General features: G+C 41.7%; 50 protein-coding genes and 1 pseudogene (1 of these 51 running past the window's edge). 29 read left to right on the plus strand and 22 right to left on the minus strand.

The window, feature by feature from the left end; genetic code table 11:
- Positions 1-951 precede the first annotated feature (951 nt).
- Positions 952-1,110 (minus strand): hypothetical protein, encoded by a 159-nt coding sequence (locus NBH14_RS22290; RefSeq protein WP_250817763.1) that lies wholly within the window; start codon positions 1,108-1,110, stop codon positions 952-954.
- A 203-nt stretch (positions 1,111-1,313) separates the two neighbouring features.
- On the opposite strand from NBH14_RS22290, the gene NBH14_RS22295 reads away from it, so the two are divergent.
- The 17 genes from NBH14_RS22295 to NBH14_RS22370 all read left to right on the plus strand — a co-directional run bounded on the left by NBH14_RS22295 (position 1,314) and on the right by NBH14_RS22370 (position 18,660).
- Positions 1,314-1,607 carry a type II toxin-antitoxin system HigB family toxin gene (locus tag NBH14_RS22295; protein ID WP_186961198.1) on the plus strand — a complete coding sequence of 98 codons (294 nt, stop codon included), beginning with the start codon at positions 1,314-1,316 and terminating at the stop codon, positions 1,605-1,607.
- Between the two features lie 5 nt (positions 1,608-1,612).
- Positions 1,613-1,978 (plus strand): helix-turn-helix domain-containing protein, encoded by a 366-nt coding sequence (locus NBH14_RS22300; protein ID WP_186961199.1) that lies wholly within the window; start codon positions 1,613-1,615, stop codon positions 1,976-1,978.
- Positions 1,979-2,022: 44 nt separating this feature from the next.
- A complete protein-coding gene (locus NBH14_RS22305; protein ID WP_186961200.1) occupies positions 2,023-2,382 on the plus strand; it encodes a hypothetical protein in 360 nt (119 codons plus the stop codon).
- A 104-nt stretch (positions 2,383-2,486) separates the two neighbouring features.
- Positions 2,487-2,918, plus strand: coding sequence for a hypothetical protein (locus tag NBH14_RS22310; protein ID WP_250817764.1), 432 nt, complete (start codon positions 2,487-2,489; stop codon positions 2,916-2,918).
- Between the two features lie 9 nt (positions 2,919-2,927).
- A complete protein-coding gene (locus NBH14_RS22315) occupies positions 2,928-3,194 on the plus strand; it encodes an integrase core domain-containing protein (RefSeq protein ID WP_250817765.1) in 267 nt (88 codons plus the stop codon).
- A 939-nt stretch (positions 3,195-4,133) separates the two neighbouring features.
- Positions 4,134-8,495: a leucine-rich repeat protein gene (locus NBH14_RS22320; protein WP_186961201.1), complete on the plus strand. Its 4,362-nt coding sequence runs from the start codon at positions 4,134-4,136 to the stop codon at positions 8,493-8,495.
- 441 nt (positions 8,496-8,936) lie between these two features.
- Positions 8,937-9,395, plus strand: coding sequence for an HU family DNA-binding protein (locus NBH14_RS22325; protein WP_186961202.1), 459 nt, complete (start codon positions 8,937-8,939; stop codon positions 9,393-9,395).
- A gap of 127 nt (positions 9,396-9,522) precedes the next feature.
- Complete coding sequence (locus tag NBH14_RS22330; RefSeq protein WP_186961203.1) at positions 9,523-9,879, plus strand: putative polyvalent protein kinase domain-containing protein; 357 nt, start codon at positions 9,523-9,525, stop codon at positions 9,877-9,879.
- A 193-nt stretch (positions 9,880-10,072) separates the two neighbouring features.
- Complete coding sequence (locus NBH14_RS22335; RefSeq protein ID WP_186961204.1) at positions 10,073-10,387, plus strand: type II toxin-antitoxin system RelE/ParE family toxin; 315 nt, start codon at positions 10,073-10,075, stop codon at positions 10,385-10,387.
- Between the two features lie 11 nt (positions 10,388-10,398).
- Entirely contained in the window at positions 10,399-10,746 is a 348-nt protein-coding gene (locus NBH14_RS22340; RefSeq protein ID WP_186961205.1) for a HigA family addiction module antitoxin, read from the plus strand.
- Between the two features lie 309 nt (positions 10,747-11,055).
- Positions 11,056-11,598, plus strand: a complete 543-nt coding sequence (locus tag NBH14_RS22345; protein WP_007658742.1) for an FHA domain-containing protein — start codon at positions 11,056-11,058, stop codon at positions 11,596-11,598.
- Positions 11,599-12,065: 467 nt separating this feature from the next.
- Complete coding sequence (locus NBH14_RS22350) at positions 12,066-13,283, plus strand: MFS transporter (RefSeq protein ID WP_186961206.1); 1,218 nt, start codon at positions 12,066-12,068, stop codon at positions 13,281-13,283.
- Between the two features lie 74 nt (positions 13,284-13,357).
- The gene (locus tag NBH14_RS22355; protein WP_186961207.1) at positions 13,358-14,791 is read left to right on the plus strand and encodes a TolC family protein; all 1,434 of its coding nucleotides are present in this window, start codon (positions 13,358-13,360) and stop codon (positions 14,789-14,791) included.
- A gap of 294 nt (positions 14,792-15,085) precedes the next feature.
- Positions 15,086-15,211, plus strand: coding sequence for a hypothetical protein (locus tag NBH14_RS28715; RefSeq protein WP_255502362.1), 126 nt, complete (start codon positions 15,086-15,088; stop codon positions 15,209-15,211).
- Between the two features lie 62 nt (positions 15,212-15,273).
- Positions 15,274-16,269 carry an HlyD family secretion protein gene (locus tag NBH14_RS22360; RefSeq protein WP_186961208.1) on the plus strand — a complete coding sequence of 332 codons (996 nt, stop codon included), beginning with the start codon at positions 15,274-15,276 and terminating at the stop codon, positions 16,267-16,269.
- A gap of 29 nt (positions 16,270-16,298) precedes the next feature.
- Complete coding sequence (locus NBH14_RS22365) at positions 16,299-17,492, plus strand: ABC transporter permease (protein WP_186961209.1); 1,194 nt, start codon at positions 16,299-16,301, stop codon at positions 17,490-17,492.
- Positions 17,476-18,660: an ABC transporter permease gene (locus tag NBH14_RS22370; RefSeq protein ID WP_186961210.1), complete on the plus strand. Its 1,185-nt coding sequence runs from the start codon at positions 17,476-17,478 to the stop codon at positions 18,658-18,660. The genes NBH14_RS22365 and NBH14_RS22370 overlap by 17 nt, the downstream gene beginning before the upstream one ends.
- Before the next feature lie 90 nt (positions 18,661-18,750).
- On the opposite strand, the gene NBH14_RS22375 is transcribed toward NBH14_RS22370, so the two are convergent.
- Positions 18,751-19,476, minus strand: coding sequence for an MBL fold metallo-hydrolase (locus NBH14_RS22375; RefSeq protein ID WP_186961211.1), 726 nt, complete (start codon positions 19,474-19,476; stop codon positions 18,751-18,753).
- An 86-nt stretch (positions 19,477-19,562) separates the two neighbouring features.
- Here NBH14_RS22375 and NBH14_RS22380 point away from each other — a divergent pair, with 86 nt between their 5' ends.
- Positions 19,563-21,290, plus strand: coding sequence for a trypsin-like peptidase domain-containing protein (locus NBH14_RS22380; protein ID WP_186961212.1), 1,728 nt, complete (start codon positions 19,563-19,565; stop codon positions 21,288-21,290).
- A 9-nt stretch (positions 21,291-21,299) separates the two neighbouring features.
- A complete protein-coding gene (locus NBH14_RS22385; protein WP_186961213.1) occupies positions 21,300-21,758 on the plus strand; it encodes a hypothetical protein in 459 nt (152 codons plus the stop codon).
- 479 nt (positions 21,759-22,237) lie between these two features.
- Here NBH14_RS22385 and NBH14_RS22390 read toward each other — a convergent pair whose 3' ends face one another.
- The gene (locus NBH14_RS22390; RefSeq protein ID WP_186961214.1) at positions 22,238-23,461 is read right to left on the minus strand and encodes a DUF763 domain-containing protein; all 1,224 of its coding nucleotides are present in this window, start codon (positions 23,459-23,461) and stop codon (positions 22,238-22,240) included.
- 110 nt (positions 23,462-23,571) lie between these two features.
- On the opposite strand from NBH14_RS22390, the gene NBH14_RS22395 reads away from it, so the two are divergent.
- Both NBH14_RS22395 and NBH14_RS22400 read left to right on the plus strand, forming a co-directional pair.
- Entirely contained in the window at positions 23,572-24,090 is a 519-nt protein-coding gene (locus NBH14_RS22395) for a DsbA family protein (protein ID WP_222622139.1), read from the plus strand.
- Between the two features lie 2 nt (positions 24,091-24,092).
- Entirely contained in the window at positions 24,093-24,728 is a 636-nt protein-coding gene (locus tag NBH14_RS22400) for a hypothetical protein (protein WP_186961215.1), read from the plus strand.
- 77 nt (positions 24,729-24,805) lie between these two features.
- Here the strand turns inward: NBH14_RS22400 and NBH14_RS22405 are convergent.
- From NBH14_RS22405 to NBH14_RS22480, 16 genes and pseudogenes are all read right to left on the minus strand, one after another.
- Positions 24,806-24,979: pseudogene (locus NBH14_RS22405) on the minus strand (GGGtGRT protein); the annotation flags it as partial.
- 293 nt (positions 24,980-25,272) lie between these two features.
- Positions 25,273-26,187: a hypothetical protein gene (locus NBH14_RS22410; protein ID WP_186961216.1), complete on the minus strand. Its 915-nt coding sequence runs from the start codon at positions 26,185-26,187 to the stop codon at positions 25,273-25,275.
- Between the two features lie 12 nt (positions 26,188-26,199).
- The gene (locus NBH14_RS22415; RefSeq protein ID WP_010802518.1) at positions 26,200-26,544 is read right to left on the minus strand and encodes a hypothetical protein; all 345 of its coding nucleotides are present in this window, start codon (positions 26,542-26,544) and stop codon (positions 26,200-26,202) included.
- A 376-nt stretch (positions 26,545-26,920) separates the two neighbouring features.
- Positions 26,921-27,508, minus strand: a complete 588-nt coding sequence (locus NBH14_RS22420) for a tyrosine-type recombinase/integrase (protein WP_186961217.1) — start codon at positions 27,506-27,508, stop codon at positions 26,921-26,923.
- 913 nt (positions 27,509-28,421) lie between these two features.
- Entirely contained in the window at positions 28,422-28,790 is a 369-nt protein-coding gene (locus NBH14_RS22425; protein ID WP_186961218.1) for a HepT-like ribonuclease domain-containing protein, read from the minus strand.
- On the minus strand, positions 28,783-29,076 hold the full coding sequence (locus NBH14_RS22430; RefSeq protein ID WP_010802526.1) for a nucleotidyltransferase family protein: 294 nt from the start codon (positions 29,074-29,076) through the stop codon (positions 28,783-28,785). Before NBH14_RS22430 ends, NBH14_RS22425 begins: the two co-directional genes overlap by 8 nt.
- A gap of 251 nt (positions 29,077-29,327) precedes the next feature.
- Complete coding sequence (locus tag NBH14_RS22435) at positions 29,328-31,130, minus strand: DEAD/DEAH box helicase family protein (protein ID WP_186961219.1); 1,803 nt, start codon at positions 31,128-31,130, stop codon at positions 29,328-29,330.
- Positions 31,131-31,186: 56 nt separating this feature from the next.
- Complete coding sequence (locus NBH14_RS22440) at positions 31,187-31,669, minus strand: hypothetical protein (RefSeq protein ID WP_007658691.1); 483 nt, start codon at positions 31,667-31,669, stop codon at positions 31,187-31,189.
- Positions 31,670-31,872: 203 nt separating this feature from the next.
- Positions 31,873-32,802, minus strand: a complete 930-nt coding sequence (locus NBH14_RS22445) for a hypothetical protein (protein ID WP_186961220.1) — start codon at positions 32,800-32,802, stop codon at positions 31,873-31,875.
- A 93-nt stretch (positions 32,803-32,895) separates the two neighbouring features.
- On the minus strand, positions 32,896-33,696 hold the full coding sequence (locus NBH14_RS22450; RefSeq protein WP_250817766.1) for a GIY-YIG nuclease family protein: 801 nt from the start codon (positions 33,694-33,696) through the stop codon (positions 32,896-32,898).
- Positions 33,697-33,811: 115 nt separating this feature from the next.
- The gene (locus NBH14_RS22455) at positions 33,812-35,017 is read right to left on the minus strand and encodes a site-specific integrase (protein ID WP_186961222.1); all 1,206 of its coding nucleotides are present in this window, start codon (positions 35,015-35,017) and stop codon (positions 33,812-33,814) included.
- A 374-nt stretch (positions 35,018-35,391) separates the two neighbouring features.
- Positions 35,392-36,393 (minus strand): GGGtGRT protein, encoded by a 1,002-nt coding sequence (locus tag NBH14_RS22460; RefSeq protein WP_186961223.1) that lies wholly within the window; start codon positions 36,391-36,393, stop codon positions 35,392-35,394.
- Between the two features lie 7 nt (positions 36,394-36,400).
- Complete coding sequence (locus tag NBH14_RS22465) at positions 36,401-36,592, minus strand: hypothetical protein (RefSeq protein ID WP_028727525.1); 192 nt, start codon at positions 36,590-36,592, stop codon at positions 36,401-36,403.
- Positions 36,585-37,277, minus strand: a complete 693-nt coding sequence (locus NBH14_RS22470) for an iron-sulfur cluster assembly scaffold protein (RefSeq protein WP_186961224.1) — start codon at positions 37,275-37,277, stop codon at positions 36,585-36,587. Before NBH14_RS22470 ends, NBH14_RS22465 begins: the two co-directional genes overlap by 8 nt.
- 124 nt (positions 37,278-37,401) lie before the next feature.
- Positions 37,402-37,848, minus strand: a complete 447-nt coding sequence (locus NBH14_RS22475) for an OsmC family protein (protein ID WP_186961225.1) — start codon at positions 37,846-37,848, stop codon at positions 37,402-37,404.
- Between the two features lie 11 nt (positions 37,849-37,859).
- Positions 37,860-38,972 carry a redoxin domain-containing protein gene (locus NBH14_RS22480; RefSeq protein WP_186961226.1) on the minus strand — a complete coding sequence of 371 codons (1,113 nt, stop codon included), beginning with the start codon at positions 38,970-38,972 and terminating at the stop codon, positions 37,860-37,862.
- 219 nt (positions 38,973-39,191) lie between these two features.
- Here NBH14_RS22480 and NBH14_RS22485 point away from each other — a divergent pair, with 219 nt between their 5' ends.
- From NBH14_RS22485 to NBH14_RS22505, 5 genes are all read left to right on the plus strand, one after another.
- On the plus strand, positions 39,192-43,223 hold the full coding sequence (locus NBH14_RS22485; protein ID WP_186961227.1) for a hybrid sensor histidine kinase/response regulator transcription factor: 4,032 nt from the start codon (positions 39,192-39,194) through the stop codon (positions 43,221-43,223).
- A 280-nt stretch (positions 43,224-43,503) separates the two neighbouring features.
- Positions 43,504-44,628 carry a basic secretory protein-like protein gene (locus NBH14_RS22490; RefSeq protein WP_186961228.1) on the plus strand — a complete coding sequence of 375 codons (1,125 nt, stop codon included), beginning with the start codon at positions 43,504-43,506 and terminating at the stop codon, positions 44,626-44,628.
- A 17-nt stretch (positions 44,629-44,645) separates the two neighbouring features.
- Positions 44,646-46,982, plus strand: coding sequence for a GH92 family glycosyl hydrolase (locus NBH14_RS22495; protein WP_186961229.1), 2,337 nt, complete (start codon positions 44,646-44,648; stop codon positions 46,980-46,982).
- Positions 46,983-46,999: 17 nt separating this feature from the next.
- Entirely contained in the window at positions 47,000-49,288 is a 2,289-nt protein-coding gene (locus NBH14_RS22500) for a GH92 family glycosyl hydrolase (protein ID WP_186961230.1), read from the plus strand.
- A 254-nt stretch (positions 49,289-49,542) separates the two neighbouring features.
- Complete coding sequence (locus tag NBH14_RS22505) at positions 49,543-51,867, plus strand: GH92 family glycosyl hydrolase (RefSeq protein ID WP_186961231.1); 2,325 nt, start codon at positions 49,543-49,545, stop codon at positions 51,865-51,867.
- A gap of 110 nt (positions 51,868-51,977) precedes the next feature.
- On the opposite strand, the gene NBH14_RS22510 is transcribed toward NBH14_RS22505, so the two are convergent.
- Positions 51,978-52,355 carry an MmcQ/YjbR family DNA-binding protein gene (locus NBH14_RS22510; RefSeq protein WP_186961232.1) on the minus strand — a complete coding sequence of 126 codons (378 nt, stop codon included), beginning with the start codon at positions 52,353-52,355 and terminating at the stop codon, positions 51,978-51,980.
- 80 nt (positions 52,356-52,435) lie between these two features.
- Positions 52,436-53,332, minus strand: a complete 897-nt coding sequence (locus NBH14_RS22515) for a HEPN domain-containing protein (protein WP_186961233.1) — start codon at positions 53,330-53,332, stop codon at positions 52,436-52,438.
- A gap of 176 nt (positions 53,333-53,508) precedes the next feature.
- On the opposite strand from NBH14_RS22515, the gene NBH14_RS22520 reads away from it, so the two are divergent.
- Both NBH14_RS22520 and NBH14_RS22525 read left to right on the plus strand, forming a co-directional pair.
- Positions 53,509-54,690, plus strand: coding sequence for an aldo/keto reductase (locus tag NBH14_RS22520; RefSeq protein WP_186961234.1), 1,182 nt, complete (start codon positions 53,509-53,511; stop codon positions 54,688-54,690).
- A 44-nt stretch (positions 54,691-54,734) separates the two neighbouring features.
- Positions 54,735-55,736, plus strand: coding sequence for an alpha/beta hydrolase (locus tag NBH14_RS22525; protein ID WP_436277989.1), 1,002 nt, complete (start codon positions 54,735-54,737; stop codon positions 55,734-55,736).
- A gap of 10 nt (positions 55,737-55,746) precedes the next feature.
- On the opposite strand, the gene NBH14_RS22530 is transcribed toward NBH14_RS22525, so the two are convergent.
- Positions 55,747-56,349, minus strand: a complete 603-nt coding sequence (locus NBH14_RS22530; RefSeq protein ID WP_186961236.1) for an HU family DNA-binding protein — start codon at positions 56,347-56,349, stop codon at positions 55,747-55,749.
- A gap of 441 nt (positions 56,350-56,790) precedes the next feature.
- Between NBH14_RS22530 and NBH14_RS22535 the strand changes: the two genes are divergently transcribed.
- A protein-coding gene (locus NBH14_RS22535) for an AAA family ATPase (RefSeq protein ID WP_186961237.1) crosses the window boundary here: on the plus strand, positions 56,791-57,671 show its 5' portion. 148 nt of this gene lie beyond the right edge of the window; 881 of the gene's 1,029 nt are visible here — the first part of the coding sequence; it begins with the start codon at positions 56,791-56,793; its stop codon lies off the right edge, out of view.

Below are 57,671 nucleotides of genomic sequence, written 5' to 3' on the forward strand. Positions count from 1 at the left end.
TTCGACTCAAGGATATCAATGAATGGGCATCAAAAAAACTATCGCCAAACCTAGTCTCCATGCGGAATCAAACACTAAAAAAAGTATGCTAAAATGAGAACACTTTACTGAACACCCTACCCTTAGCGGTGCATAACTTTTTGCATTATATACATCGTGTAAGACGGAAACAACTATGGGTCTATCAGACTCATCTACATTTTAATGGAGCTAATATATATTCACATGTGAATATTATTAACCAAGTAATTGATGGTGGGGTTGGACATTTATTTACGTTAACCAACTGCACATACTCATATGATGATACTACTAATATACTTACAGCAACTAATACTACCACAGGACTTGTGACCAATATAAGTAGATAATCATATAGACTATTGTTGATTAGGAAAAAGTCGGGGATAATGAGGTAGTGTAAAATAAACTGTGTCACGCATTATTTATCTCTAGAAAACTCATTGGTCGGGGAACGGCCAGCCCCTCCCGATATTGTTCTATAGCCTTATGTTTGAGAGAATAAGCATTCTTTATCTCTTCCCATATCAGGCAAAAGGAGCTTGATAAGCTCGTCATACTCGCATTTATATAGGTGGATTGAAACTCCGCTGCTATATCAATGTCAATACGTCTGTCTGACAGATCATTGTTTCTTATTTTCATTTCTTTATTAGTTAATCATTTCCAAATCATTTTCTTCAACATAATTGTTTTTTGCTTCTTCGCAAAAAGAGCCTTCACATAAACCACCAATTGATTGGTAGTCATTATCCTTCATGTAAGGACAATAATCACACAACTTTTCCAGTATCTTTGTTTCGACATGAAAATTTAATAATAATCAGTCTATGTAGGTTTTTGATAAATGGATTGTAAAACATTATTGATTATAAAAGAAGATGTCTTGTCTGTGAAGATGGCCTTTTTTTGCGTTTATAAGGTTCCTGTTTAAAATGCTTCTGCGAAGTTAAAGACAAAGCCCTCTGTATTTTTACCGAAACCATAGTCGATGCGGGCATTCACATTGTGTTTGAATTCAATTCGTAATTCCAGTTGTGCCGTTAATTGGTTGCAGTCGATATAACGTCCGCCGTAATAACTCCTCATCCGGAACCGTTACTGCCAAGTTCTTCCCGCAAAGTCCAGGGAGTGTCCTTGCTGTTGAACTGCTCGTAAATATCTCCGGCTATTATATGTACCGCTGATTGTGGGTGACTCGAAGGATTTGTTTATTGTAGTCCTGAAATATGGAATTTTATTTTGAAATATAGAATTCTATTCATATCTTTGTTTCGTAAAAATGAATAGCAATGAGGATATTTACAGAACAAGCGTTAAAAGAATATGCAGAAAAGTATCCCGACTCAAAAGTCGCTCTTCAAGAATGGGTGACGATAGTAAAACAGAGTAAGTGGACTAACTATGCTGATGTAAAGAAAACATTCAATAGCGTAGATAACGTTGGCAATCAGCATTATGTTTTCAATGTCAAAGGTAATAACTACCGATTAGTTGTTGTTATTAAATTTACGATCCAGTTTGTTTACATCCGTTTCGTTGGAACTCATAAAGAATATGATCAAATTAATTGCTCTAAAATTTAATGTTTATGACAAAGATAGAAAATAAGGCTCAATATGAATGGGCTGTTAAAAGGGTAGAGGAACTTCTTCCATTAGTGGATGACAATACTCCACTAAATGATCCTAATAGTATAGAACTGGAACTTTTATCTAATCTTGTGGCCGATTACTCAGAGGAGCATTACGCTTTAGGAGAACCAGCCCTGGTGGATGTACTAAAACTTCGTATGTATGAAATGGGGCTTAATCAAAAGTCATTATCCAAACTGATAGGAGTAAGTCCTTCCCGTCTCAGTGATTACATTTCTGGTAAATGTGAACCTACTTTGAAAGTAGCCAGAGAAATTAATCGAAAACTGAATATTGATGCTAATATAATATTAGGAGTATAAGTTTGTCTTTTTATAAATAAGGTTGACTTCTAATAAAGTCAACAATGAACGCAAAGAAGTATGCGCAAGCTCAAGCCTTGCAATTAAGAGACCACGAGATTTACCGCCTTCATGTGGTAGAAAAAGAAAGAGTTTCGGACCTGATGAAAAAATTTGGTCTTAGCAAGAGTGGATTAGAAAAGGTATTACATCTCTTTGAGGAAAGAAATCCCAAAGAGGCAGCACTTATGAAACAACAAAAAAAAGATGTCACAGCAGAAGACACCCAGGAGTTGCTACGAGAGATTTCTCGTCTTAAAAAAGAGCTGTCAACGGAATGTTTACGTGCTGATTTTTATGAAGAGATGGTAGCTTTCGGTAAAGAGGTTTACGGTATCGACTTAAAAAAAGCTGGCACCAAGTAGCAGGTAGGCTGCACAATAGGGACAAACGTCTTTATTGCATTGCCCCTATGTGTCGTCTGCTTGGTGTTAGTAAACAAGCCTATCACAAACATGTAGATATGTTGATGCTACGTTTAGCCAAGGAAGCTTTTGTCGTTGAATTTATCAAGGAAGTACGTCAAAAAGATCCTGGCATAGGAGGTAACAAGCTTTGGCTGATGTATCGCAGTCGCTTCAGTGAAAAATATAGTGTAGGTTACAACCGCTTCTACGATATAATAGAGAGGTATGGTCTGAAAGTGCGAAAACGCAAACGGCGTGCCACAACTACAGACTCCCGGCATGACCTTCCACTTTACTCGAACTTGGTTAAGGAACTGATCCCCATTCGCCCGTGCGAGTTGATGGTCAGCGACATCACCTATATACCCCTATGTCTTGATCCTCAAAATGATGAAAACACATTCTGCTATTTGTCTCTGGTTGCGGATTCTTATACGAAGGAAATCATTGGTTATAGCGTAGGAGAAAGCTTGGATACGCGCTATCCTCTGTAAGCGTTGGAAATGGCTTTTGAGCATTATGCGGGCAAGGACTTGTCGAAACTGATTCATCATTCTGACCGGGGCGTCCAATATGCCAGTTATGCTTATACAGGTCGTTTAAAAGATTATCAGATAGGTATAAGCATGACCGAGAGTGGAAATCCGAAGGACAATGCTGTTGCTGAACGGATAAACAACACGATCAAGAACGAGCTTCTCAAAGACATGGTCTTTTACTGTCTCTCGGAAGTAAAAAAAAGCTATGGAAACAGCCGTAGATTTTTATAACCACGAACGCCCTCATTGGAGTCTTGATGGCATGACGCCTCAGCAGGCGGTTAAGTGTGAAGGAGAAATAAAGAAAAAATGGAAAAGTTACAGGGAACTAGCCATAAAAAACAGAAAGGAGTGGAGATGACAGGATAAAAAAACTTCCCCCCCGGATCCAGAAAATCTATCATGAAAGCTCTTTGGAGGCTCCGCGCCTCCAGCCGCATGGCAAACCGCCACGGTGGTTTTTTCATTAGGAGAAATACGGATTTATAATTAATTTTGTGGTGACAAACAAATGTCAACCCAATATACAAATAACAATCCATGTGGGTAAACCTGGATTATAAGTAAGTAATAAACGAGTCAACCTTCTTATTAGTTAGGGCGAAAGTAGTCAAGATTAATAGTGAAACTACATGCTATCAGATCTACTTAATAAGTAAGGTCAAGTCTACTCGATAAGTAGGCGGGAGTTTACTTACTAAGTAACCATATGCCTTACTTAGTAAGTAGATCGAAGGTTACTTAATAAGTAGCTTCATCTGATGATTTTAGTAGGCTTTTGTCTGTTTTTTATGTTATTGATGTGCTAATTATGAATTTTTACGTATGTTTGCAGTAATTCTAAGTAAAGACCTAGCGAGGCCTTGAACGGAAGGACTTATTAGAAAGCGAAAAGCGTTTAAAATATTATTCTCTATTCAGAAAATCGCCAATTTTCAACTGCAGAAGAATAATAGACAATGAATGCTTGCGCTCTGTTTGTATACTTATTTGTTATAAAGTAAGGCTATATACAATATAGAGCGCGGGCTGTTGTTTTATTATCTCTGTGGTGGGTGTTTGGCGATACCTCTGGATAGGATAGTAAATGACAGTTCCCGCGCTTTTCTATTTGATAATCTTAGATAAAAGCCGAACGGAGGGGGACAGGGAGGTGAATTATGTAGGTTTATGAAAAAATTATCTCACATTTTATTATTGGTATTATTGACTTGTTTATGTAATATAAACAAGGCTAAATCTGAATTACTTGATCCTAATTTGAGTGTAATCTACCAAACACTAACTTCTTGTGATTTTGGTTTTCATGAATATTTTTCCCCAGATGCGTGGATTAAGTTTGGTAGTGTTGGGGATGGATGGCAACTGACTTATACTATACCAGGGTTTATTCAAACTAAGTCTCCCGTATTATTGAATTTAACTACTACGGATAAATCTCTCCTTACAATAAAAGTAATCAATAAAACACAAGAAGACGATATTTATAAATATGATATCCAATTAGTCTATGATGGAGTTATGTTGGAGCAAAATGATTATAAAGGAATTTCTCAGATAAAAATAGAACAAGAAGGTGATGAGAAATATCAATCTACAGCTTTGACTTTTCAGATAAAATTTGAACAAGAATATACTTCTGTAGCTCGGATTTTGCCCTATGATGAAACAATGGGTAGTGTAGAATCTAGTTGTCCTGGGGCATTTCCATTTGGTTATTGGTTGGACCAAAACAATAAAAGTATAACATTTACTTTTTACAGCAAAAAAGGTTATAGGCTTAAAGAGGTGAAAGTCAATGGCGTGAGTTTAGGAAGAATAGGCTCTTATGTTGTAAAGGTTGGTAAAAACTATCTAATAGAACCTATATGGGAAGAATATAATCCGGCGATTCATCTTGTAAAGGTTACTTATTCGGCAGGTGGAAGTGTAAAGGTGAATAATCAATCCGTTACCTCCTCTGGTCAATCAGTTACAGTTGCAGCCTCAACTGATGTGAAAGTGGCGATAACACCTCAAACCGGTTATCATATCAAGCAGGTTCAGTTGGGGAACGAGGATGTAACTAGTCAATTAAATAATAATCTCTTGGTCTTCTCTTCTATTTCTGCTAATAAAGAGATAACGGTTACTTTTGAAAAAGATGCTCTGGTAACTCATACCGTAAAGGTTACTTATTCGACTGGTGGAAGTGTGAAGGTGGATGATCAGTCAGTCACTTCCGGTCAATCAGCTATAGTTACAGCCTCAACTGATGTAAAAGTGGCGATAACGCCTCAAGCAGGTTATCATATCAAGCAGGTTCAGTTGGGAAACGAAGATGTAACTGGTCAATTAAGTAACAATGTATTGAATATCTCGTCTATCTCAGCCAATAAAGATATTACGGTCATATTTGAAAAAGACACTCCGATAACTTATAGCGTAAAGGTTACTTATTCGGCTGGTGGAAGCGTGAAGGTGAATGGTCAGTCTGTCACCTCCGGTCAATCATTTACAGCCTCAACTTCAACCGATGTAAAAGTGACGATAACGCCTCAAACCGGTTATCATATCAAGCAGGTTCAGTTGGGAAACGAGGATGTAACTGGTCAATTAAGTAGTAATGTATTGACCATCTCGTCTATCTCTGCAAATAAAAATATTACGGTCATATTTGAAAAAGACACCCCGATAACTCATAGCGTAAAAGTTAGTTATTCGACTGGTGGAAGCGTGATGGTGAATGGTCAGTCTGTCACCTCCGGTCAATCAGCTACAGCCTCAACTTCAACCGATGTAAAAGTGACGATAACGCCTCAAGCTGGTTATCATATCAAGCAGGTTCAGTTGGGGAACGAGGATGTAACAGGTCAATTAAGTAGTAATGTATTGACCATCTCGTCTATTTCTGCAAATAAAGAGATAACAGTTACTTTTGAAAAAGATGCTTTGGTAACTCATAGCGTAAAAGTTAATTATTCGACTGGTGGAAACGTGAAGGTGAATGGTCAGTCTATCACCTCTGGTCAATCAGTTACAGCCTCAGCCTCAACCGATGTGAAAGTGACGATAACAGTTCAAGCCGGTTATCATATCAAGCAGGTTTTGTTGGGAAACGAAGATGTAACTAGTCAGTTAAGCAATAATGTATTGACCATCTTATCCATCTCTGCAGATAAAGATGTTACAGTAACATTTGAAAAAGAAGCTCTGGTAACTTATGTCGTAGAGGTGACTTATTCAGAAGGAGGAAGTGTACAGGTGAATGACCAGTTAGTTACTTCCGGTAATCCAGGTTCTGTTACAGCCTCTACCGATGTAAAAGTTGCGATAATTCCCAATGCTGGTTATCGCATCCGACAAGTTAAGTTAGGAAGTGAGGATATAACCAACCAGGTAAGTGATAATGTGTTGACAATTTCTTCCATTTCTGCTAATGTGGCATTATCGATCATTTTTGAACAGATTCCGACTTATAAACTGACAATTGATATGACCGGAGGAACAGGCTGTATAAGAATAGGGGATAAGGAGATTATGCAATCGACTAGTGTATCTGATATAACAGAGGGGACTATGCTTGATCTTAATTTTTTGTCGGATAAATATTATGAAGTTAAAAGAGCCATTCTTGGAAGAACTGATATAACTGCTCAAATAAAAGATGGTTATTATGAAATCGAATCCATGGAATCTGATTTGGCATTATCTGTGGAGTATCAAAGGAAGTCTTACGTATTGACATTGGGTACATTTCAAGGTGTTGAAAAGGTCTGTGTGAACCAACAAGATTATAAGGATGTTACCCAAATAAATTTGCCTTCCGGAGAAACAATGGTTTCGATCTATTCGAACGAACTGTATTATATAAAGCAGGTTTTTTTGAATGGTAAAGTTATCTATGAAGACACTAATGCTGCATCTGATCATACAGGGAATATAAAAATCGATATAGATGGTGATAAAGAGTTGACTGTTTTTCTGACGTTGCGAGAAAAAAGAAAGCTGTCGGTAGAAGTTGCAGAACCGGGAACTTTAAAAAAGTTATTGTCGGATGAAGATATAAAACTGGTGACACATCTTGTAATAGGTGGTAAAATAGACCAGAGGGATTTTGTTATCATGAATCAGATGAAATCACTTTTGGAGTTGGATTTACGGAATGCAGCTGTTGTGGAATACGATATTAATTCAGTAAACACTATACCGGATAAAGCCTTTTATAACAATCAAACACTTCAGTCCATGTATTTACCGCAATCAATAGAAGCGATAGGAAAATTAGCTTTTTCCGGTTCTGTTATTTCTACATTTAATTTAAATGATTTATCTGTAAAGACTGAATATTTGACGAAGATCGGAGAAGATGCCTTTAAAGACTGTAATTGTCTTGTTATTGCTCCAGACTTGTCTCATGTAACGATTATAGAAAGAGGTGTTTTCGAAAATTGTTCGAATTTGGCTGGTGTAAGTTGCTTGCCTGTAGTGATAGAAGTGAAAGATGCTGCTTTTAAGAATTGTGTAAAAGCAACAATTCAATTTAATGCAAAATCAAGTACCTGTCTGGAAAAGGTTGGAGATTATGCTTTTGAAAATGTGGAATGTGTTTATTTTGATAGTACGGATAAATTGTATTATATCGGGAACTATGCATTGAGAGGTTGCCTGAATACCTCTTTTTATTTTGGTGATTGTTTGAATTTGACTGAATTACCTAGTTTTGAAAATTGTTCGAAAATGCAATCTATCATATTTCCTCCTAATGTTAAGCGAGTATGCTCTAACTCTTTCATTGGATGTAATTCTTTGCAGACAGTACATATGGCAGACTGTGTTGAGGAAATAGAAGAATATGCTTTTAAAGATAGTCCGTTAATAAATTATGTATATCTGCCAACAGGTGAGATTCCGCTAGTATCGGAAAATTGTTTTAATAGTTCTGTTTATCAATCTGCCAGATTATTTGTTCCTGCGAATAAGCTGCAGTTTTATAAAGAACATGCTATTTGGGGAAATTTTGAAAATATACGGACGTATGGAATTGCAACTAATTATATGATCGAAATACTTCTGTCTAAAGGTGGGACAGTAGGAGTTCGGCAGAATGAAGGAGGGTGGGATTATTGTTATTATGCTTATTTGAAAGGAACAGAATCTTCCCGTATTGAGTTTCATGTTCGACCGGAACAAGATTATTTAATCGAGTCTATTCTCCTGAATGGAAAAGATATCAAAGAGATGTTGGATGAAAACAATCAATTTGTAGTTCCTCATTTGCAGGAAAATCTCTATCTGTCTGTTAAATTCAAAAAGGAAGAAGACCCTACTGCAAATGAAAATATCGAATCTTATAAACGAGTTTACCGTTCTGCGTCTAAACGTTTGAGTCTATCAGGTTTTGCAGTAGGTGTTCCTGTGTACATCTATGATGCCGGCGGACGACTTGTCGTTATGAAAGCTGTTCGTGAAAGCGTAGAGGATGTCGATTTGCCGGCAGATGGCCTTTATTTTGTTCGTGTGGGAAACGAATCATTTAAGATCATTTTGTAAAAAAAGGAACAATAAGTAAGGTTCAATCTACGATAGGCAGGCGGGGATTTGTAGGCTAAGTGATTGTGAACCTTACTTATTAGTGTATTTGTTTCTTGTTTTTAAGCTGGTTGCAGATTGGTCAGAATAACCTTTTTTCTATATTTTCGAAAAAAAGCGTATAAATATTTTTTTGCATCAGGGAAATAACACTACCTTTGTGTTGTCAATGAAATTGACTTCATCGATATTGAATGAATATGACTAGGTGTATTCATTTGGGCTTAAACTTAATTAAGCTGTTCGGCTAGCTTTTCTGCCGAAATTTTTTAATGTATGCCCACTCTTACAAAAGTAAGTCTGTTGCAAGAAGTGGGAGGGAAACTTTTCTTCTAGAAGGGGGAAGAAAAGGGGTAGAGTATATCTTCGATCCTTATTATAATCATTTTATTTATATAAAATATGGCACTAAAATTTAGACGTGTCAAGAAAGCCTTCGGTTTTGATAAAACAAAAACCGAAAAGTATGTGGTGGTTCCCGAAAGGGCAACCCCGGTGGAATTTGGATATCTTTGCGAGCAGATTGCATTGGTATCGGGTGTTAACAAAGGATTGGTTAGGGCAACCTTGTATGGGTTGGTTTCTTCCATGAAAACCTTCATTCAACAGGGGCATACTGTACAGGTGGAAGGATTCGGGAGTTTCATCCCGTCTTTTAACGCCAAGAGTAGCCTTGTGGAAGGTGAAGCGAATGCGGATTCCATCCGAAAGATGAAGTTGCGTTTTGTTCCGTGTGCGGAACTGCGTGAAATGATCAATCGGATGCGAATGGACTTTAATGACAAAGACAGTACCAACGACACCAAAGTTCCTTCCGGAGGAGGAAGTGAAGGTGGAGGGGACAGACCGGAGATAGAATAGTTTACGGTATGTTGTAAGATTGTTCCCCGGATCGAGATTTTCTTGGTCCGGGGAATTTTATTTTGAGAAGTATCTTTGGGGAATATGGAAAAAATCCATTTATTTGCGAATAAACCAGTAATTTATAATGGATGGAGATCGTTCTCAACGAATATCACAAAGAGGCAAACGCAAGGAAACTTCGGACTGTAGCCTCTTGGAACAAGCTGAAGCTTTCGCACAAAGAGTGCTTGAATCAGTTCAAGCGCTTGCGGGAACAGCGAATTGCAAGGGAGTCCAAATCGCAAGGTTAAAGGATTGGGCAATAGAAAATGGCTATTGGATTAATTCTATGGATGATCTTGGGACTTTTGCTGATCGAGGTTCTGAGAATGAAGTTTATTTGTCAATAGAAAATAGTCAGATAGTATATAAACTTAACGATTTTAGATATTCAGATGATAATCTTTGGTATATAATTACCTTATTTTATCCGTATGGATAGTAAAGTCGTTAAAGTGATAAAACGGTAGAATCGTATTATTCTACCAACCCAAACTTTTCTCCAGTAGTAATAGGATTTCTTTCCGATTGTTACCGGAGTTTTTATAAAAGCTTTTCAGTATTAGTAAAAGTGTTCGCTAATTTTGCGAACATAGATATTTAATGCTATATTTGCATCTGTAAATAGAACCGGTATGGAGATAAATTTCGATAAGAAATATTTGCGTGATTTGTATGTTACAGGAGAAGCAGACAAGAAGCATCGCTTTCAACCGCAGATAATCCGTAAATACATCCGTATCATTGATTTGATGATTGAAAAAGCTGATGTAACGACTCTCACTCAATATAAATCGCTGAATTATGAAAAGCTGAAAGGTGATAAAGCGGGATTGTCTTCCGTAAGAGTGAATGACCAATACCGTATTGAGTTCGAGGAACAAGTTAAGGATGGCGAAATTATCGCTACGATATGTAATATAACAGAGTTGTCGAATCATTATAAATAGAAAGAATTGATATGAGTGCTACTGTAAAAGGGGGTGATCCCCAAATGACTGCCAATAATCTTATTCCCGCATACCCAACTCACCCGGGTGAGATTTTGAAAGATGAGATTGAGTATAGAGGAATATCGCAACGTAGGCTGGCGAAACAAATGGGGTTGGCATATTCCGTTTTGAACGAGATATTGAACGGGCATCGTCCAATAACAGAAAAGACGGCTTTACTTTTTGAGGCTGTTTTGGGAGTGGATGCAGAACCGTTGATGCGTCTTCAACTCAAATACAATATGCAAGCTACCCGCAAAGACAAGACATTTATGGAGCGGCTGGCAGAAGTACGTAAAATTTCTGCGATACTCTGATAGTAAAGAATGTTATCTGTATGGATAATGACTTTTTTAGTGTGAATATGCTGTAGAAATGTGTTGTGCAGCATGTTTTTTGTTAAACTGTATTAAATGAATGGTGTTTTTGAGGTGAATATTATGCTGAATAACATAAAACCTCTATATTTGCACTGTGTTTTTCATGGTATTAGATTTAAGGTTAACAATGAAGATTGGCTGTCCGTGATGGATGGCTTTTCTGTTTTATAGACGTATCGGTCTTTATTTCCGTGGAAAAAGACTTATCTTTGTACTTCTTAAAACGTAAATGCTTCAAATAAAGATATGAAAAGAATATTCTGCCCCAAATGTGATAATCAGTTATCATTCGATGAAACAAAGTATCCCGATGGGAAAATCCTGGCTTTTGTATGTCCTCAATGTGGTTCCCAGTTTAAGATAAAACTGGGTAGAAAGACTGTGCGTACGGAGTCCGGACAGGAAAAAGAAGTGAAGGAACCCGATTTTTCCTGTGGTTATATCACTGTGATCGAGAATACTTTTGGCTTTAAACAGGAGTTGCCGCTTGTGATGGGGGATAATATGATAGGACGAAGGAATAAAGACACGGAAGGTGTGGATGTTCCTATTATTACCAGTGACCCGAGTGTGGGGCGTAAACATTGTATTATTAATGTGAAACAGGATAGGGATGGTAAATTCGTTTATACCTTGCGCGATAACCAGAGTATGACCGGCACATTCCTTCGCAGTGTACTGCTGGGAAAAAAAGAACAGGTACGGATCGGTGAAGGAGCTATCGTGACTATGGGGGCTACTACTTTTATTCTACATGTTCCGGGAGGGGAAGAAGAGGAAGATTTTTAAATTAAACTTAGATACTGCTCCGGAGTGAACGATCTCTTACATCAGGGCGATAAGGGAGATAGGGGGAATTGGCGTAGGTTTCGGGAGAGATGGATACAAGATTACCTTTCATCTCCGGCGCAGCTCTAAAGTTTAAATCTCATTATTCATGCTTTTTGTTTAGTTGTTCAACGATAAAACAACTATAAGTCTATTTGGCTCACGGCAATTTACGTAAAGAATCAAAAAGAACTGAAAGAAAAGTTTTGTTAAAGCCCTGTGTTAATGCAGGTGTCGCTTTATGAATCAAAGCGAGTTGTCTGTATATTGCAATAATTATAAATGTTAATTGAGGAATTTTTACAATTGAACTCTGTCTGTTTTTAACACTTTAGATCATCCGTTTTACCTGATTATAATGAAAGGATGGTTCCTTGTCCGTTATTTTATATGTACTTTTGCAGCTCAATAGGCAATAAGGTTTACAAATGGGACAAAATAAGGTTGAATCGGCAAGTGGGATTACCTTCCGTATTTTAGTGGCATTGAGCATATCACATTGTATAAATGACTCACTGCAATCTGTAATTACAGCTGTTTATCCGTTATTTAAAGATGATCTGGCATTGAATTTTGCGCAGATCGGGTTGATTACACTGGTTTACCAATCGGCGGCATCGGTTTTTCAGCCACTTACCGGATTATATTTTGACAAACATCCGTCCCCGTGGTCGTTACCGATCGGGATGAGTTTTACGTTGATCGGCTTGCTAAGCCTGGCATTTGCCGGTTCTTTACCCTGGGTTTTGTGTTCTGTGGCCTTGATTGGAGTGGGATCGTCGATATTCCATCCGGAGGCTTCGCGGCTGACGTCGTTGGCGTCGGGAGGGAAGAGAGGACTGGCACAGTCATTATTTCAGGTGGGGGGAAACCTGGGAGGATCGCTGGGACCGCTATTGGTCGCTATCCTGGTGGCACCTTACGGACGGAGTCATATTGCCTTGTTCTCTATTCTGGCTTTCGTCGCTATCCTGATCATGACTTCGGTAGGACGTTGGTACAAGGGATTGCTTTTGCGGTTTAAACGTGAAGATGTCGGAACTTCGAAACATCATATCGAAATGCCGTTGCCGCTGGGGAAAACGATATTCTCCATATCCATCCTGTTGATCCTTATCTTTTCCAAATATATTTATATGGCAAGCCTGAACAGTTACTATACTTTCTATCTGATAGAGAAGTTCGATGTGAGCGTTCAGTCATCGCAGTTGTTCCTGTTCCTCTTTCTGATAGCGACTGCCCTGGGAACTTTGATGGGCGGTCCGATCGGTGATAAGGTAGGACGTAAATATGTTATCTGGGCATCCATTCTCGGTGCGGCTCCTTTTTCTCTGTTAATGCCGCATGTACATAGTTTATATCTGACGGCAGTTCTGAGTTTTTGCGTCGGATTGACATTATCGTCTGCTTTTCCGGCAATTCTGGTATATGCACAGGAATTATTGCCTTATAAATTAGGACTGATCTCCGGTTTGTTCTTTGGGTTTGCCTTCGGGGTGGCGGGGATCGCTTCGGCTGTGCTGGGGAATCTGGCCGATCAGTATGGTATCGAGACGGTTTATAATGTGTGTGGTTATATGCCGCTGATCGGACTGGTGACCTGGTTTTTACCGGACTTGAAGAAAGCCTCGGAAAAAGGAAGTTAATTCCCGCTGAACAATCCCCGAGAGGGTGTTGTTATTAATCATAAATTTCGCTCAAACTAAATTTAAACGTATTTATGATTAATAACTTAACGCATTTCAGTATTGGCTTGCTGTTTCTTTTTCCTGCCATTACTTCTGCCCAGACAGAGACGATAGACCTGACTCTGGAACAGTCGATGGAACTGCTTCAGAAAGGAAACCGTAGTATCCGGATGGCAGGGAAGGAGGTTGAACTGGCAAAGAACGAGCATCAGAAACTGAACTCATTCTGGTATCCTTCGGTTGGAGCGGCCGGCGCTTTTGTGCATATGTCGAATCCTATCGAGGTCAAACAGCCGCTTAACCAGTTCACCGACCCGGCAAAAGACTTTGTCCATTCCATCATCCCCGATGATCAGTTTATCTCTTCCATCCTGGATAAGATCGGTCAGAACACGTTGACGCTGCCGCTTATTTCGCAGAATATCACTTCTATCGACGCCAATGTAACCTGGCCCCTGTTTACCGGCGGTAAACGTATTTTCGCCAGTAAGATCGGGAAAACAATGGTCGGTATCGCTGAGGTAAACCGTGAACAAGTTAATGCCGACCAGCAATCGAAACTGGTTGAATGTTATTTCGGTTTGCGTCTCGGGCAACGTGTTGTCGCCGTGAAAGAAGCTACGTATAATTCCCTGAAAACCCATTATGACCAGGCTCTCAAACTGGAACAGAACGGGATGATCAATCGTGCGGAACGTCTTTTTGCCCAGGTGAGCATGGATGAGGCCAAACGTGAACTGGATTCCGCCCGCAAAGACCTGGAAGTAGCCGGGCAGGCGCTGAAAAGCCTGATCGATCTGGATGCCGATAAGGAGATCAGCACGACAACTTCCCTTTTCATCAATGAGAATATTCCTTCAGCCGATTATTTCAAAGAACTGGTACCGGTCAACAACTATATGGTGAACCAGTTGAAACTACAGCAAAACATCGCTGGCAACGAATTGAAGATAGGTCGTACCGGATACCTTCCCACTATTGCCTTATTCGGAAAACAGACGCTTTATTCAAATGGAGTGGATAAATACCTGATGCCCCGCACGATGATCGGTGTCGGTTTTACCTGGAATATCTTCGACGGTTTGAACCGGGAGAAAAAGATACGTCAGGCCCGTCTGACCAGCCAGACTTTGGCGATAGGAAAGGACAAGGCGGTCACCGAACTGAAAGTCGGTGTAGATAAATATTATACTCAGTTGCAGAATGCCCTCGACAATGTAAAGGCTTTGAATACAACCCTGGAAATGAGTGAGGAACTGGTCCGTATCCGTCAGAAATCCTTCCAGGAAGGAATGGCAACTTCAACCGAGGTGGTCGATGCCGAGGTAATGCTGTCAAAGGTAAAGACCGCTTTCCTGTTGGCTTATTACCAGTATGATGTGGCATTGATCAACTTGCTTTCTATCTGCGGCATTCCGGAAGCATTCCAGCAATATAGGGTGGAAGGGATAACGGAGATAATTTAATCTACTTTTCCCTTGATGGAAAAGTAGCCAAAAAGATCAAGGCTGCACCGGCTTCACTGCTCCGGAGGAAGACTCCGCTGTCGCATCTGAACTCGCTTCGCTCAAACAGCAGATGCTCCGGACGCTCTGTCTTCCCCCTTCGCGGACGTTCACCCGCTGAGGCCTTGGAAAGAACGCGAAGCGTTCTCTTAGGATGGCCGATACCGTTTGCTATATAGATGTCAGTCTGTTACATAAGTATCGGTTTCGGCGATCATAAAAGGAAGCATCGCTTCCTCTGAAAGGCCTCATCTGGTGAGCGTGAAGCGAAGCATCCGTAGAGAGCGTCCGGAGGCTGTGCTGTTTGAGCGTAGCGAGTTCACAGACGACAGCGAACGCAGGATGCTGAGTAGTGAGGCAGATGCAGCCTTGAACTTTTGATTACTTTTCTTTCAAGAGAAAAGTAATATCAATAATTGAATTAACAATAAACACAAATAATTATGGACAAGACTAAGAAATACCTGACGATCTCTTTTATAGTGGTACTGATCGCCGTTATCATCATATCCGCTGTGGGGATGCTGTTGCTGAAGAAAAAGCCGGTTATCCTTCAGGGACAGATTGAATCTACCGAAATACGTATCTCCGGAAAGCTCCCTGGGCGTATCGATACTTTCCTTGTGAAAGAGGGGCAGCATGTAAAAGCCGGCGATACGCTTGTCGTCATCAACAGTCCGGAAGCGATGGCTAAATACCAGCAGGTAAATGCCTTGGAAGATATAGCCAAGTACCAGCACCAGAAAATCGACGAAGGAACCCGTAAACAAATCGTTGCCTCCGTCCTTCAATTATGGAACAAGTCAAAATCGGATTTACAACTGGCAAAAACGACTTACGACCGTATCCAGGCCCTTTATAAAGACAGCGTAGTCACCTCCCAGCGAAAAGATGAGGTGGAAGCGCTTTATAATGCAGCCGTGGCTAACGAACGCGCTTGCTATGAACAATACCAGATGGCTCGCGACGGTGCCCGGATACAGGATAAGGAAAGTGCCCGTTCACTGGTGGCTGCCGCCCAAGGTACAGTCAACGAGGTAGAAGCCCTCTTGCAGGATGCCCGCCTGGTTGCTCCCGAATCCGGCCAGATATCGACTATTTTCCCGAAACGTGGAGAGTTGGTCGGTGCCGGAATGCCGATCATGAACCTGGTGGTACTGGATGATGCACATGTCGTGCTGAATGTCCGTGAAGACCGTCTGCCGTTATTTAAGATGGGCGGAACATTTCTTGCCGACGTGCCGGCTATTGCCGCAAAAGATATTGAGTTCAAGATCAACTATGTCAGTCCGCTGGGTAGTTTCGCTACCTGGAAATCCACAAAGCAGACCGGAAGTTATGATTTGAGGACGTTCGAGATACATGCCCTTCCGGTAAAGCCGGTCGATGGACTGCGTCCCGGCATGTCGGTCTTGGTGGAATTGAAAATTGAAAATTGAAGATTGAAAATTATTAAAACATAGTTGCTATGAGAAATTTTCAATTTTCAATTTTTAATTTTCAATTCATTCGCGTCATGCGGCGCGAATTAAGGCGGATGGTTTCACGCAGGCTCTATTTCGGGGTCTGCATCGTGTTGCCGCTGTTCTGTATCTTCTTTATGTCCACGATCTTCGGTAACGGGCAGATGGAGAATATTCCGGTAGGTATTGTCGATCAGGACCAGACTGCTTTATCCCGCGAATTGACCCGCCAGGTCGAAGCTGTTCCGACTTTCCGTGTCACGCATCATTATGCGGATGCCGAAACCGCACGGAAAGCGACACAAGCCAAAGAAATATATGGCTATCTGGTTATCCCGAACCGTTTTGAGGAAGACGTGACGGGTGGGAGGCAGGCTACTTTATCCTATTATTATCATTATGCTTTGTTGAGTGTCGGCGGAGAGGTCAGAGGGGCTTTCGAAAGTCTGCTGCGCACCTTTTCGATGGCTCCGATCGTGGTGCAGGCTACGGCAATGGGAATTAGCCAGAAAGAAGTGTCGACCTTCCTGGTCCCTATCCGGGCACAGAATCATCCGTTATTCAATCCGGACCTGGATTATTCCGTTTATCTGAGCAATCCGTTCTTCTTTATCTTCTTTCAGGTGTTGATTTTGCTTACGACGGTTTATGCGGTGGGAAGTGAGATAAAGTTCCGTACCGGTGACGATTGGCTGGCAACGGCGAAGATGAATATGGTAACCGCCCTTTTCGGAAAATTATTGCCTTACACCATCATCTTTTCCCTGATGAGCATCCTGGCTAATTATGTTATGTTCGGTCTGATGAATATACCTTTCTCCTGTGGATTCTGGCCGTTGAACCTGACCTCTGTCCTGTTCGTGATCGCATCCCAGGCTCTGGCGGTGTTCCTTTTCTCCCTTTTTCCGGCAATCAGCATCATTATCAGTATCGTGTCGATGGTCGGTTCGCTGGGGGCAACCTTGTCGGGTGTTACGTTTCCGGCTCCGGCCATGTATGCACCGGTCTATTATACTTCTTTCCTGTTTCCGGTGCGTCATTTCGTGGAGATCAATCAGAACCTGTTGTACGGCGATTATGGGTTTGCCTATACCTGGTGGAACTTCAGCGCGTTGTTCTGTTTTATATTGGTTGCGTTTCTGATGGTACCGCATTTAAAAAGTGCAATATTAAGTCATAAGTATGAAAATATCAAATAACATAAAAGCAGGTCTGAACAATATATCGTCCATTATCTTGAATGAGTTCAAAACCATCTCAGGCAGTTTCGCTATCGTGTTGGTGCTGATGGGGGGGATATTTATGTACGGTCTGCTATATAATTATATGTACGCACCTGATGTGGTCCGCAATGTCCCGGTTGTCGTGGTGGATAATTCGAAAACGGAGTTGAGCCGCGAGTATATCCGTTTGCTGAATGCCACTCCGCAGGTCGACGTGATTGCTACCGGTGAGGATTATCCGCAGGCACAGGAGTTGATGAAAATGGATGAAGCTGCCGGCATTTTATATTTGCCGTACGACTTTACCGACCGGGTTTCCCGTGGTGACGAGTCGGTCTTTATCATGTATGAAACGACCAATGCATTCCTCAACTACCTGGCGATGCAGGAAGCGTCGGCCGGTTCGATGCTGGCGCTGAACGACCGCTACCGGCCTGAAATGGTGGTATTTCTCCCCAGCCAGGCTGCTACACAATTATCAGTAGCGAAACCGATCAATGTAGCCGGAACCGCCTTGTATAATTATACGGAAGGATATGGGACGTACCTGATCCCGGCTGTGCTGATCGTTATCATGTTTCAGACCTTATTGATGGTGATCGGGATGGTCAGCGGGGAGGAACGGCAGTTCAAACTGTTGCAGGTGTATCGCCCGACCTTCGGACAAGCCGGACGCCTTGTGATCGGAAAGACATTTGTGTATATGATGCTGTATGCCGTCTTTTCGCTTTTCCTGCTGGGATTGATCCCGCTGATATTCGACTTGCCGGATATCGGTAATGTATGGAATATAATCATGTTACTGATTCCTTTCCTGATGGCGACGAGTTTCTTTGGCCTGACAGCTTCCGTTATCTTTACCGATTCGGATGCCCCTTTGCTGATGATCGCTTTCTTTTCGGTCGGGTTGATCTTCCTGTCCGGCGTCTCTTATCCGTTGGAACTGATGCCCTGGTACTGGAAGTTATCGCATTTCCTGATTCCGGCAGCACCCGCAACCCTCGCCTACGTTAAATTAAATTCGATGGGAGCCTCGATGGCAGAGATCCATACGGAATATGTCACCTTATGGGGTCAATGTGCGGTGTATTTCGTATTGGCTTGTTGGGCGTATCGGTATAATATACGGAAGTCATTCCGTTGACACTCTGAAAAAGACAGGTGTTTTGATTATGAAAGTCCCTTATTTCATCGTCAAAACACCTGTCTTAACATATTAAAGCACCCTTATTGTTTATTGCATCTCTCTGATGCGTACGTCTATATTGCTGTTTTTCAGTTTTTCTTTGATCTCTTCCACCTTTGTGTCGCCATAATGGTACGGGTAAAGGATCTTGGGCGAGAACATTTCGGCGGCATGTACAGCCTGTTGCACAGTCATCGTGTACGGCTGGTTGACCGGAAGGAAGGCAATGTCTATATCTTTCAAGTCTGCCAGTTCGGGTATATCTTCCGTGTCGCCTGAGATATAGATACGGGTTCCACCCAGGGTAAGGATATATCCGTTATCCCGGTGGCGGGGATGATATTTTTCCCGTCCGGGCGTGGTGTTATAGGCCGGAACAGCTTCGATAGTCATATAATCGACAGGGGTTAATTTATCCCCGTTCTTCATAACCGTTCCTTTACCCAGGATTTTACTGCCGGCTTCGTTGGCAATTAACAGCGTTCCCGTTTTTTCAAGCGCACTGATTGCTTTCGGATCCAGATGATCGCCATGTTCATGGGTGATCAGTATAATGTCGGCTTTCGGGAAAGAGTTGTAGTCGGCATATTCCGAAACAGGGTCTATCTGGATGTGATGTCCGTTGAATGTAAGTTGCAAACTACCGTGTTTGATGAACGTAATTACAAGTTCTCCTCCATTCTTGGTTGTGAACTTGTCAGTCTCGAAAGTTTTGCCGGAAACGAGGAAGGCGGCTGATAAACTACACATAAGAAATAACATTTTAAGTTTCATAAGCGGATAATTTTATACTCAGACAATATGTACAAAGATAATAAAGTATTACATTTGTCGGCATATCTGATAACATGAGAAAAGAAATGAAACGAATTCTACTATTTATTTTGATTTGTTGCCACTTATTGCCGGCAACTGCGCAGAAAAACGCCCCTAAATGGATGGACAAAAGTAAAAAAGCGGTTGTTTTAATCACTACATACGGGAAAGACGGAGCTAAGCTGACCTCGGGTACCGGTATTTTTGTCTCTGAAACGGGAGATGTCCTTTCTGCCTACGAGTTATTCAAAGGGGCAGAAAAAGCAACCGTGACGGATACGGAAGGAAAAACTTATCCGGTAACAAGGGTAATCGGTGCTGATGAATTGTATGATGTCATCAAGGTAAAAGCAGAAACACCGAAGAAAGTACAGTTTTTGCCGGTTGCGGCCGATCCGTTGGCTGTAGGTACTGTCGCTTATTTATTACCTTATTCGACTGAAAAGAAAGCAGATTTCGAACAGGGTACGATCACGGAAGTCAGCAAACTGAAAGATCCGTATAGTTACTATAAATTATCCGTTCCGCTGGAAGATGGCCGGGTGAATTCGCCGATATTGAATGCCGAAGGTGAAGTGTTCGGACTGGCACAGGCCGATGCTTCCGGAAAGAAGGATGTATCATATGCTGTATCAGCCTCTTATGTGAACAACCTCGCCGTTTCGTCGACCGATTTCCTGAATTCCGTTTATAATAATATCGGTATCAAGAAAGCCTGGCCGGCAGATGTGGAGCAGGCTCAGGTGGCTCTGTTCCTGAAAGGAAGTACGCAGGATGCAAAAACATATTTGGAAACATTGAATGATTTTATTGCAACTTTCCCGAATTCGGCTGACGGTTATCTGAACCGTGCCAACCATTATGCCGGACGTCGTGCCGAACTGGCAGTTACTCCGGGCGAACAGGCTAATTATTTGAAACTGGCATTGGATGATATTGAAACAGCTTCCAAATACAGTGATAAGAAAGGGGATGTATATTATAATAAAGCGAAACTGATCTATGGCGTGTCTGCCGGTGATACCACGCTGACTGATCCGGCATGGAGTGTACAAGTTGCACAACAGACTATCCAAAAGGCTATTGAAGAGGATGACGCTCCTGTTTACCATCAGTTGGCGGGTGATATTCATTTTTACCTGAAAGAATTTGACCAGGCTTATGGCGAATATATGGTCGTGAATAACAGTGACCTGGCATCGCCTAATTCTTTTTACTGGGCAGCCAAGGCGAAAGAAAATACTCCCGGATTCAATATCGGTGATGTGATTGCTTTGCTGGACGGTGCAGTTGACAAATGCGGTTTGCCTCTTACTTCCGAAGCCGGGCAGTATATTCTGGAACGGATAGACTGGAAACTCCGTTTGTCTCAGTATGCAGAAGCGATTGCCGATTATGACCTGTATTATAAGGCAATGAGCGGTGATGTCGGCAGTAGTTTCTATTTTTACCGTGAACAGGCAAAATTCCGTGCCGGTGATATGGAAGGTGCTTTGGCTGATATCAAGGAAGCGGTTCGTCTGAGTCCTGATGTACCCGATTATCGGGCGGAAGAGGCATCTGTATATGTCCGCATGAAAAATTATACCGACGCATTGGCAAGTATCGAGGAAGCATTGAAAGTGGCTCCCGATTTTGCGGCTTGCTACCGTTTGAAAGGTATCTGTTACGTGCGTATGGAAAAGAAAGCGGAAGCCTGTGAAGCGCTGAACAAAGCGAAAGAACTGGGCGACCCGTTGGCTGAAAGACTGATAAAGGAACATTGTAAATAAGATCCGGATATGAATAGTGTAAAAAGTATTTTCATTGTGGCTGCCTTGGGCTTGTGTCTGATCGGTACAAGTAGTTGTAAAGGTAAGTCAGGACAAAAAGACAGTAAGGAGTCGGAGACTCGTACAACGGTTCAGACAACCCTTTTCGATAAGTCATTGCCCGAAATCAAAGAGCTGGTCGAGGGAAAATGGGAGTTGGTAAGCGGACAGAATACCACTCAGCTTTGTGAGTTTGAAAATACTTTCATCCAGTTCAACGGCGATAAATACGTCTGGACAGAAGAAGGCAAAGACGAACCGGGCGACCTGAACTGGCGGAAAGCCGATACGGGAGCAGGCTACGAAGCCTATCTGATGGATGTGTTTTTAGAAACGAGTCCTTCTTATCCGTTAGCTATCAAAGGCGATACACTATTTATCCAGGATTGTACAGAGACAGCCTATAAATATACGTTGGTGAGACGTTGAATTTATTATAGAAATAATTGACCCTACTTTTCCCTTGATGGAAAAGTAGGCAAAAGATCAAGGCTGCACCTGCTTCGCTACTGCGCATCCTCCGTTCGCTGTCATCTGTGAACTCGCTTCGCTCAAACAGCACAGCCTCCGGACGCTCTCTGCGGCTGCTTCGTTTAACGCTCATCAGCTGATGCCTTTCATAGAACGCTTTGCGTTCTCCTGGGATTGCTGATACTACCTGTTAAATCCGAAAGTTTTTGTTTATAAGTATCGGTTTCGGCCATCCTAAGAGGAAGCTGTGCTTCCTGTGAAAGGCCTAAGCGGGTGAACGTCCGCGTAGGTGAAAGACGGAACGGTAAAGAAAATCCGTTGTTTGAGCGTAGCGAGTTTCGGATTTTCGAGTGGAGTCTTTCACTGGAGCAGTGAAGCCGGTTGAGCCTTGATCTTTTGGTTACTTTTCTATCAAGAGAAAAGTAACAATCGAATCTCTAATCCCACAAACTTAACTGTATCCCACCTTTTCCTTTATCCTCTTTCTTTTGCGGCTTTTTAGCATTGCCGAAAACGGTTTTCCCTCCATATTTATAAGACGTATCCCGTTCATGTTGAACCCAGTCGTCGAAATAGTTACTCGGAGTATAACTTTTCTCCATCTCCTGGGATATTTTGGACAGATTCTTTAAGGCATCCGATTTCTCCTTTTCTCCAAGTCGTGCCTGACGGATTGCCTTGTCAAAGACTTCGATAGTCTCATCATAAACGCTTGTCGGAACCGGGAACGGATGTCCGTCTTTCCCTCCGTGGGCAAAAGAGAAACGTGCCGGATCGGAGAAGCGGGAAGGGGTTCCGTGTATTACTTCGCTGACCAATGTAAGAGATTGCAACGTGCGCGGTCCGACTCCTTCCAGCAAGAGCAACGATTCCATATCGGATACATTGGTTTCATGTGCCAGGATGAGGGCGGCTCCAAGCCGTTTGAGGTTTACGTCTTCGGCTTTTACTTCGTGATGGTTGGGCAGGATGATGGATACTTCACGCATTAGTTTGTCCGGCGATTCCTTTGTCAATTCCACGATGCCTTCTTTGGTCGGAGCCGCGAGTTTATCCGTCAGGTTGAGGATCAATCCCTGATTTCTTCCGCAGACAGACGTATGAGGTTCCTCCATAAAAGAACGCAAAGAGGAAGAAAGCCAGTGGTAGCGCCGTGCCATGCGTTCATTCGGGTTCATCCCTTGTTGGATGACAGACCAGTCACCTTCTTTGGTAACGATAAATGTATGCAGATAGAGTTGAAAACCATCCTGTACAGCTGTGTTATCGACCTTAGCAGCCAGTTTGCTGTGTCTTACCAGTTCATTCCCGTTTAATCCGGTTTTGTTGGCTACTTCCAGCAATTGATTAGGTGTTTCTCTCGAAAACTTACCTCTTCCTCCACAAATATACACGCCAAGTTCTTCCGAACGGCAATTGATTGCTTTTCTCAGGGCGTTCATAACAGACGTTGTAATACCAGACGAATGCCAGTCCATCCCCAGCACGCAGCCTAACGATTGGAACCAGAACGGATCACTCAGGCGCTGCAACAAAGCCGGACGTCCGTATTCGATGATGATGGCTTCTGCAATAGCTCCGCCAAGCAGGCTCATTCGTTCGGCCAACCAGGGTGGAACAGTCCCGTAATGTAATGGTAAATCAGCTGTACCTCTTTTCATAGATGCGAAGATAGCTAAAAAACAGGATCGGTTCAGTTAATGAAATGCTAATATAAACAACAAAAGAAAAGTCTGTGGTGTTATTAATTAGAAATCAAATAGTAACAGCTATGTATTTGGAAGTAAATAAGAACGATCACGTTCAAGGTCCGGCCAATGCGCCGATAGAATTAATTGAGTATGCTGATTATCAGTGTCCTTATTGTAAAAAGGCTTATCATATAGTAAAGGATATACAGAAGAAACTCGGGGATAAGGTTAAATTTGTTTTTCGTAATTTCCCGTTGACAGAGTTGCATCCTCACGCTTTGCACGCAGCTATTGCTGCTGAGATCGCTGCTTCTCATGGAAAGTTTTGGGAAATGCACGACCTTCTTTTCGAGAATCAGAATGCTCTGGACGATTATTACCTGTTGGAATATGCCAGGAAGCTGGGAATAAATGCAGCCGAGTTTGAAACGGATTTCGGCAAAGACCGTTTCTATCAGAAAGTAAAAGATGACTACGATTCCGGATTGGAAAATGATGTACAGGGAACTCCGACTTTCTTCGTCAATGGCGAACAGTTTGACGGGAACTGGATGAATTCTGAGTTTCTGGAATATCTGGAGTCTTTAATCGTTAAGTAATTATGAAGAAAATAAGTTTGTTCATACTGGCCTCTTTTTTGTTGGTAGCTTGCGGAGCATATAAATACCTGGATTTGGGTATGTTGACCACAGGCATGACCGTTACCGAGGTGGAGAACCTGATGGGGCCTCCCAACCGGGTATTGGCTGTAAACAAGAAAGATGGTTATGTGCAGGAAGTTTTGGAATATCGGACAGCACGTGATGAAGTGTATGCATTGGAGTTCTGGGATAACTATCTGACAGGATATGAATATTTGTATGACGATGTAACCTATATTCCACCGGTAGCTCCTCCGATGATATTCCCGGATTATGGCCGTCCTATTTATATTTACCCTCCGGACCATCATCACCCGAACCGTCCGAACAAGCCAAATCGTCCCGGCTCGAATCGCCCGGAGTCCAATCGACCAAGTCGTCCGGAGTCAAACAGACCTGGCTCGAATCGTCCCGAATCGAATAGGCCAAGCCGTCCGGAAACCAATCGTCCGCAGACAAAACCCGCGGAAGTTACCCGACCGTCGAATAGCGGAACAAGTAACCGTACGGAGCAGTATAGAAATCCAACAAATAATGAGTCAAAAACAAATGACAGATCAAATACAAACGGAAGGAATGGGGGACGGAGACAATAAGTCTTTAGCTATCCTGATAAAAATAAAAAGCTCCTGCAGTCGGTGATTGCAGGAGCTTTCCTTATATGAAGTTTTACTTACTTCCTCATAGCTTCCTCAATAGCAACAGCAACAGCAACCGTAGCACCTACCATCGGGTTGTTACCCATACCCAGGAATCCCATCATTTCTACGTGAGCAGGAACGGATGAAGAACCAGCGAACTGAGCGTCACCGTGCATACGGCCCATTGTGTCCGTCATACCATAAGATTCTTGTTATATAACTCCTTTTGAAAACTTTGTTTCGTTTGTAAGATGTTGTTAAACAGTAATATATCAATAATTAAAAGAACTCCGTTTTTATTATTATTTCCGTTTTATCATGAATGGCTGTGAATAAGCTACAATCACTTTATTTCTTATACTCTATCTGATTTACACAAGCCATTGATTAATAAATTAGTTAATTGTCTATATTATAATATTATACCATTTAAAGAAGAAAAGTAAGACACGAATTTAAATAAGTTGTATGGCTATATTCAAATCCGTGTCTTTCTGGGTTATTCTTGATATACAATATTGACTGTAAATGACTCATCACTATCTTCGTCATATTGACCATTCTCATCAAAATCTTTACTTACAATTTTTACTGGATAACCATCTTTATCAAATTCATATTCAAAGTGGCAACTTCCTACTTTTTTCTCTAAATACTTAGATGCCTTTCCATACCATCCACTATAATAACCAAAGAAAATTCCAAACGTATAATAATCAGCTTCTATATCCATATCTATGAAGCGATAATCTTCTGTTAGAAGAAGTGGTGATATTCCTAGCTTATTTTCATATTTTGTATATGAAATGTAATTAGTACTGCTATAACCATCTGAATAATTGTAGATGAAACTAATTAAATCATTATTTGCATAAACATACTTGACGTTATCTCCGTCAAAATTAGAACTATCTAAATATCCATTTTTATAACTAAAAGAACCTTCATCTACTTGATCCTGTTCATTAGTCGTTATGTCCTTATAAAAATATGCAACTTCAGAAATCAATCCCTGATTATTCATTGTATTTTGTACATTATAAGAACAAGAATGTCCTCCATAATCACAATTCCAATCTGTTGGATTTGAATGTTTACAATTGTTTTTAGTAATACTTACTATCTGATTATTATCATAACTGATAGAAGTAATGAAATTATCACTGTAACTATCACTGATATAGGTTTCAATCTTGTTAATTCTACCTTTATCATCATAAGATAATGTTTGCTCTGTTAGATAATCATCGCCAGGATAGTAAACAGTCATTGACTTAATTCGTTTAATTTGAATGTCTGGTTCATTTGGATTTTCTGGTTGCTCTGGATTAATCGGATCGTCAATCACAGGGTCATCACTTCCACAACTACTCATAGTGCATAGAATGCACATAAACAATAATATTTTCTTCATTTTAGTATTGTATTAGAAATAAATAAAATAATGATCGTATTCTAAAGGATCTTTCTCAATCTTTTTGTAAGACATACCATAGAATTGACCTAATTTCTCCATCATTTCAAACATTTTTGTTGTAGGTTTGACTATACGAACTGCAATAAGTTTGTAATCAGTTTCTTTATCCAAGTAGAAATGTAAGTCTTTATGTCCTAATTGTGTGTTTTGAAAATAAAAGATTTTCATATATGAACAAGTAAATGGCAATGTACTACAATCTGTTACATTACTTTCCATTGGCATATATGGAATTTTGAATCGGTTACAGATACTTACGATCTGACTAAGTAAAGCATTTGTTTGTGCATTCATAACATATAATTTTACCTTCCCTGTTCCCTCTGGAAAGATTATAAAATAAAAGGTGTGGGAACTGTATTTGCTTTATCCTATTGACTGGCTTCTCGCATTGCCTGTAGTATGGATAAAGCAACAGCAACCCACACCAGTTTCGTATATAAGTTACCCTCACAGGTAAGTTTAATACAAATGATGCGGGTGCTATTGCTATCACCTTCATACTACTTTCAAATTTTGCGAGAATTTGTCAATAGAAGATAATTTCAATAACACCTTTCGTTAAACGTATGTCCTCTCATACATTCCTATCGCTTTAGGCGCATGAGATTGCCACAAATGTACGAAAAGCATTTTGCTTTTTAATGGTTGAGACAGAAATATTTTCCATTTAAAAGGATAGACTATCATAAGCCTGCAATATTTCTTCCTGTCTCAATCCTAGATACCGCTTTGTAATTGCAACACTGGAATGATTAAACAACTCCATGAGTTTCACCAATGCCAACTCTGCATTCTCTGAATTTTGATTGTACACCTGCCTGCCAAATGTTTTTCGCAAACTGTGACAACTGAAATTCTGAACCTTTAGCTTGTATCTGGCTTTGATCTCTTTCAACAGTACATTTATCCGCTGTATAGAGAATATTGTGCCTTTCTGACTTACCAAAATTGGGGACTTGATACTGACAGGCTTTATTTGTTCGTAACATTCTGCAATATGTCTCTTAAGTTGAGGATTAATACGGATCGTTCTCGTCTTTCCTGTTTTCTTTTCCAGTACGGTAAATTCATCCATGTAAAGAATAGTCTCCCAGTGTAACGATAAAATATCAGAAATCCTCAAACCCCAGAAACAACCAACAGCAATAAGTAATGACATCTTATAATCTCCGTCTTTACTCAATCGTCTAACCAGATTCGTCATTTCATCCCATTGCATATAATCCGCAGTTGTAGAACTATATTTCAAACTCATAATATTCAGTTTTAATTGATTATCAATAAAAGTGATTGTTTTTGCGTCTTTGTTTTTCTCTTTAAATGGTAACTGATTGAAAATCAAAAGAACATTCACTTCTATAATAAGTGAACATTCTTTTTGATCTTAATCGTGTCTAAATCTTTTCATGGATTCATAAATTACCAATAGAATCAGGAACACAGGAACTAAAGGAGTAAAAACAACGGCAGCTAAGTATATACCTAATGCCATTAGAATTAAATATATCATAGACATATTTCCCTCCTTTCTAAATTATATACCCGTTTTAACCTTCGAATCTTTGATTTGTAAGTAAGTTTCACCTCACAGACTTTTAATTTTTCTTCCATTGTAGTATGATTTTTGAATTTGTATTTGCGTGATAGTGTTTTTCTTCAATTTTATATAGCCTGTATATCAAGTATCAAACCATGTAAATGAAGAAAGCCAGATAAATAGCTAACTGTATCAAAAAGGATTAGGCTAGAAATCTCTTTCTCCTAAAAGATAATTTCAATACTGATTAACCCTGGTGATACCAGAGAGATAGAAATCGTTTTTGTGTACTGCACTGTGCGAAACAATTTAGTTTTCTTTTAGTGATGGGTAGGGGGAATAAGTTATACAGCACTCTAGCGCGTATAACATATATGAGTTAAGGGTTGAGGCTAATTTTAAAGCTGTAAGTCTCTCTTACATTCATAATCCAGATTGAAGAAGATTCATTTTCTTTTGGCTTCTGTTTTTGGTAACTTTGTATATGCTTCAATGAAATATATTCTGAATTGATTCGGCTTATTCATAATTGTGTGTATAATGGATGCTTTGACCTAACAAAGCATCCATTTTGTGTTTATAGAAGGTTATATCTTTTAAGATAAATCTATATATAATAATGTATAAAGTATTACAAATCGGATATCATTTTATCAATAGCTTCTTTTACGGCTGGCAGGTTATTTTTCATTACATCAAAAACAACTTCCGCATCAATGTCAAAATAATGGTGAGCAATAATATCTCTCATCCCCATTACACCTTTCCAATCTATCTCTGAGTAGTTGGATAATAGCTGTTTATTGGTTTCTTTATCAATTCGCTTAACGCTTTCACCTATGGCTATCAGTAACATACAAATACTTTCCATTCTTTCAACACCGCTAGGGGTATTTAAAAAATCATCTGGAGAGAGTATCGTTTGTGATCTTTCCAATATTCTACCAACAGCTATTTCTATCTTTTGTAAAGACGAACGAAGCAACTCCTTATCACACATAAATACCCTCCTTCTCAATCCTGTTTCTCAAAAAGGAATCCATGTGATCACGTAATCGGACAATATCAACATTACAGCCAAATAAAGCTTGCAAATCTTCTTTTATATGCACTAAAGCGAACATATTGGGCTTTGAGGTTTCCAAATAAACATCCACATCGCTGTCTTCCGTTTGCTCGCCTCTGGCAACAGAACCGAATATTCCCATACGGATAATGCTGTATTTGGAAGCATTCTTCGTCATATAATCCCGTAATAGATTTATGTATTCAGTTGTTGATTTCATCTTTTTTTATTTGTTTGCAACAAAGATACACATTCATGTGGCAAAATCAAACGACAGAAGGTTAAACCATTTAAAGAGAATACACCAGATTAAAGTTGGCATTTCTTCTTTAAATGGTTATAAATGAAAAAATCCTCTAGTCTAGTGACCAAAGGATTTATTTTCAAAGTTGAAGTATGTTTCTGGGAAATCACGCAACATTTTTTGAACAGGGTCTATAAAATCGTTATTCTCTCAAAAATGTTGCACTGTCATATCTTCGACTCAACTAATAAAAATTTACGGCTTCCACCAGTGTTAACCTCCTGTACATAGAAAAACTCTTTTATGGATTGTCCCGTGATTACTTTTTGAGGTCTCACTCCGGTAAGTGCATAAATGCGGGTTAATTCCTCTTTGATATACTTCATCGTATATCTTTGTCCCACCTTGAAGGAGTTCTTTATTAACTGGATAAACTCTGTTCCTTCGGTTCTCTCCCTGTATTGCTTCATAATCATAGCCTCTTTTATTCGTTTTTCGGAATAATTGAGGGATTCGATCATCTCCTTTCCGATAGTTTCGTATGCATCATAAATAAATTGATCAGCAAGACGCAATTCTTTTTTATAATCACGGATCAGTTCTGTTTCATTGTCTCCTTTTAATAATTCAAGTTGACGAACAATTTCCTTGCGTTTCTCTTTTAATGAAGAATATTGAGAGTTCTTTTTCAGTCGTTCAAAATCACCGTATGGATAATAGCCAGATTGGACTTCCGTATCAAATAGCGGGTTACTTTTGTAGTTATTGAATACCCCTTCTTTGCTATTGTAACTGGATTTCAATAGAGCTTCATCAAGATAGTTGTCGATAGCAAAGAAGTTCTTCTGTCCTTCTTTATCTAGTATTTTATTGTATGGTAAAATATTCAATGCTTCACGATAGGCGTTTCTTGCTTCTTTGGAAGTAGCACAGTCGTAAAATGTCTTTAGTGTTTTATAGACTTCTTCGCTTGCTTGCATATATATATTGATTTCTTTCCTTGTCCTGATAGGTAAATTAATATTTGTATTGAAGATATGATATACTTTATCAATACCGTTTCTGAATCTTCCAATAGCTTGTATAGCATCTGTATGTGGATCAATCATTGAATATTCAGCAAAATATACATCAGAAATCATTATGACAGTTGGTTTTATATCCAGTTCAATATCCAACGCATTGTAGAAACGACTAGTGAAGAAGTTGTATTTCTTCATTCTGGATTCGTTCCATTGCTCGAATGCATATTTGAAATGCTTATTTTTCAGTTTGTCCACACTCTTCTTTGCGCAAAATACAGTCGATTCATTTTCAATATCCAATTGTTTGATAAAGGAATAGATCATATCCGTAGAGTTGATAAAGAAACAAATGCTAGTGGCATCCAGTTTCTCAAGTGTCCTTTTCAACTGCTCCAATACGTTGTTTGTATGGATCAATCTAATAGGGAACTTGCATTCGAATGTTGGCCTGATTTTAACAACTTGGAAACTCTGTCTTTCAAAACGGGGATCACTGAAGGAAATGGGAGTTGCAGATACCAAAGCCTTTTCATTGAATAAGAAGAAATCATCAAATGGAAGAGTTATATCCGATCTGTAATCTGCATCTTTCACGATCTTATGACATTCATCGAACAAAAGAAAACATGTACCGTATATATCCATGTCCATTGCTTCAAAAGCGTCTTTCACTTTGTGAAAACTTTCGGGAGTAGTCAGGATTTTTGTTTTCTTATCTGCTGATTTTTCCAGATACTTAATGACATCTTCCGTATAAACACCTTCGTAAACTCCAAACAGGTTATCCTCTTTATGTTTGGGATCATTGCATTTGCCAACGATAACAGGTACATTCGGTTCGATAATGATGGAATTACGGTCTGCCTTTAACTCTCCGTAAGTGGCTCCCAAACCTGTAAGTGTTTTGTATAAGATTACGTTAGTTGGTATTTGTGGAAGGACTTCTGTAAGATATTGAGTTTTACCTTCTTTATTTTTATTTATCTGAATATTTATTGTGTTCATTGTAGTATAAGTTTTAAAAGAGGAAGCTTTTGCACTTCCTCTTTATGGGTTAATAATTAGATTAATTCTTTTTCCTGTAAGTATTCAACCAAACTATCTGTTCTTTCAAGTCTGAAAAAGATTTTTCCTTTCATATAAGAAGAAGTAGCACTGATATAACCATTTGTTTCACGGAATGTAGGAACGAATTGGAGTACTTTACCGCTTTCAATTAATTGTTTGAATATTTGAAGTTGAAAATCATTATCATCATCTTCTTTGTAAGCTTCAACGTTTTCAGGCTTAGTTCCAAAATCTTCTGTTTCACCCTCTTTCAAATATTTCATAATCCAAGTTAGTTCTGCTTGATTTAAACGAAGCTTAAAGCCTGCCATACTTTTAGATTCCAACCAAGCATAAGGATAGTTGTCTTTATCTGTTTTGAACTTAACACTTAGATTTTCATATTTCTTCATAATCAGTTTTGCAGCTTCATGTGCACCGCTGTTGTCATAGTTTTTTACTGCTTTACTTTCAAATGTAATGTTTAGTGTTGTCATAATTCTTTTTATTTTAATATTTCCCTCTTTTCTGTTCGGGATTTCAGGAAACCAACTATCGAGATGTGCACCTCTCGTTGTTGATTACACTGCAAATATCGAATTTTGGCGAGGCCTGTGGTATAAACAATAAACGTAACTTGATGGAGTATTCTTTATGTGGTTGTGGTTTAATCCTTTAAATGGTTTTGCGTATTAGAAAATTACCAATAGTAACTTTCTGTTGGATTATTAGGTGAGCGTTTAAGTGTGAAGTTAAGCAGATAATCCCATTTTGGAGTAAAGTTTTGTTTCTTCATTATAGATATAATGGAGCGTATGTAGTTCATATCATTTTTCTTATCATCATTTTTGAAAAAGTCCAATATATCAAGGTATTCAAGAATGAACTCACACTGCTGATTTGTGATTGTACCTGCTTTGGTTGATGCGATACTGGAATGTTGCAGTATATTGAATGTGCCCATCGTCATAATGTTGAAAGCAGGATCATCAAACTTTCTACCAGACTTTTTACCATAGGTGAATTTAAGTTCATTTTGTGCTTCTTCCAGATCGTTTACTCCTAAGTATATATCCAGATAGTCCTCTAACAGAGTTGTCAACCATGCTTCCGAATTGGGTATTGTAACAGAACTGTTGGGGCTTTTGATCTGCAAATTGGTTAATTTGCTTGTTTTCAGAAATTCATACAGTTGTAACATTTCTGGACGTACGTATTTGGCATAGGCTAACGAACCATAGCTGTTTTCAATATCGTCAGAATGTACGAAACGATTATGTTTATATTTATCATAAATAGCAGCCATCCATAAAAGTACATACATTACATCATCGTTAATGTCCTGCATTAAACCGAAATTATCAGCAAGTGTTAGTATATTGTCTACTAGCTTGTCATTTGAAACGGATATGTATAATGTAGAATTGGAATCAAATATGACAGCTTGATGGTTTATAAATTCATCTTTCTCTTTGGGAGTATATCGTTCAACATCAAATGCTGTCGCTCCAATAGGTTCATGCATCAGGGAGCTTTCTATTTTATATGGTGATAAGTCTTTACCATCTGTGAAATCATCCAGTTTATATTTATGTGCTTGATGTAATGCATCTACTTCATGGCGCAACATATATCGGTTGAAACCATAGTATTTTATCATTAACGGTTCAACTCGTCTGAAATCTGGTAGAATTATAGGTAGAAGGCTCATATTACAAGGAAATTACATATACTGTTGCATATATTGTTTTATATATTCAAAATCATTAAAATCTAAATAAAACCATTCACCCCGTGTTCGTTTAGATGCAAATTTTATATGTAATTCCTTTTCAATGCTCTTTGGAACAGTCCAATAGGCCAAAAGTTCGATAGTAGGCTTTTCACTCTGTAAAGTTCTCTCTCGCCGTAAAGGATTTTTGGAATAGCCAATTTTGCATTGATCTGTTTTAAAATCATACATTAAATAGACTTTATTTTCTTTTGTATCTCCACTTTCAATGGATATGTTTGAAAAAAAACTTTTATAAAAAGATTTTTTCTGTATCATCGGAATAAATGCAATTGATGTTTTAGCTATTATTGTGACTGATTTATTGTATGGAATATCTTCGCTACTAATTGTCATTACACCTTCTTTTTCTAATGCAGAACGTAAATGAAGACAAAAGACATTGTGAATATCAATAACATTGTCATTGCCTAATTGTGAGACGACTTTAGCAAAAGCTAATATTTTCTCTGCGGAAAGTACTTCTTTATAACCAAGTTCAACATAAAAACCTTCTACTTCATCTTTGGCTAAATTATAGAAAATATAACTGAGGTAATATTTATTTGAAGAAACAAATACTCCATACGATTTATCACAAATACCTCTAATTACATTATTTATGCAAATATCTTCTTTTGCCAAACGTTTTATATCTTCATAAGACATAAATCTCAAATAGTCATCTATATATTGTTGCTGATTTGGCATATCTTTATAATTTTGTGATTGTAAAGATAAAAATAATCCCATTTACACTGTTGCAAATAGGATTATTTTTAGTTTAAAGAAGGTTCTTTATCGCATTATCCATCTGATCATTGCCAAAGCTATCCAGATAAATTTGTATTACTCTTTCTGCGCTGTCTTATTCGTTGAAAATATCAGTAAGTTGATCCATCTGTTTAGCAATAGTTTCATCCACCAGTTTTGCATAATGAGTGGTCATACGGGTATTTGTATGTCCTAACATTTTTGAAACGACTTCCAGAGAAATGTTATTTGCAAGTGTAACCGTACTGGCAAATGTATGACGACTTGTGTGATAGGTTATTCGCTTATTAATATTACAAAGTATTGCAATGTCTTTCAGATACTTATTTATATCTGCTGGATCTTGAATTGGTAATAACTTGTCACCACCTTTATATTTCTCTAAAATCATTTTTGCCATTGGTAATAATGGGATTCTGGAAAGAACGCCTGTTTTTATCCTTCGTTTTTTGATCCAAGTTCTTCCATTCTGATCTTTTTCAAAGTGTGCGGTGGTGAGTGTTTTCACATCTATGTAACTTAAACCTGTGAAGCATCCAAATAGAAACATATCTCTGGCTTTTTCCAATCGGGGCAAAGGAGTATCAAAATTAATAATTCTTCTAAGCTCTTCTTCGTCCAAAAAGTCAATTTCAACAGGCTCTCGTTCTACTTTGTATGTGGTAAATGGATTGAAAGATATGTACGAATTTGCAACTGCCAGATTGATAATCTTTTTTAGTAGCTTCAAATGTTTTGTAGATGAGTTCTGGCACATACCCTTCTCTATTCTCAAAAATGAATGAAACGACTGTATGAAGTTTAAATTGAGTTCACGTAAATACATATCTTCCCTTTTGTATTTCTGCAGCATGAACTCTTTAAGTAATCTGACTGTATATTCAGAAATCCAATGGGTTGCTTTAGAAACTCCGTTGCCAATTAACTTTTGCTGCTCTTGATTATGTTCAGCAAAGACTTCAAACAAACTTTTTTCTTTTAGCGATTCGATCTTTTCTTGATAAGCCTCATACAAAAGTTTGGCAGTAATGATAAAACCTCTATCTAACAGTTCAGCTTCTTTCTGATAAAGTTTGGCTTTTACTGCTTTCAGATAGTTGTTGAGACTTTTAGCTTCTTCATCCTTTCCTTTTACTTGTTGCTTAATCTTATCCCAATATGCAACTTTGACTTTTTTGCCTGTAGAAAAACCGCTTCTTTCTCCATTTACTGTGATTAATACTTCAATAATTGTTGTACCATCTTTTCTGACTCTGTTTTCTCTTATAAAAAAGAGAATTGAAAATGAACTTCTAATCATTTTGTTTAATTTTTAAAATTAGACATTTAGAAGCTCTTTTAAAAATATGTATATTGCTGTATATTAGATTGCTATTGTTTGATTTGCGGCCATTTTTTGTTTTTAGATAAATGGCTGTAAATTGGCTGCAAAATATCTCCTGTTATTATCTATTTCAGCAGAAATAAACCTTTATCTTTCTGCTATTAAAAAACGATTTTTAGAAGAGATTTTGAGCGTTTTTATAATCAATCTCAATATCTTTACAAAGAAGTATTGTTGTAAAAAGAAGTATTCAATTAACCAAGAAGAAGCGATAGTAGATGTGTTTCCATAAACAAAAAACTCCTGCAACCGTAACGATTACAGGAGTTTATATATCAGTAATAATCTAATTACTTCCTCATAGCTTCCTCAATAGCAACAGCTACAGCAACAGTAGCACCTACCATCGGGTTATTACCCATACCCAAGAATCCCATCATTTCTACGTGAGCAGGAACAGATGAAGAACCAGCGAACTGAGCGTCACCGTGCATACGGCCCATTGTGTCTGTCATACCGTATGAAGCTGGGCCGGCTGCCATGTTGTCCGGGTGCAGTGTACGACCTGTACCACCACCTGAAGCAACAGAGAAATACTTGTGGCCGTTTTCCATACATTCTTTCTTGTATGTACCAGCTACCGGGTGCTGGAAACGAGTCGGGTTAGTTGAGTTACCTGTGATAGATACGTCAACACCTTCAGCACGCATTACAGCAACACCTTCACGAACGTCGTCGCAACCGTAGCATTTTACTTTTGCACGAAGACCTGTTGAATACGGATATTCTTTGATTACGTTCAAATCGCCTGTCAGGTAATCGAACTGAGTCTGAACATAAGTAAAGCCGTTGATACGAGAAATGATCATAGCGGCATCTTTACCTAGACCGTTCAGGATAACGCGAAGCGGTTCTTTACGTACTTTGTTTGCCATTTCAGCGATCTTGATAGCACCTTCAGCAGCAGCAAAAGATTCGTGACCAGCTAAGAAAGCGAAACATTTTGTTTCTTCGCGAAGCAGACGTGCACCCAGGTTACCATGGCCGATACCTACTTTACGGTCGTCAGCAACAGAACCAGCGATACAGAATGCCTGCAGACCGATACCGATAGCTTCGGCAGCGTCAGCAGCACTTGTACAACCTTTCTTGATAGCGATGGCAGCACCTACAACGTAAGCCCAACATGCATTTTCGAAACAGATCGGTTGAGTTTCCTTACACATTGTATAAGGATCGATACCTTTAGCGTCGCAGATAGCTTTTGCATCTTCGATACCGTTGATACCATATTCTTTTAAAACCGCGTTGATAGTATCAATACGACGGTCATAACTTTCAAATAAAGCCATATTATTTTTACTTTTTTAAATTCTTATTTACCAGGAATAAAGATATTAGAAAGTTGAAAACAAGCACACCGCCGCAACAGGCCATATAGAATGCCATCCAGGGACGGTCCGGCTTCATGACGAAGTAGGTGATTACCGTCGCGATAACAGTCAGAATGATCAGCCCGATCAGGACGCGTGTCAGTGTTTTCTTATTCATTACGAGGATCGATATATTTTACAGCTTCTTTGAAACGACCGTAAGAACTCTTCGCTTTTTCCAGTGCTTCGTTAGCATCAATACCTTTCTTTACCATATCCATGAATTTACCCAGGTGGATGAATTCATATCCGATAACCTGATCGTCAGCATCCAATGCCATACGAGTACAGTAACCTTCTGCCATTTCCAGGTAACGAACGCCCTTAGCCAAAGTACCGAACATAGTACCAACCTGGCTACGCAGACCTTTACCTAAGTCTTCCAGACCGGCTCCGACAGGCAGACCGCCTTCAGAGAAAGCAGACTGTGTACGTCCGTAAACGATCTGCAGGAATAATTCGCGCATAGCTGTGTTGATAGCGTCGCAAACAAGGTCAGTGTTCAATGCTTCCAGAAGAGTTTTGCCCGGAAGGATTTCTGATGCCATCGCAGCAGAGTGAGTCATACCAGAACAACCGATAGTTTCTACCAATGCTTCCTGAATGATTCCTTCCTTTACGTTCAGTGTCAGTTTACATGCACCTTGCTGAGGAGCACACCAACCCACACCATGAGTCAAACCTGAGATGTCAGTGATCTGAGTAGATCTAACCCATTTTCCTTCTTCAGGAATCGGAGCACAAGGATGGTTGGCTCCCTTCTTTACAACACACATGTGTTGAACTTCATGTGAATAAATCATAATCGCTAATTTATTATATTAAAGTGATAATAAAACTTTTTGCTAATTTCTATGTAATATCGCTTTCTTTAAAAACCGCACAAAGATAAAATTTTTAATCCAGCCATGCAAGACGCTAAGTTCGTTATTTATCGGTTGGCTGAATATTCAGTTCGGAGCCATTTAACAAAATACGGTAGGTGATGGGACCTATCTTTTTCATCATAAGTGCCACACCGCAGTATTTTTCCTGCGACAGGCGGATTGCTTTTTCTATCCGGACACTGTCATCGGTATTTCCTGTGACATGATAAGTGACATCGAATGCCGTGTAGAGCATCGGGATGGTATCGGAAGTCTCTGCTTTGACATCGATCGACAGCTTTTCGAAACGGACTCTCATTTTCTTGAAAAGAGAAATCACATCTACACCGCTGCAACCGGCCATAGCAACCAGCATCAAGGCTTTCGGGCGGACACCGGAACCGGTGCCGCCGTCTTCTTTGCTGGTATCGATTGTCACCGTATGACCATCCATCTGGGTTTCAAAGGTCGAATCCTTTTTCCAGTCGAGAGTGATTTGGGCAGACATATCGTTCTCTTTTATTTTTTTAGTGCTTCCTGTAATTTAGCATCTATCTCTTCACCATGGATATTCTTGGCGATGATCGTGCCGTCTTTATCGACCAGTACGGTATGAGGAATGCTGTTGACGCCATATAAAGCAGCACCGGCATTCTGCCATCCTTTCAGGTCGGAAAGCTGTGTCCAGGTAATGTTCAGGTCTTTTACACCTTTTGCCCAGGCTTCGGGTTTACTGTCCAATGAGATACCGACAATTTCGAATCCTTTATTCTTATATTGTTTATATAATTCGACCAGATGCGGCATTTCTTTGCGGCAAGGAGGACACCAGGAAGCCCAGAAGTCGATCAGGACAACTTTACCGTTACCGACGAACTCAGACAATTGATGTACTTCGCCTTTCGGGTCAGCCATTTCAAAATCAGTGAATTTTTTGCCGACAGCTACGTTTTTCAGAACATCCAGGTGGCTGATCATTTTGTCGATGTTCGGCTGTGCTTTAAAGGTTGAGTCGGCTTTCGACAGTATTTCGTTCTGCTGCTCTTCACTCAGGTTGTAACGGTTTTCGTATAAATATTTGGCAGACATTTTCTGGTCCATATGAGCCAGAATGTAATTGCATACGGCTTTGGTTATTTTGTCGCTGATTTCATCATATTTTTTTTCAGCCGCAGCCGCAATTGCCTTGTCTTCGGAACGGATTTCATCTCCGAGTTTTCCCATTTCGTCAAAAAAAGGTTTGAGGCTATCTTTCATTGCTTTTTCTGCATCGTTGGCCGGGGTGCCGGTTACGATTGACAAGGTATCCAAGTTGATAGTGAGTTTACCGTTTTCAAGTGTAAACGTTGTCTTGAACGGAGTTGCCATACCGCGTTCGGCCTGGACAACGTCGGGCGAAAACTGAATGATCGTAATCTGCGATTCATTCTGGGTACCTTTGAACTTGAATGCATTGTTTTCTACCAGCGCACTGTCGAAAGGTAAAACGTCCGGTTTTCCGTATTCATAAAGATATACGTAGTTTCCGTTCAGATCGGCGTTTGAAACTGTACCGGTTATTTCGTAACCCGGTTTTTCGCTGCAAGCTGCAAGAAGCAGGGCGGAGGCAGCCAATGGAAGATACTTTTTCATATATTATATGTGTTAAAACGATGTCATCACCTTGTGATTCGCGAAGTTATCGCTTTATTAATTATAGTTTATTTCTTTAGGCTTAAAAAGTTCTAATATTACCGAAAAGATGGATTATATTTGTTGCCTGATCGATATACCGGGGTTTACCGGCAGTTATCGGGAGATTATTCTACAAATATTAATACTATGACTCGGACCAATAATAACAAACGGACAATGCTACGGCTTTTATTTATGAAATTGATGATACTCTGCTTGTTTTTGCTTTGTGCTTTACCAGGCGGGGAGGCGTCGGTTTCGCTGCATAAAGCAAATATCGACCTGTCGAATAATGCAATTATCGATATATATCAGGATGATGACGGTTATATGTGGATCGGAACTTACGATGGCCTGAACCTGTTCAACGGGAGAAATACGTATGTCTATCGTTTTGAACCGGATAATAAGAATACCCTTTGCAGTAACATTATCAATAAAATCTCAGACGGCGGTCCCGGGTATCTCTGGGTATCCACTTCGATGGGACTGAACCGGTTTTCGCTGAAAGACCGTAAAGTGACCGAATCATATCCAGAATATCCCGAATGCCTTCTTATAGCAACGGATTCTTTAGAAAATACCCTGGTTGTCAGCCGGAAGAATTTTATATCCTGTCATACTTCCCGTACGGCATCCTTTCAGGACATTTATACGCGGGACATAACACCGGAAACAGCAAGGCTATTATTTGCAGGCGAGCAAGGCCGTTTTTTTCTTCTCTCGTCAGACGGGGTTTTGAAGCAACTCATTCCGGATTATTCGAAACTGCCTGTAACCATACAGACAAAGGAAAACAAGATACATGATAAACCGATAGAACAGGCTTTTTATGAAGAGGGCGTTCTTTATTATGTCGATGCCGATAATAAACTGTACCGGTACCGGACGGAGGAGAACCAAGAAACATACTTGTCTGATCTTTCCGGATGGATGGAAAAATATGGTAAGGTAGCCCGTGTAGTCTCTTTTCAGTCGAAACTGTATCTGGTGTTCAGGAACGGCCTGTTGCTTGATCCTGATAAACCGGAAGAAGCTGTCGATCTGAATATCGGTGTCTTTAGTATGTTCAAAGACAAAAAGCAGCAAATACTCTGGATTGGAACGGATGGGCAGGGACTCAGAATGTTGTACGACAAATATGAGCGTTTTGACGGATTGGCTTTGGAAGATTTGCCTTTTGTAATGCTCAATCCGGTCCGTTCCGTTTATACGGATGAAGATAAGACACTATGGTTTGGAACGAAAGGGGATGGCTTTGTTCGTATAAAAGACTATGATTCCTATGCAAAAGGGGAGATTCCGCTAAACCGGATCACCCGTTATACAACGGCGGACGGCTTGTCCAACAACCGGGTCTATTGTTTTTACAAAAGCCTGTATCATCCTTTGGTGTGGATTGGTACAGACGGCCCCGGTCTTTCCTATTATTCTTATGAGGATGAGAAAGTCCATACGCTTTCCAGCAAGATAGATACCCGTATAAGATATGTTCATTCTATCTGTGAGATAAATGATTCGACACTTTGGATGGCAACGACAGGCGACGGGTTGATCGAGGTTGTTCTGGAACGGGATAAATCTGGTCTGACGGTTAAGTATCTTCAGTCTTACCTGTTGGAAAAGGACGGAAAGATATGTAACGAATTTTATTCCATGTATTATGACGGAAAATCCACCCTGTATCTGGGAAGCCGCGGAGGATATGGGATGGCTCGTTTTGACCTGCTCACGAGACAGTATGATTTTATGTCGATGAACAATTCGGCTAATCAGGCGATCGGTGATGTCCTTAGTCTGTGTTATAGCAGCGATTCGACCTTTTACCTGGGTGCCAGTTCCGGCATGACGCGGATGAAATGTGATCGATCGGGGACATGTGAGTTTTGGCAGTACGACAGGAGTGACGGCATCAGCAACGATATGATTCATGGCATATTGGAGGATAAAGATAAATGTATCTGGTTGAGCTCCAACAAGGGACTAACCAAATATAACCCGCATAATAACTTTTTCCATAACTATGGAAGCCAGGAACTGATGGTTACGGAATTTTCCGACGACGCTTACTGGAAATGCCCTTATACCGGACGTCTGTTTTTCGGGGGCGTCGATGGGCTGGTCTGGATCGACCCGCAAAACGACCGGCAGGAAAGCTATAGTCCCGACCTGCATTTCTTTGAGTTGAAGATGGGGGACGAAACCATCAGTCTTTACGATTATGCGGATGCGAATCCCGGCCCTGTTACAATTCCTCCGGACGTTTCGACTTTTACTATTTCATTTGTTGCCACTGACTATATTCATGGCGACAATTATGAATATTCTTATCTGTTGCAGGATTATAATACGGCCTGGACGGAATTACAAAAGAACAATGAAATATCGTTTACCAAGCTGCCTTACGGGAACTATACCCTGAAAGTCCGTTATAAAAACGATGTTTACGATTCCAATGCGCGGGAATATCTTTTACCGTTGAAAATACTTCCTCCCTGGTATCTCAGTGCCTGGGCGATAGCAGTCTATATTCTTCTGGCCATCCTTCTTGCAGGAGTACTGGTTTATTGGATCAACCGGCGCATCGCAGAAAAACAACAACAGGTGGCCCGTAAAATCCATGAAGAACAGAAAGAAAAGCTGTACGAAGCCAAACTGAACTTCTTTGCCAATATCACCCACGAACTTTGTACCCCGCTGACTTTAATCAACGGAGTAGGGGACTATATTCAAACCTATGCCGAAAATACTTCCGACAACAAACTGAAAAGGTATATCCGCATATTGAGGGATAACGTAGCGAGCCTGAATGAACTGATTCAGGAAATCCTGGATTTCCGTAAGATAGAAGAGGCCGGGCTGAATTATTTCAGTATCAGGCGCATCTCTGTCCCGGATATTATCCGCAGGCAATACGAGTCTTTTACTCCTATTGCCGAGCAGAATGGGATAAAATTCGTGTTGTCTCTTCCGGACCAGCTTTACTGGAATACAGACCCTACCGGGTTAAAGAAGATATTGGTCAATCTGATTTCCAACGCTTTTAAATACTCGGATGAAGCCGGAGAAATACGTATTTCGGCTACTACGGAAAATAAGTCCTTGATAATCCGTGTCTATAATTCGGGCAAAGGAATATCTGAAACAGACCTGAAGACTCTTTTTGACCGTTACCGTATATTGGGCGACCTGGAGGGTAACAATTATACGCAAACAACATCGAGGAACGGACTGGGATTGTTTATCTGCCATAGTATCGTACAATCCCTGCATGGCACGATAGAGGTGAAAAGTGAAGAAGGTCGGTTTGCCGAATTTATTGTCCGCTTGCCCCACCTTGAAGCCGAGGAGGAGGAAGCCGAACCGGAAAATGAGGAACCGGAAACGGTACCTGTCCTTTCGTCTCCCATCGATGAAACCGGATTGCCGGGAATTGTCTCTCCGGAGAATAAACCCTGTGTCCTGGTGGTGGACGATAATAAGGATATTGTCTGGTTGATTAAGGAGTCTTTATCTGAGGCTTATACGATAGTGGAGGCTTACAGTGTGGAAGAGGCGATCCGTTTGATGGAAAAACAAACGCCGGCCCTTATTATTACGGATATTATGATGCCGGAGATCGACGGGATGGAATTGATCAGCCGTGTGAAATCGGATAAGTTTACCCGCCATATTCCGTTGATAGTCGTTTCTGCCAGAATATCGGAACACGACCAGGCGGAAGGACTCGATCTGGGAGCAGATGCCTACCTGACTAAACCGTTTTCTGCGGTGGTGCTCCGCTCCGTAGTCAACCGGCTGATGACAAGTAAAAAAGAACTGAAAGATTATTACTATTCACCGGAGAGCGCCTACGAACAATCCGGCGGACAGCTGATTCATCAGGAAGATAAAGAATTTATGGATGCCGTAACTGCCATTATCCGGGAAAATCTCGATAAGGAAACCCTGCGTCTGGAGCTGATAGCCGAAAAGATGGGCATGAATACCCGGTCGCTTTACCGCCGTTTCAAGAAGATATCTCCGCTCACTCCTTCCGATTTTATCAAGGATTACCGGCTTAACTATGCTGCGCAGTTATTGGTGACGACTAATCTGAGCGTACAGGAAATTATCTATAAAGTCGGCATTTCGAACAGGTCCTATTTCTACCGGGAATTTGCTGCCAAGTACAACCAAACGCCTAAAGAGTACCGGAATAAGGGATAAATCGCTGATTTCCTGTTTGTGTCCGAATTTGCCAAAAGAGTGTCATAATGTGCCAGGTGCATATTGTGACACTCTTTTGGTCTTTCAGTAGTAATGCGGGAAAAGAACAATCCGGTAATATTGCATTCAGATTTGTGAAACCCGATAATGCTTTTTAATATGAATACAGAATGATTTGAACAATGAATAGAAACACTTTGCTTGATTGGCATTTGAGGCGGAAGTGTATCAGGGAGTTGTTTTATACTTTGGATAGTGAATACTTTATTGTTTTAATTTTATGAAGTTGTGTTGCATTAATATATTTGTAATTGTAGTTGGTAGTTTTTTGCTTTCAGCATGTCGGGAAAATGTTTCGGTGAATGTACCTGAGTTGTCGGATGGGGACCCGACAACATACTATACAGGAACCCGGAAACTGAATCGGATTGTTTTTGATCCTCAATACAGTATTCCTATCCAAAGTTATAAAATCTATTCATCAGGCGAATCACCTGTACATGACCCGGCGAGCTGGGTGCTGAAAGGCTCCTACGACGGAAAGAACTGGGTGGTGGTAGACGAACGGAAAGACCAGCGCTTCTGTTCACGTTACCAGGAAATCCTTTGTCCGATAACCAATCCTTCCAATTATAAACAATATATGCTGGAAGCCGAAACGGCAGGTAGTGATACGCTGGTGATCGGCGATGTCCTGTTTTCCGAAAAGAACCTGGTTACAGACTGGGAAGATTTCAAATATCCCGCAGTAGACTTTGAAGTATTGGCTCCGGAAACAAAAGGTGCAGCTATCTATGCAGACCTTGTACAAGACCCGGATGCTTACCTGAAATATCATGCCTGCAAGGTGGCGGAAATCCTTTTCTATACGGCGAAAGATACCATGAATGATGTTCAGACCATTCATTATACGTTGAAGGATTATGATGGCGTTTCTGCCAAATCCGGGAATCCTCCGGCTATTTATATCGAATACAGTACCCGCCATATCGAGAAGTCGGCGAACGAATCGCTTTACAAGCTCGACTTTGAAACACGTGGTGTCTTATATCATGAGCTGGTCCATGCGTATCAGTTCGAACCGAAAGGGATTGGTTCATACTCGACGAATAAAGAATTTTGGGCCTGTATAGAAGGGATGGCGGATGCCGTGCGGGCAGAGTCCGGTTTTTTCGATATGAGTACCCGTAAGCCGGGTGGTAACTGGATGGATGGTTACCGTACGACCGGCTTCTTTATCCAGTGGCTGAAAACAAAAGACCCGGATGCCATACGTAAATTCCATCTGACCGTCCGCGACCTGGATGTGTGGAGTTTCGACAAGGCGATCAAGTGTATTTTCGGCGAAGAATCCGGTATTGAAAGCATGTGGAATGAATACCAGGCGTTTCTGACAAAAGAATAAATAAATACTACATACCTATGAAATCTGTAAGATGTTTAGCCTTATTTCTGTCTGCTGCGCTGGCAGGTGGAACGCTGTGGGCACAGGAGAAAGTATCCTTTGTCAATCCGATCATCGGAACAAACGGGATGGGGCATACGTTTCCGGGGGCTTGCGTGCCGTTCGGGCTGGTGCAGCTAAGTCCGGATACCGACACGATCCCGCACAATGTCGATGGCAAGTATCAACCCCGTTCGTATGAATATTGTGCCGGATACCAGCATAAGGACAGCAGTATCGTCGGTTTCAGCCATACGCATTTCAGCGGAACCGGTCATTCCGACCTGGGTGACATACTGATCATGCCGGCCACCGGCTGCCTGAAACTGAATCCCGGAACAGCGACCGATCCGGACGGCGGTTACCGTTCCCGTTTCTCACACGACACAGAGATATCCCGTCCCGGCTATTACGAAGTCATGTTGTCCGATTATGGCGTAAAAGCGCAACTGACGACCACCAAACGGGTGGGAGTTCATAAATATACTTTTTCCGGCGATGGCGGAAACCAGCGTATTATCCTCGATATGATTCATGGTATTTACAATTACGACGGAAAAGTCCTGTGGACAAATATCCGCGTAGAGAATGATACGTTGGTTACCGGTTATCGCATAACAAACGGATGGGCACGGACCAATTACACCTATTTTGCGATGTCTTTCTCCAAACCTGTCATTCATTATGGTTGCGAGGAAAAGGCGAAAGTGAATTACCGTGGCGGTTACGGCAAATTCAATATGAAAGAGAATTTCCCGGATATCGGCGGACGGAAGATCGTCGCTTATTTCGATTTCGACCCGGCAACCTCCAAAGAATTGGAAGTCAAGGTAGCCCTTTCCGGTGTGAGTACCGACGGCGCCCTGAAGAATCTTCGTGCGGAAGCATCCGGTTACAGTTTCGACCAATTGGCGGCAAAGGCTTCGGATACCTGGAACAAGGAGCTTTCCTGTATAGAGGCAAAAGGTAACAACGACCAGCTGGCTATGCTTTATACCTCTTTATATCATACCATGATTAATCCGTGTGTCTATACCGATGTCGACGGGCAGTACCGCGGCTTGGACGGAAATATTCACAAGGCCGACGATTTTACAAACTACACGGTTTTCTCTGTCTGGGATACTTACCGTGCCTTGCATCCGTTATTCAATATCATCAACCGCCAGGTAAATACCGATATTGCCCGTTCCATGCTGAAACACTGCGAACAAAGCGTGCATAAAGCGTTGCCGGTATGGAGTCATATGGCAAATGAAAACTGGTGTATGATCGGTTATCATTCCGTATCCGTGCTGGCCGATGCCGTGGCAAAAGGATTGCCTCTGGATAAGGAGGAAGTCCTGCAAGCGATGGTCAGCAGTTCTACTATTCCTTATTATGACGGAACGAAGGAATATATGGAAAAAGGATATGTTGCACTCGACCATAACGGAAGCGCCGGTTCCTTAACGCTGGAATATGCCTACGACGACTGGACGATTTATAATACCGCCCGCCTGGCAGGAAACGACCAGGTGGCAAACCAATATAAAAAACGGGCAGCCAACTATATCAATGTGTTCGACACAAGTATCGGTTACGCCCGTCCCCGTTATTCGGACGGACGCTGGAAAGAAAACTTCAACCTGTTGAGTACGCATGGCGAAGGGTTTATTGAAGGAAATGCCCTGAACTATTCTTTCTATGTTCCTCAGGACGTCAATAATATGATTCAATTGATGGGAGGCGACAAGTCTTTCGTGTCCAAACTCGACTCGCTGTTCACGATGCATCTGCCGGACGAGTTCTTTGCCGAAACGGAAGATGTTACTAAAGAAGGACTTTTAGGCGGCTATGTGCATGGCAACGAACCGAGCCATCATATCCCGTTCCTGTATGTCTGGACTACCCAACCCTGGAAAACCCAATACTGGCAGCGTGAAATCATGAACAAGATGTACCGAAATAATATCGACGGCCTGTGCGGAAACGACGATTGCGGCCAGATGTCGGCCTGGTATATCCTGTCGGCTATGGGATTCTATCCCGTTTGTCCGGGAACCGACCAGTATGTGTTGGGTGCTCCCTACCTGCCTTATATGAAGGTATCGCTTGAAAATGGGAAGACTTTTGAAGTCAGGGCGGATAAGGTCAGCGACAAGAACCGCTATGTCAAATCTGTCCGTCTGAACGGCAAACCGTATACAAAAGCCTATATCACGCAACAGGATATTATGAATGGGGGAGAGTTGACTTTCGAAATGACCTCTTCACCGAATAAGAAGCGTGTATTTACCGGGGACGACAAACCCTATTCGTTATCTGCTAACTAATCATTATTCTATATTCCATGAAGAAGTTATTTATTCTGGCTATTGCCTTTTGCAGCAGTCTTTTCACGATGAAGGCTGCGGATAAGACCGAACTGGTGGATTACGTGAATCCCCTGGTCGGCTCCCAGTCGAAAATATCCTTATCCACAGGAAATACCTATCCGGCCATTGCTATGCCGTGGGGTATGAATTTCTGGATGCCTCAAACCGGAAAGATGGGAGATGGCTGGGCCTATACCTATGATGCCGACAAGATACGCGGTTTCAAACAGACACACCAGCCCAGTCCCTGGATCAACGATTACGGTCAGTTTGCCATCATGCCGATAACCGGCAAGGTGGTGTTCGACCAGGATAAGCGTGCCAGCTGGTTTTCCCATAAGGCGGAAGTGGCAAAACCGAATTATTACCGTGTTTACCTGGCCGACCATGATGTGGTGACGGAAATCACTCCGACAGAACGTGCCGCCATGTTCCGTTTTACTTTTCCCGAAACGGATAAGTCGTATGTGATTGTCGATGCTTTCGACCGTGGTTCTTATATCAAGATCATTCCCGAAGAAAATAAGATCATCGGTTATACCACCCGTAACAGCGGAGGTGTTCCCGAGAATTTCAAGAACTACTTTGTTGTCGTGTTTGATAAGCCTTTTACTTATAAGGCAACGGTCGGCGACAGCGAAATCCGTAAGGGTGAAACGGAAGCACAGGAAAATCATACCGGTGCCATCATCGGTTTCTCAACCCGTCGCGGAGAAGTTGTTCATGCCCGTGTCGCTTCTTCTTTTATCAGTCCCGAACAGGCTGAGTTGAACCTGAAAGAGTTGGGAGGACGGTCTTTCGATGAAATAGCGGATGCCGGTCGTAAGACCTGGAACGAAGTACTGGGACGTATCCGGGTGAATGACGATAATGTAGACAAACTGCGCACTTTCTATTCCTGCCTGTACCGTTCCGTCCTCTTCCCACGCAGCTTCTACGAAGTGGATGCCAATGGGAATATTGTGCATTATAGTCCGTACAACGGGGAAGTATTGCCGGGTTATATGTTTACCGATACCGGTTTCTGGGATACTTTCCGTTGCCTGTTCCCGTTCCTGAACCTGGTGTATCCGTCGATGAATGTGAAGATGCAGGAAGGTTTGGTGAATACGTATAAAGAAAGCGGATTCCTGCCGGAATGGGCGAGCCCCGGCCATCGTGGCTGTATGGTAGGGAATAATTCGGCTTCGGTTGTTGCCGATGCTTATCTGAAAGGTCTGCGCGGTTACGATATAGAAACCCTTTGGGAGGCTGTCGTACACGGAGCGAACAATGTCCATCCGAAAGTGAAATCGACCGGCCGTCTGGGTTACGACTATTATAATAAGCTGGGTTATGTGCCTTATGATGTGAAGATCAACGAAAGTGCTGCCCGTACATTGGAGTATGCTTACGATGACTGGGCTATCTATAAACTGGGAAAAGCGCTGGGTAAACCGGAATCGGAAATAGCAGTCTTTGCCAAACATGCTATGAACTATAAGAACCTGTTCGATAAGGAAACCAAGCTGATGCGTGGCCGTAATGAAGACGGTGCATTCCAGTCTCCGTTCAATCCGTTGAAATGGGGGGATGCCTTTACGGAAGGAAATAGCTGGCATTATACCTGGTCTGTTTTCCATGACCCGCAGGGATTGATCGACCTGATGGGAGGGAAGTCCGGTTTCAATGCGATGATGGATTCCGTATTCAATGTGCCGCCTTTGTTCGATGACAGTTATTATGGCGGTGTCATCCATGAGATACGCGAAATGCAGATCATGAATATGGGTAACTATGCCCACGGTAACCAGCCGATTCAGCATATGATCTATATGTATAACTACTCCGGTGAACCCTGGAAAGCGCAGTATTGGGTACGTGAAGTGATGGACAAGCTGTACTTCGCTACTCCCGACGGCTATTGCGGTGACGAGGACAACGGACAGACTTCTGCCTGGTATGTGTTCTCTGCACTCGGTTTCTATCCGGTCTGCCCGGGAACCGACCAGTATATCCTTGGCTCTCCGTTATTCAAAAGCGTGACGCTGAATCTGGAAAACGGCAAGAAGGTAGTGATCAATGCCAACAATAACAATGCAGCCAACCGCTACATCTCTTCCATGAAGGTAAACGGCAAGAATTACACCCGCAACTACCTGACCCACGAAGACCTGTTGCGTGGCATGACGATCAACTGCACCATGTCCGCCACCCCGAACAAAGTCCGTGGCACAGAGGAAAAGGATGCACCTTATTCATTCTCGAATGAGATAAAGAAATAATAGAAGTAATTGAGCTATCAGCGGTGTTATGGACCCGAAGGGTTCAATTGTGAATAGCCCCCGGTGAAGCCGGGGGAATATAGCCGGTCTCATCCGGTGAGCCCCGAAGGGGTTCAATCATAGCTTGTTGTTCGCCCCCTTCAAGGACGTCCCATCTGGCAGATATTTGAGGTTCCCCGGCTTCACCGGGGGCTATTCACAGTTAGTCCTTTCAGGACAGCAACGACACTTAACTAGTTCACATCTGATAAATAATGAAACAACGAATATCTACTTTACTACTCATCTCCTGTTTTGCCCTGACCGGCATGGCCCAGAATGAGAAACTGACCGACTACGTCAGGCCCCTGGTCGGAACAGACGGATACGGGAATGTTTATCCCGGTGCACAAATCCCGTTCGGTGGTATCCAGATCAGTCCGGATACAGACTCTAGATACTACGATGCGGCAGCCGGTTATAAATACAACCATACTTCCATCCTCGGATTCAGTCTGACACATCTGAGCGGAACAGGCATCCCCGACCTGGGCGACTTCCTGTTTATCCCCGGTACCGGCGAAATGAAACTCGATCCGGGAACCCGCGAAAATCCTGATGAAGGTTACCGTTCGCGTTATACCCATGACCAGGAATGGACTTCTCCCAATTACTACGCCGTCCTGTTGCAGGATTACGGCGTTAAAGCCGAAATGACGGCCGGACTGCGTAGCGGAATGTTTCGCTTCACCTATCCCAAATCGGATAAGTCTTTCATCATGATCGACCTGAATCATACGTTGTGGCAATCCTGCGAATGGTCCAATCTCCGTATGGAGAACGATTCGACCCTGACCGGCTATAAGCTGGTCAAAGGCTGGGGACCGGAGCGCCATGTTTATTTCACCGCCGTCTTCTCTAAAAAGTTGAAGGACTTCCGCATCATGCAGGACAAGAAGCCGGTTATTTATAACACTTCCCGTTTCAGAAGCACGAACGAAGCCTGGGGAAAGAACCTGATGGCTTGCCTTTCCTTTGCTACGGAAGCCGGGGAAGAGGTGATTGTAAAAACCTCCGTCTCGGCAGTCAGCACAGCCGGGGCACAACTGAATATGCAGGAACTGAACGACATGACCTTCGACGCCCTGAAAGAAAAAGGCATCGACTTATGGGAGCAGGAACTGGAAAAGTACCGCGTGACAGCCGACCGGAAGACAAAAGAGACGTTCTATACATCTGCTTATCATGCCGCTTTGCATCCCTTTATCTTCCAGGATGCCGACGGCAGTTTCAGAGGTCTGGACAAGAATATCGAACAGGCCAAAGGCTTTACGAATTATACCACTTTCTCTTTGTGGGACACCTATCGCGCCCTGCATCCCTGGTTTAACCTGGTGCATCAGGACGTGAACGCCGATATCGCCAATTCCATGCTCGCCCATTACGATAAGAGCACGGAGCGAATGCTTCCGATCTGGTCTTTCTACGGCAACGAAACCTGGTGTATGATCGGTTACCATGCCGTATCCGTCCTGGCGGATATGATCGTTAAAGGCGTCAAAGGATTTGATTACGAACGGGCATACGAAGCCATGAAGACAACCGCAATGAATAAACATTACGATTGCCTGCCCGATTACGACCGTAACGGTTACGTTCCCTTCGACAAAGAAGCCGAGTCGGTTTCCAAAACATTGGAGTATGCCTACGACGATTATTGCATTGCCCGCGCTGCCCAGACTTTGGGAAAGACGGACGATTATACCTATTTCCTGAACCGTTCCCTTTCCTACCAGACCTTGATTGATCCGGAAACCAAATACATGCGTGGCCGTGACAGCCAGGGTAACTGGCGCACCCCGTTTGCCCCGATCGCTTACCAGGGACCGGGGTCGGTAAATGGCTGGGGAGATATCACCGAAGGTTTTACGATGCAGTACACCTGGACCGTTCCGCATGACGTACAGGGATATATCAACCTGGCGGGAAAGAAACTATTCGAGAAACGGCTGGATGAACTCTTTACTGTCGAGTTGCCGGACGATATTCCGGGTGCTCACGACATTCAGGGACGTATCGGTGGTTACTGGCACGGCAACGAGCCTTGCCATCATGTCGCTTATCTGTATAATTACCTGGGCAAGCCGTGGAAATGCCAGAAATGGATACGTGAGATAGTAGACCGTTTCTACGGCAACGAACCCGGTTCGCTGAGCGGTAATGACGACTGCGGACAGATGTCGGCCTGGTACATGTTCAACTGTGCCGGTTTCTATCCTGTCGCGCCTTCCAGTAATATATATAACGTAGGTTCCCCTTGCGTCGAAGCGTTATCTATCACGATGAGTAACGGCAAAGAGATAAAGATGACGACCGAGAACTGGTCGAAGGAGAATGTTTACATTAAAGAAATGTATGTAAACGGCAAGAAATACAACAAATCTTATCTGACATACGATGACGTGAAATCCGGTATATCCCTGCATTTTGTGATGAGCGACAAGCCGGCCTGCAAACGTGCAGTTTCGGCAGATGCCTGTCCGGCCTCCCTGTCATCGCCCGGTAAGACAATGCTTTACCAAAAGCCTGCCGGCAACTAAGCAGATGGTTTTTCAATATACACATATTATTTCAATTAACGATGAGAGAGTTTTTCCCCTTTAGGTGAGGGGTTGGGGCGTGTGATATGGGAATACCGCACGCTCTTTATTTATTCCTGTTGCAGCAACATCTCCCGTTCCTTTTTAGTGAGGCTCTCGACGACAATCTCATAGGATTTCTTCACAAGTTCCTTTATTTTATTGTCCGGCACATCCTGATTGAAATAGACACTGATCCAATATTTCTTATTCATATGCCAGCCCGGAGTTATTCCGGCATACTGTCCCTGCAAATCTCCTGATTCATCCGGATTACATTTAATGCAGCAAAAATCAAAAACTTCGATATTCACGAAGCAGAACCACTTATCTGCGACGTAAAAACACAGAACATCCCGACTGTACTTATCCGCCACATTCGGAAACGGCATCTTTTCATGAACTCCCTTCAATGAAAGGCAGTATTCTCTGAATTCTTCGATATTCATAATTCTGATTAATTTGAACAAGACAAAGTTAGCAAAATATCAGCAGGCTGAAAGTGACAAATCCTTGGCAAACTATATTTTTATTGTATATTACTCTGCTCCTCGTACTCCTTAATCTTGGCGGTACAAATTTGCTTCGTAATATCTTTAAGTAATTCTACTTTAGGGACAAGCGCGTCAATGTCTTCTTTGGTGACAACAAAGTATGGATTATACCGTGCTTCCACATAAGCAGACTTAAGCAAAGTAAAAAGACGTTTCTCTTCAATAGTATCTTGCGGAAAAACGATTGCTAAGTCCTCAGAATATCTTTTCGTTGCGGATGAGAGTTTAGAGAGATTATGTTGTTTGCTATTTCGTAAAGTAAATGTCAGTCGAATGGCATAGTAATAGTTTTCACAGGCTTGATGCAATAAGAAAGCCTCCATTCTATAATCTTTATATTCATACGCATACTTAGCCTGTCTTAAAAAACTATTGGCTCTATCATACTTTTCATCAAGATAAGCCTGTGCCTGTTCTTTTATCTCTGCAAAGTTCAGTTTTCTTCTACGGGCTAATTTGTGATTCCCGCTATTATAAAGGATAATGCCTTCCTGTTTAATTTGTGTATAGAAATACCGTCCCTCTTCCAGGTACTTATTCAACATCTTAATATCATCGTTGATAAACTCGACAGGAGTATCCCGGTCAAAGTCTTTCCCGGCAAAGAATATATCTTCTACATTATCCAGAACAGTTTCCGCCTTTTTACTGTTGATGCCGCTTGTTATTACATAAATATCATAATCGGATATTTTAACGGTAGGAATGCCACCATCCTCTATTCGTATGCTACGACGCACATAGTTTCCCCTTGCATAGCTACCAAAAAGAATAATAAACTCTGTTTGAGGTAATCTTTTTAATATCTCTTTAACCAGAAAATTCAATTCTGCCTGTTTGTCTTTTGGTAAATAAGCTATTGAGTCTTTCATTATGCTTTATTTATGTGCAATGTTAAATATACAAAGATAACTGTTTTTTGTTTTTACTGTTCCCCTTGTTCTGCAAATCGGTAAAATTGGTATTTCTATCTGTAGTTTTGGTACAGGCAGGATAGATATGCCGGAGTAATTTTGCAACAGAATAATTAATAGAAAGGAGTTACATAATGAGGAAAGAGAACAGGAATGATTGTGATATGAATCGCCGTGGATTTCTGAAAACGGCGGCGGTTACAGGTGCGGCCTTATGCGTGCCGACGGTTTTGAGTAAGACAATGGCAACGGAAAAGGCAGCAAACAGTTCATCGGGAACATCTGTGACAGTTGGTTCCGGAATGGCAGCAATCCGCAACCACCGGACGTTGGGCAGCGGACGTGCGTCTATGGAAGTTTCTGCAATGGGGTTCGGCTGTATGGGATTAAATTATCACCGTAGCCAACATCCCGATAAAAAGCAGGCCATAGCCCTCGTGCATGAAGCTGTTGAACGTGGCGTAACATTGTTCGATACGGCTGAGAGTTATGGCCCTTATAAGAATGAACTGTTGATGGGCGAAGCGTTGAAAGGTTATGGTGACCGGGTGTTTGTGACTTCGAAATTTGGACACAAGTTCGTGAATGGCGTACAGGTTAAATCGGAAGAGGACAGTTCGCCGGCGAACATCCGTAAGGTGTGTGAGGAATCGCTGCGTCGTTTGGGGGTGGAAACGCTCGGTATGTTTTACCAGCACAGGGCCGATCCTGATATGCCTGTGGAGGTGGTGGCCGAAACAGTGCGCGAACTGATTCGGGAGGGTAAGGTGCTGCATTTCGGACTGTGCGAAGTGAATGCCGACACGATTCGTCGGGCCCATGCCATCCAACCTGTTACGGCTGTTCAGAGCGAATATCACCTGATGCATCGTACGCCAGAGGAAAGCGTACTGCCGCTATGCGCGGAGTTGGGAATTGGCTTCGTTCCTTACAGTCCGATCAACCGGGGTTTCCTGGGTGGTGCGATTACTGAATATACCCAGTTTGACGCAACGAACGATAACCGTCAGACGTTGCCACGCTTCACGCCCGAAGCTATTCGCGCCAACCTGAGGATTGTGGAAGTACTTCATGCTTTCGGGCGTACGCGCGGATATACGGCAGCTCAGGTTGCACTGGCATGGCTGATGAACAAGCATCCGTGGATTGTTCCCATTCCCGGCACGACCAAACTCTCTCATCTGGAAGAAAACCTGCGGGCGGCGGATATTCATTTTACAGCCGAAGAAATGCGCAACCTGGAAGAGGCGGTTGCTGCAATCCCTGTCACGGGAAGCCGTTACAACGCAGAGCAAGAGGCTAAAGTTCAAAAATAAACAACTTATGAATGATTGATATGAAACGGATAATTATTATATGTATGAGTGCTGTTATCCTGCTGGCAGGTTGTTCCCGAAGCAATCCGATACGGCTGGAGGCGCAAGGCAGTTTTGCCGTAGGAGGTACGGTACTGACCGATTCACTGGGACATACTTATCATGGCGATCATGCCTACACATTCTATCAGATACCTATCCATGCACGGAAATATCCGTTGGTATTTGCTCACGGTATAGGGCAATTCTCGAAGACCTGGGAGACAACACCTGACGGACGCGAGGGTTTTCAGAATATCTTTCTGCGCCGTAGTTTTACTACTTATATGGTCGATCAGCCCCGTCGTGGCAATGCCGGGCGCAGTACGGAAACCGTAACGCTTGCGCCTGTCTTCGATGAGGAGTTGTGGTTCAACCGTTTCCGCCTCGGCGTGTGGCCCGATTATTTCGAAGGGGTGCAGTTTAAACAAGACAAGGAAACATTGAATCAATACTTCCGCCAGATGACACCGACAATCGGCACTATTGATCTGGATGTATATTCGGATGCCTATGCCGCTTTGTTTGACCGGATCGGTCCGGCCATTTTCGTCACCCACTCGCAAGGAGGTCCTGTTGGGTGGCGTACATTATTGAAGACAAAGAATATCAAGGCTATCGTTTCTTATGAGCCGGGTGGCGAAATACCTTTTCCCGAAGGGTTAGTGCCGGAAGAAGGGATGGTGCTGACCCTTTCCAAAAATACGGAAGGGATCGAGGTTCCCTTGTCTGTCTTTATGGAATACACGAAAGTTCCGATCATCATCTACTACGGAGACAATCTACTGGAGACGGATGAACGGCCGGAGCTGTACGAGTGGACGCGACGTCTGCATCTTATGCGCCAGTGGGCGAAGATGCTCAATGAACGTGGCGGTGATGTAACGGTCGTTCATCTGCCCGAAGCAGGCTTGCACGGCAATACGCATTTCCCGTTTTCCGACCTGAATAACGTAGAGGTGGCTGACCTGCTTTTGAAGTGGCTGCATGAAAAGAAGCTGGATTAAAGACGAATGGTTAGGACTCAGAGACGTTTGGCAGCGAATAAACCCGGTGCGTCCTGTATCCCATCTTAATAACTATGCCGTCTTTTACAAACAGTTTCATGTCCTCGGTTGCCCGGTAACGGCTGCAATGGTTTATTCCTGCATAATCAGTCAGATTGATATACGGATTGTTTTGCAGGAATTTAAGCATCTTGTTTTTCCTGTCCGTCAGTTCGTTAGAAGTGACATTCTCTCTTTTTATTTTTAGTGGGCGGTCCTTGTTGACCAGTTCCCTCAATCGTTTGGCGCAGCGGAAGTTCACCCCGTCCGCCCTGGCAAAGAAGACTGTTTTGCCTTTCTCATCCGTTTTCTGTAATGTCTTGAGGGCAGGGGAGAAGTGCCCTAATCCCTCCAGCTCCACACAATAGCCGTTCGATAAGTTCCGTCCGATATAGGTGGTCAGCGCCTCTATCGCCCCTTTCACATCGGCCGAAGTCAGCGAACACGAATCCGAGAGATATTCGCAAATATCTTCCATCCGCATGGTCCCTTTAGATATAAGCCGGGCGCAAGACTGTTGCTCTGTTGCATTTCCTTTAGGAGTCTTATATACTCCGAATTTTATTCTCCCCATACTAGTGTCATTTAATCGTTATCTAATTTCTATAATTAGCCGGACTTCTCTTAGATTATGTCAGACCTTGTTCTGTTTTTATGCCGATGCAAGTTGTTGCCGACGCCCTCGGCAATATTGTTGAGGGCGTCGGCAAAGCTGTCGAGGACGTCGTTTATTTTGCCGAGGACGTCGGCAACAACTTACCTGCCTTCCAAAGATAATACATGTCCGAGGTAAAAGCAAGTAATATAAGGGATAAATGAAACTATCCCGGTGATAATTTTATCTTGTCCGGCTCTTTTGCTGATCGGCCGTTGCTACAGGTCGTTTTGCCGAGCTTGATGATGTTAATTTACAAGCATTTGAAATGGACAAAGGAAAGAAATTGTTTGTAAATATTGAATCTACTCTGTTTTTATGTATCTTCGCGAAGCATAGAGATTTATTAATTATGAATGTATGAAGCTAAAACATATCCATATTGAAGCGTACAAAGTTTTTCAAAACTTTGATATCAACTTTTCTAGTGCAGATAAGATTCAAAATCTTATTGTGCTTACAGGCGTTAATGGTAATGGAAAAACCACCTTGCTTAGAGATGTGATTTATGGTGACGACTCTGCCAATAAGCCTGAAGGTTGTATGACTATAGATAATGATGGCTTAATAGAGACTTTTGAACTTCCAACCTCTCCTGGCAGCGAGTCGTATAAAAAAGCATTTTCTAAGGTTATTTTTTATACAGCAGATGATAAAAGTTCTGTTAACCAGTTGCAAAAAGAAATTATCAGGTATGTTGATAAGTTCGTTTATGTAGAGGGGAAGACCAGTTTTGAGGCATACAATAAAATCCAGTCATTAATTGATGATATTTTTTCGGGATTTGATCTGCAGGTCCGGTTCAAAGGTATTAGTGAGGAAAAACAATTAATTTTCACTGATCTGAATAATAAAGAATTTGGTATTGAAGGATTGTCTAACGGTGAGCAGCAAATATTATCTAAAGTCTTTCCTCTATTTACGGACAGTATGAAAGGACATGTTATTCTGATTGATGAACCGGAAGACTCTTTGCATCCATCCTGGCAGGTGAGGCTAATTCCTGTTCTCCGTCGTTGCTCAGAAAGTAATGACTGTCAGTTTATACTTGCGACCCATTCTTCGCAAATAATATCGTCTGCCTACAAAGAAGAAATACGTGTTTTTATACGTGATGATAAAGGGTATGTCCGAGCTGAAAATTGTACTGATGGCTCTTATGGTTGGACGGTTGAAAAAGTATTGAGTGAAATACAAGGTGTAAAATACCTAAGAATACCGGATATTGAATGCCGGCTATC

The organism is Parabacteroides caecihominis (assembly GCF_023656785.1).
GTDB lineage: Bacteria > Bacteroidota > Bacteroidia > Bacteroidales > Tannerellaceae > Parabacteroides > Parabacteroides segnis.

Excerpts from the sequence above, each read along its gene's own strand:
- NBH14_RS22290 (WP_250817763.1), bottom strand. The coding sequence starts at position 1,110 with ATGAGGAGTTATTACGGCGGACGTTATATCGACTGCAACCAATTAACG.
- NBH14_RS22295 (WP_186961198.1), top strand. The coding sequence starts at position 1,314 with ATGAGGATATTTACAGAACAAGCGTTAAAAGAATATGCAGAAAAGTAT.
- NBH14_RS22300 (WP_186961199.1), top strand. The coding sequence starts at position 1,613 with ATGACAAAGATAGAAAATAAGGCTCAATATGAATGGGCTGTTAAAAGG.
- NBH14_RS22305 (WP_186961200.1), top strand. The coding sequence starts at position 2,023 with ATGAACGCAAAGAAGTATGCGCAAGCTCAAGCCTTGCAATTAAGAGAC.
- NBH14_RS22310 (WP_250817764.1), top strand. The coding sequence starts at position 2,487 with ATGCTACGTTTAGCCAAGGAAGCTTTTGTCGTTGAATTTATCAAGGAA.
- NBH14_RS22315 (WP_250817765.1), top strand. The coding sequence starts at position 2,928 with ATGGCTTTTGAGCATTATGCGGGCAAGGACTTGTCGAAACTGATTCAT.
- NBH14_RS22320 (WP_186961201.1), top strand. The coding sequence starts at position 4,134 with ATGAAAAAATTATCTCACATTTTATTATTGGTATTATTGACTTGTTTA.
- NBH14_RS22325 (WP_186961202.1), top strand. The coding sequence starts at position 8,937 with ATGGCACTAAAATTTAGACGTGTCAAGAAAGCCTTCGGTTTTGATAAA.
- NBH14_RS22330 (WP_186961203.1), top strand. The coding sequence starts at position 9,523 with ATGGATGGAGATCGTTCTCAACGAATATCACAAAGAGGCAAACGCAAG.
- NBH14_RS22335 (WP_186961204.1), top strand. The coding sequence starts at position 10,073 with ATGGAGATAAATTTCGATAAGAAATATTTGCGTGATTTGTATGTTACA.
- NBH14_RS22340 (WP_186961205.1), top strand. The coding sequence starts at position 10,399 with ATGAGTGCTACTGTAAAAGGGGGTGATCCCCAAATGACTGCCAATAAT.
- NBH14_RS22345 (WP_007658742.1), top strand. The coding sequence starts at position 11,056 with ATGAAAAGAATATTCTGCCCCAAATGTGATAATCAGTTATCATTCGAT.
- NBH14_RS22350 (WP_186961206.1), top strand. The coding sequence starts at position 12,066 with ATGGGACAAAATAAGGTTGAATCGGCAAGTGGGATTACCTTCCGTATT.
- NBH14_RS22355 (WP_186961207.1), top strand. The coding sequence starts at position 13,358 with ATGATTAATAACTTAACGCATTTCAGTATTGGCTTGCTGTTTCTTTTT.
- NBH14_RS22360 (WP_186961208.1), top strand. The coding sequence starts at position 15,274 with ATGGACAAGACTAAGAAATACCTGACGATCTCTTTTATAGTGGTACTG.
- NBH14_RS22365 (WP_186961209.1), top strand. The coding sequence starts at position 16,299 with ATGAGAAATTTTCAATTTTCAATTTTTAATTTTCAATTCATTCGCGTC.
- NBH14_RS22370 (WP_186961210.1), top strand. The coding sequence starts at position 17,476 with ATGAAAATATCAAATAACATAAAAGCAGGTCTGAACAATATATCGTCC.
- NBH14_RS22375 (WP_186961211.1), bottom strand. The coding sequence starts at position 19,476 with ATGAAACTTAAAATGTTATTTCTTATGTGTAGTTTATCAGCCGCCTTC.
- NBH14_RS22380 (WP_186961212.1), top strand. The coding sequence starts at position 19,563 with ATGAAACGAATTCTACTATTTATTTTGATTTGTTGCCACTTATTGCCG.
- NBH14_RS22385 (WP_186961213.1), top strand. The coding sequence starts at position 21,300 with ATGAATAGTGTAAAAAGTATTTTCATTGTGGCTGCCTTGGGCTTGTGT.
- NBH14_RS22390 (WP_186961214.1), bottom strand. The coding sequence starts at position 23,461 with ATGAAAAGAGGTACAGCTGATTTACCATTACATTACGGGACTGTTCCA.
- NBH14_RS22395 (WP_222622139.1), top strand. The coding sequence starts at position 23,572 with ATGTATTTGGAAGTAAATAAGAACGATCACGTTCAAGGTCCGGCCAAT.
- NBH14_RS22400 (WP_186961215.1), top strand. The coding sequence starts at position 24,093 with ATGAAGAAAATAAGTTTGTTCATACTGGCCTCTTTTTTGTTGGTAGCT.
- NBH14_RS22410 (WP_186961216.1), bottom strand. The coding sequence starts at position 26,187 with ATGAAGAAAATATTATTGTTTATGTGCATTCTATGCACTATGAGTAGT.
- NBH14_RS22415 (WP_010802518.1), bottom strand. The coding sequence starts at position 26,544 with ATGAATGCACAAACAAATGCTTTACTTAGTCAGATCGTAAGTATCTGT.
- NBH14_RS22420 (WP_186961217.1), bottom strand. The coding sequence starts at position 27,508 with ATGAGTTTGAAATATAGTTCTACAACTGCGGATTATATGCAATGGGAT.
- NBH14_RS22425 (WP_186961218.1), bottom strand. The coding sequence starts at position 28,790 with ATGTGTGATAAGGAGTTGCTTCGTTCGTCTTTACAAAAGATAGAAATA.
- NBH14_RS22430 (WP_010802526.1), bottom strand. The coding sequence starts at position 29,076 with ATGAAATCAACAACTGAATACATAAATCTATTACGGGATTATATGACG.
- NBH14_RS22435 (WP_186961219.1), bottom strand. The coding sequence starts at position 31,130 with ATGAACACAATAAATATTCAGATAAATAAAAATAAAGAAGGTAAAACT.
- NBH14_RS22440 (WP_007658691.1), bottom strand. The coding sequence starts at position 31,669 with ATGACAACACTAAACATTACATTTGAAAGTAAAGCAGTAAAAAACTAT.
- NBH14_RS22445 (WP_186961220.1), bottom strand. The coding sequence starts at position 32,802 with ATGTTGCGCCATGAAGTAGATGCATTACATCAAGCACATAAATATAAA.
- NBH14_RS22450 (WP_250817766.1), bottom strand. The coding sequence starts at position 33,696 with ATGGGATTATTTTTATCTTTACAATCACAAAATTATAAAGATATGCCA.
- NBH14_RS22455 (WP_186961222.1), bottom strand. The coding sequence starts at position 35,017 with ATGATTAGAAGTTCATTTTCAATTCTCTTTTTTATAAGAGAAAACAGA.
- NBH14_RS22460 (WP_186961223.1), bottom strand. The coding sequence starts at position 36,393 with ATGGCTTTATTTGAAAGTTATGACCGTCGTATTGATACTATCAACGCG.
- NBH14_RS22465 (WP_028727525.1), bottom strand. The coding sequence starts at position 36,592 with ATGAATAAGAAAACACTGACACGCGTCCTGATCGGGCTGATCATTCTG.
- NBH14_RS22470 (WP_186961224.1), bottom strand. The coding sequence starts at position 37,277 with ATGATTTATTCACATGAAGTTCAACACATGTGTGTTGTAAAGAAGGGA.
- NBH14_RS22475 (WP_186961225.1), bottom strand. The coding sequence starts at position 37,848 with ATGTCTGCCCAAATCACTCTCGACTGGAAAAAGGATTCGACCTTTGAA.
- NBH14_RS22480 (WP_186961226.1), bottom strand. The coding sequence starts at position 38,972 with ATGAAAAAGTATCTTCCATTGGCTGCCTCCGCCCTGCTTCTTGCAGCT.
- NBH14_RS22485 (WP_186961227.1), top strand. The coding sequence starts at position 39,192 with ATGCTACGGCTTTTATTTATGAAATTGATGATACTCTGCTTGTTTTTG.
- NBH14_RS22490 (WP_186961228.1), top strand. The coding sequence starts at position 43,504 with ATGAAGTTGTGTTGCATTAATATATTTGTAATTGTAGTTGGTAGTTTT.
- NBH14_RS22495 (WP_186961229.1), top strand. The coding sequence starts at position 44,646 with ATGAAATCTGTAAGATGTTTAGCCTTATTTCTGTCTGCTGCGCTGGCA.
- NBH14_RS22500 (WP_186961230.1), top strand. The coding sequence starts at position 47,000 with ATGAAGAAGTTATTTATTCTGGCTATTGCCTTTTGCAGCAGTCTTTTC.
- NBH14_RS22505 (WP_186961231.1), top strand. The coding sequence starts at position 49,543 with ATGAAACAACGAATATCTACTTTACTACTCATCTCCTGTTTTGCCCTG.
- NBH14_RS22510 (WP_186961232.1), bottom strand. The coding sequence starts at position 52,355 with ATGAATATCGAAGAATTCAGAGAATACTGCCTTTCATTGAAGGGAGTT.
- NBH14_RS22515 (WP_186961233.1), bottom strand. The coding sequence starts at position 53,332 with ATGAAAGACTCAATAGCTTATTTACCAAAAGACAAACAGGCAGAATTG.
- NBH14_RS22520 (WP_186961234.1), top strand. The coding sequence starts at position 53,509 with ATGAGGAAAGAGAACAGGAATGATTGTGATATGAATCGCCGTGGATTT.
- NBH14_RS22525 (WP_436277989.1), top strand. The coding sequence starts at position 54,735 with ATGAGTGCTGTTATCCTGCTGGCAGGTTGTTCCCGAAGCAATCCGATA.
- NBH14_RS22530 (WP_186961236.1), bottom strand. The coding sequence starts at position 56,349 with ATGGGGAGAATAAAATTCGGAGTATATAAGACTCCTAAAGGAAATGCA.